This window comes from Microvirga lenta, from assembly GCF_020532555.1.
Taxonomy (GTDB): Bacteria; Pseudomonadota; Alphaproteobacteria; order Rhizobiales; family Beijerinckiaceae; genus Microvirga; species Microvirga lenta.
In genome coordinates this window covers 230,687-285,336 of record NZ_JAJBBR010000002.1, presented here as the reverse complement: position 1 = coordinate 285,336, position 54,650 = coordinate 230,687, and the positions used below count along the sequence as shown (strand labels likewise).

The window sequence follows — 54,650 nt, the reverse complement described above, 5'->3', positions numbered from 1 at the left end:
CCTTCGGATAGGGCAGGCCCCAGTTGCCGAACTCTGAGCACATGAGCGGCTCGCGCCCCGTGATCACCGCATCTCCATGCGGCGAGTAGAGCCAGGAGGCGCGGTTCGACAGTTCGTCCACGAACTGGTCCCACTGGTCCCGGTGGTCGGGATAGGCAGCGTAGAAGTGATAGTCCGCGATGTCGGATTCCACGTGGAAGCTCGGCGCGAGCGGCGAGTTGTCGACCACGAGGCGCATCGGATCGTAGGCCTTGAGCCAGGCGAAGGTGCGCTTCAGCCAGTCGCGGTGATCCGCGTCGTTGACGAGGTCGACGCCCCAGTTCTCGTTGATGATCGTCCAGATGATGATGGACGGGTGGTTCACGTCGCGGTCGACGATGCCCTTCAGGAGCTTTTCCTTGCGTCCACGGGAGCGGTCCGTCGCCATGCCGCCGTTGGGAAGCTCCGTCCAGATGAGCATGCCCATGCGGTCGGCGACGTCGTAATAACGCGGGTCGGCCGCCTTGATGTGGCAGCGCAGGCAGTTGAGGCCGAGTTCCTTCGCCTTGCGGAACTGGTCCTCCAGAAACTCCACCGAGGGTACGGTGCAGATCGTGTCCGGGTAGTAGTCCTGATCGAGCGCGGCGCGCAGATAGAGCGGCTCGCCGTTGAGGTAGAACTTGCCGTTGCGGGTTTCGATGGTGCGGAAGCCGAACCGGTCCGTGATCTCGTCCTTCACCTCGTCGTCCCGGATGAGCTCCAGGCGAACCTCGTACAGGTTCGGCTCGTCCGGCGACCAGGACTTGACGTCGGCGACCGTGAATTCGAACGGCATGCTGGTCACGCCGACCTGCGTCTCGTGCATCTCGTCGAGAACGACCTCGCCGGACGGGCCGCGAACCTCGATGCGGATCTGCGTCGCGCTGGTGAGCGGCCGGGCGAAGAACACCCCCGACGTCACCCGGCCCGTCTCCCGGTTGGGGACCAGGCGAACCCGGCTCATGTGGTCGGTGATGCGCCGCTCGAGGTAGACGGACTGCCAGATGCCCGACAGGGGGCCGTACCAGCTCTGCTTGCCGAACGGGATTTCAGCGAAGGGCGAATCCGGGAACTCGGCCGGGTTGTCGGTCGGCGAGTCGACGCGCACCTTGATCTCGTTGGGACCGGGCTTGAGGAAGCTCGTCACGTCGAAGGAGAAGGGCAGGAAGCCGCCTTCATTCGTGCCGACCTGCTCGCCGTTGATGAAGACCCGCGAGTTGTGGAACACCGCGCCGAAGCGCAGCCATATAGTGTCGTGCAGCCACTCTTCCGCGATCTCGATCGTCCGGCGGTAGATGCCGATGCCGGCACGCATGCGAAGGTCTGAAAACTGAGCCTGCCAGGGACTTGGCACGACGATTTGGCGAACTTCGGCCGGGCCTGACAGCCGGTCATCCGCCACGTGCAAAAATTCCCAGGTTCCATCCAGGCTGATGCGATTGTCGTGCATGACAACTCCTTGAATCAGGGATTACCCAAGGGCGTCCAAAACGGCGAAAACATGGCTGAGGGGCGAAGATCGCGCAGCGGCGCGCGGCCTGCATCATCGCGCCGCGTCTGCTCCTCTTCGGTCGGTCCAACCATAGGCCCCTCGTCCCTGAACATAGTTTATGTAGCCCGTTCCGGAACAACGGCCAGGAACGATCTTGGATCCAGCCGACCGGGGCGATGGCGGACGATTTCCTGAAGCGGAAAACCCGCTGAAGATCGGGGCGGGTCAGGAACCCCCTTTCCGATCTGGCGTTCCCCTCACACAGCCGAGCCTCCCGGCTCGCCCCACCCTGCTTTTTCAATGAGGCTCATATGCGCAAAATCGTTCCTGATGATCGTTCCCGGCAAGGGGCGTCCGGCCGCCCGGTCCTGGGCGTTCTGATCGGCGCTCTGGCCCTCCTCGCCGTGATCGGCGCCGGATACATGATCTGGGTCGGCGCGACCTCTCCCGACAATCCGAGCCAGGAGGCATCCCGCGAGGCGGTGACCGGCTCCCCGTCCGGCGCGGGAGCCAACCCGACGGATCGGATCTCTCCGGCCAACCCGGCCTATCCGGTGCCGGCGGAGCCTTCGGCGACGGGCGCGACCAACCAGTAAGATAGCTTTCCCTTGCGGAAGCGGCCGGGAACGATGTTGTTCATCGCTCCCGGCTTTTTCTTGCCTTGCGCCTGACGGGCGGCGAGTTTTCGCCTCAATGATTCGCATAACCGGCCCGCAAGGGTTTGCGACGAGGCGGACTGAATGACGACTTCCGGAATGCGGCGGCTCCTCGGGGCCGCCTTGGTCACGTTGGGCCTCGCGGCAGGCGGCTTCGCCGCTGCGCAGCAGGCTCCCGCTCCCGTAGCGCCTCCGCCCGCGCAGACCCAGCCTCAGACGCCGCCCGCAGCAACCCCGCCGGCTCCCGCCGCGGAGGCTCCGGCGCTCTCCGCCGACACGCGGCAGGCCCGCGCCCGGCTCGACGGGTACAAGGCCGATCTCGACCAGAAGGAGCTCGCCCTCGAAGGCCGTGTCCTGTCGGACGCGGACCTCCAGAACCTCCGCCAGCAGATCGAGCCCATGATCGCCGACATCCGGGCGGTGATCGACGAGCAGGCCCCGAGGCTCGAGACCAGCCGGGCGCGGCTGGCCCAGCTCGGGCCGAAGCCGAAGGAGGGCGAGCCCGAGGAAAGCGCCGACGTGGCCCGGGACAGGAGCGAGCGCGAGGCCGCCGTGGCCGAACTTGACGAGACCCAGCGGCTCGGACGCGCCCGCCTCGTCCAGGCCGAGCAGCTCATCACGAAGATCAGCGATCAGCGCAGGGCCGGTTTCACCCGTGCGCTCTTCGCGCAGAGCGAGGGGCTCCTCAGCCCGGATCTGTGGATGGACGCAATCCACGCCATCCCGCGCGAGCTGCGGGCGCAGCGGATCACCTTCTCCGACACTCTCGGTCAGCTCCAGCGCAACACCACCCTCGGCGTTCTCCTGATCCTCGGCCTCGCGGTCGGCGTCGGCATCGCTCTCTATGCGGGACGGCGATCCCTCGCCCCCCGGGTGGTGAGGCGGGATCCGTCGATCACCGAGCCGACCCGCCGCCGTCGCCTGCTGGCGGCTCTCGGCGTCCTGCTGCTCGGGGCGATCCCGGCGATTGCCGGAAGCTGGATCGTCTGGGTGGCTTTCAATTCCGCCGACATCTTTCCGCCTCGCCTGGAGCAGGTGGTCGGGACGCTCCTGCGCGGCATCGCCTTCATCGCCTTCGTCCGCGCGCTGATCGACGCGGTTCTCGCGCCGGAGCGGCCGTCCTGGCGGCTCATTCCGGTTACGGACGCCTCCGCGGCGCGGATCATGAGCTTCTCCGTGACGCTCGCGACGGTCATGGTCGTCGGCAAGGTGTTCGACTCCTTCAACCAGGCCATCGCGGCGGCCCTGCCGATCACGGTCATCACCCGCGCGGTCTTCGCGCTCGCCTCGGCCCTGATCTTCGCCGAGCTGCTGCGCCGGTTCGCCGCGAGAGCGAGCCGCGAGGAGGCCTGCCTCGGACCCTACGTGCCGCAGGAGGTGGATGTCGGCGGGCCGATCCGGACATTGGGCTGGTTCGTCGTCGCGCTCATCGTCGGCAGCGTGCTCGGCGGCTATGTGGCGCTGGCCTCCTTCCTGGTCGATCAGGTGGTCTGGATCTCGATCATCCTGGCCCTTCTGATCCTCGCCATCGCCCTGGCCGACGAGTTCATCGCCGGATCCCTGAGGGGGGAGAGCCGCATCGCCACGACGCTTCAGGCGAATACGGGTCTGCGCCGCCGCTCCCTCGAACAGATCGGCGTTCTGGGCAGCGGTGTCGCCCGTCTGTGCCTCATCATCATGGCGGGTCTGCTGGTGCTGGCGCCCTGGGGCATCGAATCCACCGATCTGGTCGGGTCCCTGAGAGCCGTGTTCTTCGGGTTCAGTGTCGGCGACGTGACCATCTCCCTGTCGGCGATCCTGATCGCGGCCCTGCTCTTCACGGTCGGCGTCATCATCACGCGGCTGATCCAGCGCTGGCTCGACAATACCTTCCTGCCGGCCACCGATCTCGATGCGGGCCTGCGCAACTCGATCCGCACGGCGGCAGGCTATGTGGGCTTCATCGCGGCCACGGTGGTGTCCTTCACCTATCTGGGCCTCAGTCTCGAGCGGCTGACCATCGTCGCAGGCGCCCTCTCGGTCGGTATCGGTTTCGGTCTTCAATCCATCGTCAACAACTTCATCTCGGGCCTGATCCTGCTCTGGGAGCGGCCGATCCGCGTGGGCGATCTCGTGGTGGTGGGCGACGGGGAGGGCTATGTGCGCCGGATCAACGTCCGCTCGACGGAGATCCAGACCGGAGACCGCTCGACCCTGATCGTGCCGAACTCGAACCTCATCTCCGGCATCGTCCGCAACCGGGTCCGCAACGACCGGGTAGGGCGCGTGCTGGTGTCGGTTCCGGTCCCACGCGCCACCTCGGACCCAGACCAGGTGGCGGAGATCATGCGCCGTGCCGCGCTCGCCCATCGCGAGGTCATGAGCGAGCCGCCGCCGCGGGTGTTCTTCAAGAAGGCGACCGAGAACACGATCGACTTCGACCTGATCTGCTTCGTCGACGACATCGACGCCACCGGGCGGGTGTCGAGCGACCTCTACTTCGACATCTTCCGCGAACTGAGGAGGATCGGCGCTCCGCCGGCGCCGTCCGCTGCTCCGCCGGAGGAGCAGGGCGATGCCGGCAAGGAGCCCAAGAGCAGGGATTACGAGGATGAAGCCTTAACCCTTCTCAAGGATAAGTCTTCCGTATGAAACACCTCGCCCTCACCGGACTCGCCGTGCTCGGTCTTGCGGCCTGCCAGAGCCAGCCGCGCCCCGTCGCCAACCGGACGCCCAGCTTCTATCTCTCGATGGCCAAGGCCGACGCGGTGGTGGATGCGGCGGCGGCGCGGGACATGATCAGCGCCTACCGCCGGAACAACGGCCTCGGGCCCCTGACCATCGACCCCGGCCTGCAGGCGGCGGCGGAAGCGGAGGCGAACGCCATGGCAGGGGCCGACAAGCCGAGCTCCGCCGACGCCCTGAAGGCCCGCCTCGCCGCGTCGGGCTTCAAGGCTCCGGCGGCCAATCTCTCGGCCGGCTACCACACGGTGGCGGAAGCCTTCTCGGGCTGGCGGGAAAGCCCCCAGCACAACAGGGTGCTGCTCGACCCGCGCGCGACCCGGATCGGCATCGCGACGGCCTACCGGCCGAACTCGAAATACAAGGTGTACTGGGTGCTGGCCGTCGCGGCGGATTCCTGAAACGCTCCCGCGTTCAGGCTTGGCCGTTGACGCTGCGTCCGCGCAACGCTATAGCCGCGCCATGGTCATGACCCGCCAGCATTCGTCGCGACGCCGCGCCTTCTTCAAGGCCGGTTCGGTGACGCGCGCTTAAAGGGCAACCTCCCTCGTCGACATACCGAAACCGGCCGCTGGAGCGGTTGGTCCCTGTCGGCCCGAGCCTCCGGCCCCCCCTTCCTTCCGGAGACCTCCCATGTACGTCCATCCCGCCTTCAAAGCCGATCCCGACGCCAGCGCCGCCTTCCTCGCCGAGCGCGGCTTCGGCACCCTTGTCGCCGCCGGGGACGGATTTCCCGTCGCGGTCCATGTGCCGTTCCTGTTCGCCCCGTCCGGGACGGGTGGAGTGATCGAGCTGCATGTGGCCCGCGCCAATTCCATCCATGAGACCGTTGCCGCGAATCCGCGCGTTCTCGTCGCCTGCACAGGCCCCGACGCCTATGTTTCGCCCGACTGGTACGGCTCGGCGAACCAGGTCCCGACCTGGAACTACGTCGCCGTCCATGCGGTGGGGCGGGCCCAGCTCATGGACAAGGACTGGCTGCCCGGGCACCTGGAGCGCCTGTCCGCGAAATTCGAGGCCTGGTATCCCAAGAAGCCGTGGACATCGGGGGCCGTGGACCGGCAGCGGCTCGCCGCCATGATGAATGCGATTGTCGGGATCACCGTCGAGGTGGAGGATGTCCAGGGCAACTGGAAGCTCGGGCAGCACAAGGGCAGGGACGATCATGAGGGAGCCGTCGCCGGATTGCGGGCGCAGAACGATCCCGCCGCGACGGCGGTGGCCGACCTCATGGACCGGGCGCGGGGGATCGGCCATGTCTGAACAAAGGCTTGGCCGGGGAATTATCCCAAACATGGTCTTCAGGTAGTCCAGTCATGTGGTTGGTGCGACTCTACTCCCGTGTTCTCGGCCAGCTCGGCTCCGATCTGCGCCTCGGAGCCCTCCTGGCGCTCGCCAATGTGGCGCTCGCCATCTCGGCCTTTGCCGAGCCGATCCTGTTCGGGCGCATCATCGACGTCCTGACCGGGGCCCAGATCCCCGGCCGTCCGCCGATCACCCTGTCGGTCCTGATGCCCCTGATCCTGGCCTGGATCGCCTTCGGTTTCTTCACGATCGGGGCAGGGGTTCTCGTCGCGCTCCATGCCGACCGGCTGTCCCACCGCCGCCGCCTCGCGGTGGTGGCGAACTATTTCGAGCACGTCCTGGAACTGCCCCTGGCGTTCCACACCTCGACCCATTCCGGCCGCGTCCTCAAGGTCATGCTGGAGGGGTCGAACGGCATGGCCTGGCTCTGGCTGGGCTTCTTCCGCGAGCACCTCTCGGCCCTCGTCGCCCTCGGCGTCCTGCTTCCCCTGACGGTCTTCCTCAACTGGCGCCTCGGCCTGCTCCTCGTGGGCCTCGTCGTCGTCTTCACGATTCTCACCGCGATCGTGGTGCGCAAGACCGAGAGCCTGCAGGGCTCCGTGGAGCGCTACCATTCGAGCCTGGCGGAGCACGCCTCGGACGCGCTGGGCAACGTGCCGGTGATCCAGTCCTTCACCCGGGTCGAGGCGGAGACCCGCTCGCTGCGGACCATCATACAGCAGCTGCTCCAGGCCCAGAACCCGGTCCTGTCCTGGTGGGCCATCGCATCCGTGGCGTCCCGGGCGGCGGCGACCATCACGGTCACGGCGATCTTCCTGGTCGGCACGTGGCTCCACCTCAACGGCCTTGCCACCATCGGCGAGGTGGTGATGTTCATGAGCCTCGCCACCATGCTGATCGGGCGGCTGGAACAGGCGGTGAGCTTCGTCAACCAGCTCTTCATGCAGGCGCCGAAGATGGCGGAGTTCTTCGAGATCCTGGACACCGCCCCCGCCGTCCACGACCGCCCGAACGCCAAGAACGTGGAGCGCTTCGGAGGCGCCGTCGCCTTCGAGAACGTGAGCTTTTCCTATGACGGCAAGCGCTCCGCCGTGCAGGACGTGACCTTCGCCATCGCGCCCGGCGAGAACGTGGCGCTGGTGGGCTCCACGGGCTCGGGAAAGTCGACGACGCTCGGGCTCCTGCACCGTGCCTTCGATCCGCAATCGGGCTGCATCCGCATCGACGGCGACGACATCCGCGACATCACGCTCTCGTCCCTTCGCCGCAACATCGGCGTCGTGTTCCAGGAACCGATGCTGTTCGCCCGCACCATTCGCGAGAACCTGCAGGTCGGCAAGCCGGACGCCACGGACGAGGAGATGATCGAGGCGCTGGAGCGGGCCCAGGCCATCGAGTTCATCTCCCGTCAGGCGGATGGTCTCGACACCGTCATCGGTGAGCGGGGCCGCTCCCTCTCCGGCGGCGAGCGCCAGCGCCTGTCCATCGCCCGCGCCCTGCTCAAGAACCCGCCGATCCTGATCCTGGACGAGGCGACGAGCGCCCTCGACGCCGCCACGGAGCAGAAGCTGCAGAAGGCCCTGGACGAGGTCATGAAGGGACGCACCACCTTCGTCATCGCCCACCGCCTCGCCACCATCCGCAACGCCGACCGCATCCTCGTCTTCGATCAGGGGCGCGTCATCGAAAGCGGCACCTTCGACGAACTCGTGGCGAAGGGCGGCCGGTTCGCGGAACTCGCCAGGGCCCAGTTCATGGCCTCCGAGGAGGGGCCCGCGCGAAAGAGGAAGCCGAGACTGGCTTCCGTGACCGAAGGGTGAGAAGCTTTCGGTCCTTCACAGGAGGGGATGTCCCATGGCACAGGCGACCCAGAAGCTGAACATTCCCGGATGGTCGGGATCGGCCTCCACCTCTCAGCGCAAGGTCAACGGCGTTCTCCTCCATTACGTCGAGGCCGGAGCCGCGGATGCTCCGCTCGTCATCCTCCTGCACGGCTTTCCCGATTTCTGGTGGGGCTGGCGGCTCCAGATCGGCCCGCTGGCCGATGCGGGCCTGCGTGTCGTGGCGCCGGATCAGCGCGGCTACAATCTCAGCGGCAAGCCCCTCGGCGTGCGCGCCTACGACCTCGACATCCTGGCGGCCGACATCGTCGCCCTCGCCGATTCCCTCGGCGCCTCGCGGTTTCGCCTCGTGGGGCACGATTTCGGCGGGATCGTCGCATGGCAGATCGCGATGCGGCACCCGGAGCGGGTGGAGCGCCTCGTCGTCATCAACGCGCCGCACCCGGACGTCTTCGGCTCATACCTGCTCCGGCATCCGACCCAGGTGATGCGCAGCCTCTATGCAGGCTTCTTTCAGCTGCCCCTGATGCCCGAGGCCACCCTGTCGGCGGGCAACTACGCCCTCCTGCGCCAGTCCCTCGTCGCCAGCAGCCAGAAGAACGTGTTCTCGTCCGCCGACCTCGATCGCTACGAGCGCGCCTGGGCCGAGCCGGGGGCGCTCACGGCCATGCTCAACTGGTACCGCGCGCTTCCGCGCAGGCCGGGCCGGAGGGATGCACGGGTCTCGGTGCCGACGACGGTGATCTGGGGATTGCGCGACCGCTTTCTGGAGAAGGGGCTGGCGGACGAGAGCCTCGCGCGGTGCGACGACGGCCAGTTCATCGGCTTCGACCGGGCCTCGCACTGGGTGCATCTGGAAGAGGCGGCGGCGGTCAATGCCGCTCTCGCCGCCTCCCTGAAGCCTGAAGCTCGTCAGCCTTCCGCACCATCGCCAGGGGTGTGATCCTGAGCGCCGTGATCCGGTTGCGGGACTTGCGCAGCACCTGGAAGCGGAAGCCGTGGAAGGTGAAGATCTGGCCCGCGTCCGGGATCGCCTGCGCCTCGTGAATGACGAGGCCCGCGATGGTGGTGGCCTCCTCGTCCGGCAGGTTCCAGTCCATGGCCCTGTTGAGGTCGCGCACCGGCACGGAGCCGTCCACGTTCACCGAGCCGTTGGGCTGCGGACGCACGCCCTGCACCGACAGGTCGTGCTCGTCCTTGATGTCGCCTACGATCTCCTCGAGGATGTCCTCCAGGGTCACGAGGCCCATCACCTCCCCGTATTCGTCCACCACGAGGGCGAAGTGGGTCTTCTTGGCGAGGAAGGCCTTGAGCTGGTCGCGCAGGGATGTCGTGTCGGGCACGAACCAGGTTTCGAGCGCGATGGCCTCCACCTTGAGCTTGCTCGCATCGCCGCCGACCGCATCGAGCGCCCGGAGCAGGTCCTTGGCGTGCAGCAAGCCGACGATGTTCTCCTGGCTGCCGCGCCAGAGCGGCATGCGGGTATAGGGCGAGGACAGGACCTCGCGCACGATCTCCTCCGAGGACAGGTCGGCGTTGATGGTGCGCATCTTCGTGCGGTGGACCATCACCTCCGAGACGGTCAGATCCTCCAGGTCGAGGAGGCCGCCCAGCATGTCGCGCTCCACCTTGGCGACGCCGCCCTCCTTGTGCAGGAGGGCGACCTGGCCGCGGATCTCCTCGCTGGCGGAGAGGATCGGCGTGTTCTCGCCGATCCGGATGCCGAAGGGCCGCAGCATGAGCCGCACCATCCGTTCGATGGCGATGGCGAGGGGCCCCAGCATCGCCACCACCCACGACATCGGCCGCGACATGAAGAGCGAGACCGTGTCGGGAGACGAGATGGCGATGGTCTTCGGCAGCACCTCGGCGAACACGATCACCAGCGCCGACATGATGATGGTGGCGTAGAGCGCACCCTCGTCGCCGAAGAGCGCGACCAGGACGCTGGTCGCGAAGGCGGAGACGCCGATATTGACGATGTTGTTGCCGATCAGCACGGTGCCGATGAAGCGCTCGCGCATTTCGAGCAGGCGGTTCACCAGCTTGGCGCGCTTGTCGCCGCCTTTTTCCAGAACCAGCATGCGGGAGCGGGATGCGCCCGTGAACGCGGTCTCGCTCGCCGAAAAGAACGCCGAGAGAAGAAGACAGACGACGACGACCAGGGCGGCCAGCCAGAGATCGCCGGAAGATTCTTCGATCATGATCGTGCTGCGCTGCTTTCACTCGTCAGGAAGGCCCGGACCTTGTCGATCCCGATGCCGGGGGCGATGAAGCTCTGCCCGATGCCCCGGGCAAGGATGAAGGTCAGGGCGCCGCCCTTCACCTTCTTGTCCTGCGCCATGGCGTCGAGAAGATCGTCGACCGTGCCGTATCCGCCGGGAACCTGGTTCAGGCGCGTGGGAAGTCCAGCGGCGGCGAGATGCGCCTCGACCCTTTCCGCGTCCGCCACCGGGCAGAGGCCGAGGGCGGCGGAGAAGCGGAAGGCCTGGGCCAGGCCGATGGCGACACCCTCGCCATGGACCAGACGCCCGGAATCGTAGCGGGTGATCCGCTCCATGGCATGGCCGAAGGTGTGGCCGAGATTGAGGAGCGCCCGGTCGCCGTCCTCCCTCTCGTCGCGAACCACCACGGCGGCCTTGGCCCGGCAGCTCTGCGCCACGGCCTCGTCGCGCTCGGGTCCGCCTGCGAACACGCCCTGCCAGTTGGCCTCGCACCAGGCGAAGAAGGCGGCATCGTCGATGAGGCCGTATTTCACCACCTCCGCATAGCCTGCCCGCATTTCCCGCAAGGGCAGGGTGTCGAGCAGGGCGGTATCGGCCAGGACGAGGCTCGGCTGATGGAAGGCGCCGACGAGGTTCTTGCCGTGGCGCGAATTGATGCCGGTCTTGCCGCCGACGGAGGAATCGACCTGGGACAGGAGGGTGGTCGGCACCTGGACGAACCGGACGCCCCGGCGGACCACCGCGGCCGCGAAGCCGGCGAGGTCGCCCACGACGCCACCGCCCAGGGCGACCACCAGGTCGCCCCGCTCGATCTTCGCCGCCAGAACCGCATCGCAGACCTGTTCCAGCGAGGCGTAGGACTTTGTGGCCTCGCCGGGAGCCACGGTGACGATGGCGGTGCGCAGGCCGTGCTGCCTCAGGGACGCTTCGAGAGCCTCGGCATAGAGGCGGCCGACATTCTCATCGGTCACGATGGCGGCCGCCCGGGCGCCGAGGGCTGCGATCCGCCGCCCGGCCTCGCCGACGAGGCCTCGCCCCACGAGGATGTCGTAGGCCCGGTCCCCGAGGGGAACGGGGACCGTGATGGATGCGTCGGGCATCCGCGCCGCCGCGCCGCTCAATGGGGAGCCCTCCCGCTCTTCTCCAGCCACTCCGTCAGGGCGTCGATGATCTCGGCCACGACCCGGTCGTGGGGCGCCTCGTGGGATTCCACGGTCAGATCGGCCAGGGCATAGATGGGGTGACGCTTTTCCATGAGCAGGCGCATGGTGCCCTCCGGGTCGGGATTCTGGAGCAGGGGGCGGGTGGCGCGCTTGCGGACACGGCGCATGAGCACGTCGAGATCGGCCCGCAGCCAGATGGAGATGCCGTTCTCGGCGATCCCGGCCCGGGTTTCCTCGTTCATGAAGGCCCCGCCGCCGGTGGCGAGCACCATCGGGCCCTCCTGGAGCAGACGGGCGATCACGCGCCGCTCCCCGTCCCGGAAATACTCCTCTCCGTGAATGGAGAAGATGTCGGGGATCGACATTCCCGCGGCGGACTCGATCTCGTTGTCGGCGTCCCGGAAGGGCAGGCCGAGTTTCTGGGCGAGGCGTCGTCCGACGGTACTCTTTCCGGCGCCCATGAGACCGACGAGCACGATGGATCGCGCGCCGAGCTGGCGGCTGATCGGGTGACCGCCCCGGCTCCCGGTGTCCTGCCCGCCGCCTTCATCGAGCGAATTGAAGCGGCTGATCTTGTTCATGGCTCAGTCCTAGCATGGGCCCGAGGCTCTGTCACAAGGGCGTTATCGCCGGGCCGGCCTAGAACTTGCGTAGGGTAAGGACTTGCCTTCCCGGCCCATGCGTGGTTGTAGCGGGATGCAACTGGAGGCTTCCGTTCCCGTGCCGACTTTATTCCGTTTTCTCATCGTCGTTGCCATTCTGGCAGGTCTGGGCTTTGCGGCCGTCTTCGCGCTCGCAACCCTCGTCGAGCCGGAGCCGCGTGAGATCACGGTTCCCATTCCGAGCAGCCGCCTGCCTCCGTCCTCATGAGCGGCGTCCGCCACGCCAATCTCTTTCTGGACATGCTCGCGGCCGAGCGTGGCGCTTCCAAGAACACGCTCGATGCCTATCGGCGCGACCTCGACGATTACCTGGCTTACCTGACCGAGGCCGGCACGGCGCCGGACAGCGCGAGTTCCACGACGATCCGGGGCTTCATGGCCAGCCTCGAGGAGCGCGGCCTCAAGGCCACCTCCGCCGCCCGCCGGCTCTCCGCCGTGCGGCAGTTCCACAAGTTTCTTTACGTGGAAGGCTACGCGCCGGCCGATCCGACCGCAGCCGTCTCCGCGCCCAAGCGCGGGCGGGTCCTGCCGAAGGTGCTGTCCGTCGATCAGGTCGACCGGCTGCTGCAGGTGGCCCACGAGGGGGCCGCCAATCCCGACGCGAGTCCGCCGGAGCGGATCCGGGCCCTGCGCATGGCCTGCCTGCTCGAGCTTCTCTATGCCACGGGCCTGCGCGTCTCCGAACTGATCGCGCTCCCCCGCAGCGCCGCCAAGACCCGGGAGCGATTCCTGGTCGTGCGCGGCAAGGGCGCGAAGGAGCGTCTCGTGCCCTTGACGGAGGCGGCCCGGGAGGCGGCGCGCTCCTACCTCGCCGCGCTGGAGCAGCAAGGCAAGGCGGTGGGCCCCTGGCTGTTCCCGGCCGACAGCGAGAGCGGCCATCTCACCCGGCAGGCCTTCGCCCGCGACCTGAAGGCGGTGGCCGCCGCCGCCGGGCTCCGGTCCGACAAGGTCAGCCCCCACGTCCTGCGCCATGCCTTCGCGAGCCATCTGCTCCAGAACGGCGCCGACCTGCGGGTGGTCCAGGAACTCCTCGGCCATTCCGACATCTCGACGACGCAGATCTACACCCACGTCCTGGACGAGCGCCTGAAGAGCATGGTGCGGGATCTTCATCCCCTGTCGTCGGGGGAGGGGTGAGGCCGGGCTTCAGCGCCGCTTGAGCAGGAACACCCCCTGCTCGCCGAGCAGGTTCCAGGCCCACCAGGGCAGGGTGACGCGGATCGGGCGCCCGCCCGCGTCGAGGGCGACGGCCTTCTCCATGGTCGCGCCGACTTCCCGGCACAGCTCCACGAAGTCGCGGATGGTGCAGAAATGGATGTTCGGCGTGTCGTACCAGGAATAGGGCATGTTCCGGGTCACCGGCATCCGGCCCCGGAAGAAGAGGTCGAACCGCACGCTCCAGTGGCCGAAATTCGGGAACGACACGATGGCCCGGCGCCCGATCCGCAGAAGATGTTCCAGCACGACCTTGGGCTGGCGCGTCGCCTGGATGGTCTGGGACAGGATCACGTAGTCGAAGGCGTCGTCCGGGTAATCGGCCAGGTCCGTGTCGGCGTCGCCCTGGATCACAGGCAGGCCCTTGGCGAGACAGGTGTTCACGCCCTCGCGGGAGATCTCGATCCCGCGCCCGTCGACGCCCTTGCGGTCGCGCAGGAGCGCCAGGAGCGAGCCGTCGCCGCAGCCGATGTCGAGCACCTTCGAGCCGGGCTCCACCATGTCGGTGACGAGGAGGAAGTCGAGGCGATGCCCGGCCCTGTCCTCGGTCGGGGTGAGGAAGGTGGCGGAGGTCATGCGATCCCCCGCGCCCGCGCCGCGGCGTCGATGAAGCCCTGTGCGGCGGCGAACATCTCAGGTTCCTCCAGAAGGAAGGCGTCGTGGCCCTTGTCGCTTTCCACCTCCACGAACCCCACGGAGGCCGCGGCCGCGTTGAGGGCGTGGACGATGGCGCGCGAATCGGAGGTAGGAAACAGCCAGTCGGAGGTGAACGAGATCACGCAGAAGCGGGTCGCCGAGCCCTTGAACGCCTTGGCGAGGCTTCCGCCGTGCTCGGCCGCGAGGTCGAAATAGTCCATCGCCCGCGTGACGTAGAGATAGGAGTTCGCGTCGAAGCGCTCCACGAAGGACAGGCCCTGGTAGCGCAGGTAGCTCTCGATCTGGAAATCCGCGTCGAACGAGAAGGTCGGCGCGTTCCGGTCCTGATAGTTGCGTCCGAACTTCCGGTGCAGGGCCATCTCGGAGAGATAGGTGATGTGCGCGCCCATGCGGGCGACCGCGAGGCCCTTCGAGGGCCGGGTCCCTTCGGTCAGGTAGCGTCCGCCGCGCCAGTCCGGATCGGCCATGACGGCCTGGCGGCCGACCTCGTGGAAGGCGATGTTCTGGGCCGAATGGCGCGCGGCCGTGGCGATCGGCAGGGCCGCGAAGACCCGGTCCGGGTAGCTCGCCGCCCATTGCAGCACCTGCATGCCGCCCATGGAGCCGCCGATGACGCAGAACAGGCTCTCGATCCCCAGCCGGTCGATCAGCGCCGCCTGGGCACGCACCATGTCGCGGATGGTGACCACGGGGAAGTCGAGGGCGTAGGGCTGGCCCGTGACGGGGTTGGTCGAGGCCGGACCCGTGGTGCCCATGCAGCCGCCGATCACGTTGGCGCAGATCACGAAGAAGCGGTCGGTGTCCACGGGCTTTCCGGGACCCACCATGGTGCTCCACCAGCCTGGCTTGCCGGTGAGCGGACTCACATTCGCCACGTGCTGATCCCCGGTCAGCGCATGGCAGATCAGGACCGCGTTGGACCTGTCCGCATTGAGCCGGCCGTAGGTCTGGTAGCCGATCTGCCAGGGGGCGAGGGGCACGCCCGCATCCATCATCAGCGGCTCGTCCGCGCCAAAGCGTGCGACCAGGCTCGACGGATCGTCGACCTGACTGCGCGGTTCGGGAGGTGGAGACAGACGGACCATGATGTTTGAAGAAACGCGTTCGATCTTCCGAACACCGGTAGTGCGGGCGGGCCGGGCCGTCAACGAACATAAAGACACGCCCAAGATGCGTCCGAGGCTTGGCAGCGGCGTTCGGGACTGCGAAAGAAGGACGCCCCTGTTCAGGATCGTCTTTCATGTCCACCGAGAAGCCCGCTCCCTCCCTTGCCGATCTGCGCCAGGAGATCGACCGCATCGACGAGACCATGCACCGGCTCCTGATGGAGCGCGGGACCATCATCGACCGCCTCATCGCCGTGAAGAAGACGTCTGAATCCGGCTCCGCCTTCCGGCCCGGGCGCGAGGCCTCGATGATGCGGGCGCTGGCGGAGCGCCACCAGGGCCTCCTGCCGCTCGACACGGTGGAGGGCATCTGGCGGGTCATCATCGCCACCTTCACCTATGTCCAGGCGCCCTATTCCGTCCATGCGGACGTCTCGGCGGGCGACGCGCCCATGCGCGATTCCGCCCGCTTCCATTTCGGCTTCACGGTGCCCTATCTCACCCATCCGAGCGCGGCGGCGGTGATCGAGGCGGTGGCGGCCTCGCGCGGGGATCTCGGCATCTTCCGGCTGGACCAGGGGGCGACCAGCGGCGCCTGGTGGCGGACGCTCGCCGACCGGGACCGGCCCAAGATCATCGCCCGGCTTCCCTTCATCGAGCGGCCCGACCACCCGGCCGGCACTCCGGTCTTCGTGATCTCGAAGCCGCTCGCGGACACGTCCCTGCGCGACGTGGTGCTCTACGCGGCGCAGTTCGAGCGCTGGCACCGGGGCGCCAACGAGGCGGTGGCGGAGCTTGGGGGCGAGGTGGTGGCGAGCGCCGCCGACGCCAACGGCCTGTCGGAGCTCATCGCCGTGCCCGGCACTGTCGAGCCCGCGCGCCTGCACGACGCCCTGACCGGAGCGGGCGCCAGCCTGTCGCAACTGGCCGAAGTCGGCATCCATGCCGAACGTTTCCGCGTGAAATGAACCGCAAGCTGCGCTAAAGCATCGGACCCAAGAGTGGACTTGCACTTTTGGGCTCAATCCGATGCTTTCTCTATGGATGAGAGCATCGTTCGTCGAAAAACCGGATCCACTTTTTCGCACGATGCTCTAGAGCCACTCCGAACCGATCGATTGCAGGAACCCGAATCCATGGCCGCCCGTCCTGAACCCCGTCCCGGCGTGATGCAGATCGAGGCCTACGTGCCCGGCAAGAGCAATGCCGGAGCCGGGGTCGCGAAGATCCACAAGCTCTCCTCCAACGAGACCCCTCTCGGCCCCTCGCCGAAGGCCGTCGAGGCCATCAGGGGAGCCGATCATTTCGAGCTCTATCCGGACGGCTCGGCCACCAGGCTGCGCGAGGCGATCGCGGCGAAGTACGGCCTCGATCCGAACCGGATCGTCTGCGGCGCCGGCTCCGACGAGCTCCTGTCGCTGATCACCAACGCCTATGTGGGGCCTGGCGACGAGGGCCTGTTCTCGGAGCACGGCTTCCTGGTCTACCGCATCGCGATCCTGGCGGCGGGCGGCACGCCCGTGGTCGCGCCGGAGAAGGACTACCATGCGGATGTGGACGCGATCCTGGCGCGGGTGACGCCGAAGACCAAGATCGTCTTCCTGGCGAACCCGAACAACCCGACCGGAACCTATCTTCCCTTCAGCGAGGTCAAGCGCCTGCACGCGGGTCTGCCGCCCCACGTGGTGCTCGTGCTCGATGCGGCCTATGCGGAATATGTGCGCCGCAACGACTACGAGTCGGGGCTCGAACTCGTCGCCACCTCCGAGAACGTGGTGATGATGCGCACCTTCTCGAAGATCTACGGCCTGGCCAATCTGCGCCTCGGCTGGATGGTGGCTCCCGCCCATATCGTCGACGCGGTCAACCGCATCCGCGGCCCGTTCAATATCAACGGCCCGGCCATGGCCGCCGGCATCGCGGCGATCCAGGACGACCTCCATGTGGGCAAGGCCATCGCCCATAACGAGCAGTGGCTCGCCTGGCTCACCAAGGAGCTCGAGGCGCTTGGCCTGAAGGTCACGCCCAGCGTCGGCAACTTCCTGCTGGTCCACTTCCCGCAGGAGGCCGGCAAGACCGCGAAGGAGGCCGACGCGTTCCTTTCGAGCCGCGGCCTCATCCTGCGCCGGATCGACGCCTATGGGCTGCCCCATGCCCTGCGGCTCACCATCGGCGACGAGGAGGCGAACCGCCTCGTGGTCGAAACCCTGCGCGAATTCCTGAGCGGCCGGAAGCAAGATGCCTGAGCGTCTCGGTCCTCCCCGCGCGACGCCGCTCTTCGAACGCGTCGCGCTGATCGGCCTCGGGCTGATCGGCTCGTCCATCGCCCGCGCGGCGAGGCATCTCAACCTTGCCGGCACGATCGTCGCCGTCGACCGGAACGAGGCGGTGCTGGCGCGGGTGCGCGAGCTCGGCATCGCCGACGAGGCGACGTCCGACTTCGCCGCCGGGGTGCGCGGAGCCGATCTCGTCATCCTCTGCGTGCCGGTGGGGGCGTGCGGGGCCGTCGCTGACGCTATGAAGGACGGGCTCAAGCCCGGCTGCATCGTGTCCGACGTGGGCTCGGTGAAGAAATCCGTGATGGCCCAGGTCGAGCCCCATCTGCCTGCGGGCGTGCATTTCGTTCCGGCCCATCCCGTGGCGGGAACGGAGCATTCCGGCCCCGATGCTGGCTTCTCGACCCTGTTCTTCAATCGCTGGTGCATTCTGACGCCCCCCGAAGGCGCCGACGAAGCGGCGGTGGAGCGGGTGCGCGCGTTCTGGTCCGCCATGGGCTCGAACGTGGAGATCATGACGGCGCAGCACCACGATCTCGTGCTCGCCATCACCAGCCACGTGCCGCATCTCATCGCCTACAACATCGTCGGCACGGCAGCGGATCTGGAGACCGTGACCCAGTCGGAGGTGATCAAGTTCTCGGCCGGCGGCTTTCGCGACTTCACCCGCATCGCCGCCTCCGATCCGACCATGTGGCGCGACGTGTTCCTGCACAACAAGGAGGCCGTGCTGGAAATGCTCGGCCGCCTCAACGAGGACATCGCGCTGCTGGCCCGCGCCATCCGCTGGGGCGAGGGCGACAAGCTGTTCGACCTCTTCACCCGCACCCGGGCCATCCGCCGCGGGATCATCTCGGAAGGGCAGGAAACGCCGGAGCCGGATTTCGGCCGCCGCCGCGGCGATCAGTAGATCGCCGGCAGCGTGACGTTAGGGATGACGAAGGGGCCGAAGGCGAGGCGCCCGTTGTCCAGGCGGACGGGCGGAAGCGGCGAAAGCGCCGGGCGGCCATTCGCCTGTCCCGCGGGGGCTCCCCCGCCCTGACCCAGAAGCGCGCTGAGGAGCGCGCCGTTGCGCCGGCCCATCACGTTGCCCAGGAGGCCGTCCAGCCCGGCCGCCGAGAGGGCGAGCTGGCCCTCGGGGCGGTGTTCCTCGTCGAGCCGCAGCTCGCCTTTCGCCTCCAGGCGGCGGGAGCCCTTGGCCAGGGACAGCATCAGCACGTCGAGCTTGCCGCCGGCGCTGCGCCAGCGCTCGAGCTCCTCGGCCAGGGGACGCCCGCGGAAGCCCTCGGCCTGCGTGACCGTCACGTCGGATTCCAGATCGGTGGCTTCCGTGCCGCCCACCAGGGCGTCGGCCAGGGGAATGCGCGCCTGCCTGACGGAGAGCGCCACATCGTAGGCGTTCTCGGCGCTCCGGGAGGGATTGGGCCTGGCATGGAGTTCCAGGTGCTGACCGGCTGCCGCGATCTCGCCCGCAGGAAGGCCCGTGACCGTGACGTTGGGTGCTTCGGCCACCAGGGAGAGGCGCCGCAGGCCGCCCGGCGCGAGATTGAGGCTGGTCTGCAGGAGATCCCAGGAGCCCTGCACCGTCACGGTTCCGTCCGTCACCCGCAAGGGACCTTGGATCTCGGTGATCACCCGGCGCGGCTGATAGACCTGCGCCACCGCCTCCACCGGCCCGAAGGAGGCGGTCACGGCTCCCTGCTGCAGGGTCAGGGCATCGCAGGTCACTTCGATCCGGAAAGGATAGCCGCCGATGGCCCGGTCCTGGCAGGTCCATTGACGCCCGGCCCGGGCTTCGGCCGCGAGCCAGGTGTCGAGGGCCTCGTCCGCCCGGTTGCGGATCACGAACCAGCCGACGCTCCACGCCACCGCCAGCAGGAGCAGCAGGACGAAGGGCGTGTAGAGCCAGAAACGACTGTGGCGAGCATTCCCGGCGGAAGCGGCTTCATCCATTCACTTTTCTCCTGTTGTCTCGCCTCTTGGTAACTGGTAGCGCCGGAAGCAGGCAAGGTTCGGGCACGCTGGCGGATATGGACAACACCACCGACGATCTGTGGGTCTTCGGCTACGGTTCGCTCATGTGGCGACCCGGCTTCCCGTATATCGAACGCCGTCACGCCCATCTCTACGGCTATCACCGGTCGCTCTGCATCTTCTCGCACGTCCATCGCGGCACGCCCGACCAGCCGGGCCTCGTGCTCGGCCTAGACCGGGGCGGGCGGTGTCACGGGGTCGCGTTCCGCGTGGCTCCCGAAGAGGCCGAGGCCACCATCCACTACCTGAGGGAGCGCGAGCAGGCGACCGCCGTCTATCTCGAACGGCGCCTGCCCGTGCGGCTCGACGACGGCCGGAGCGTCAGGGCCCTGGGCTATGTGGCGGATCGCAAGCATGGGCAATATGCGGGCAAACTGTCCTTCGACGATGTCCTGGGTCTGGTACGCCAGGGAAAGGGCGTCTCGGGGCTCAATCCGGATTATGTGCGCTCCACCCACGAGCACCTTCTGGGAATGGGCATCGTCGATCCGCTGCTCGAGCGGATCACCCGGACGCTTGCTCAGGATTCCGAAGACGACGACGGACTTGCCTAGGAGGCCTGGCTCTCGTCCTCGCGCAGGTCCTCGAGGATGGCCCGGCGCTGCGCCTCGCTTTCCGCGAGCCGATGAACGTGCATCTCCGTCGCGCCGCGCGCCTGGACCAGGCCGACCCAGCGGGTCCGCGTCTGCTCGCTCGGGTGGGAGCTGGCGGTCGCCACGTCGATGACCCGCGCCGTGCCGGTCTCGTCCCGGCGCACCGCCAGGATGACCGCGTTCGTCACGTTCAGGATCTCGCTCTCGTTGAGAGGGTGGACCCCAACGATGTAGCGGCGGCCCGAACGTCCGCGCCATGAACTCAGGGCGAGTGCCGAGTGGAGGCCTGCCGTCGCTCGCAACCGTTCCTCACGCACGTCAGTCCTCCGCGTCCGTTCCTGACGGAGATCCCGCATGGCCGTCGACCATGATATGGTTCGCTTGTTCGCCATTTGTTCTTAATGTAAGAACTCTCGGGCAAAACGTCAAGGATCGCTCGACCCCTTGTGATGTCAGGCTTTGGACAAGCTTGCGGCGGATCCGGCCGGCTGGTCGAGGCCGAGTTCCTTGCGTCCCTCCGCCAGGAGCCGGTCGGAGGCCGATTCGATCCGGTCCTGCATCTCCTTGAAGAAGGCATCGCGGGGCATGCCCGGCGGAAGCGGATCGAGGATCTCGACCCGGATGGTGCCCGGGCGGCGGATGAAGCGGCGCCTCGGCCAGTAGAGGCCGGAATTCAGCGCGACGGGCAGGCAGGGAACGCCGAGGTTCTGGTAGAGATGGGCCACGCCGAACTTGTAGGCGGGAGGGGCCCCGGCCGGCCGGCGGGTCCCTTCGGGGAAGATCAGGATCTGACGGCCGTGACGGGCCTCCTCGCGGGCGCGCGCCGTCATCTGGATCAGGGCCTGCGAGCCCGCCTTGCGGTTCACCGGCACCGAGCCGCCCTTCCAGGTGTACCAGCCGAAGAACGGAATCCACATGAGCTCGCGCTTGAGGATGAAGGCCGGGTCCTCGAAGAGGGGCAGGAGCGCGAAGGTCTCCCACAGGGACTGGTGCTTGGACGCGATGAGAATGCCTCCCGCAGGGATCTTCTCCCGCCCCCGGACCTCGATCTTCGTGCCGGCGATCACCCGCAGCAGCCACAGGGACGTGTGCGCCCAGAGCTTGGCCGCGCTCATGAAGGTCCGGCGCGGCAGCAGCAGGAACGGGAGCAGCAGGATCAGCCACAGCACGAGGTTGAGATAGAACGCGGTGTTGAACAGCAGGGAGCGGAGAACGAGCATGGCTTTCATGGAAAATGAAAAGCGGAGCTTCGAGCTCCGCGAGCGCCCACCTTAGAGCATCGTGCGGAAAAGTGGATCCGGTTAGCACGCGCTCCGGCGCGAGGCGAGCACGGATTTGCCCGGTCGCAGGCGCCTCAGCGCCATTGCGGCTCGGCCGCCACGTGCTGGATCGGCCGGCTGATGATCTGGACCACCGGCGAATGCTCCGGATCGTCCTCGAAGCGGGTTCTCACCCAGACGGCCAGGAACTTCAGGTATTCGGACACGAGCACCCGCGCGGTCGAGGCGTTGCGCCACCAGTCGTGGGGATCGATGGTCGCGGCGACCGGATAGGGGATCTTCTGCAGGTTCGGCAGGGTGTGGTCGAGTTCCACGAGGGTCCGCGGCATGTGGTAGTTCGAGGTGACCACGATCAGGGCGTCGAACTGGTTCTGCTCCGCCCAGCGGCGGGTCTCGATGGCGTTGCCGATGGTGTTGCGGGCCCGGTAGTCCAGGTCCACGCAGCAGTCGAAGAGGCGGCGCTGTCCCGGGTTGAGGCGGGCGATCTCCTCGCGGCTGGTCCTCTCGTTGACGCCCGAAATCAGGAGCCGCTTGGCATAGCCCTTGGCGAGAAGGTCGATCGCGTCGCCGATCCGCTGGGCGCCGCCGGTCAGGGCGACGATGCCGTCCGCGCGGGTCTCCGGCTTCTGCTCGAAACGGTCGAGGGAGTAGACGAAGCAGAGAAAGCCGAGGAATCCAAGGATCAGGCCGGCCGCCACGGTGTAGAAGGCCCACCTCATGGCCCGCCTGATCGGCGACCGCCTGGCAGGTACCGAAGGCGATCCCGACATGGTCCAGCCCCAACCCAAGGCTTCACTGGTGTCTCTGGCGCTCAGAGTCGCCACGCTCTGCGTTTGCGAGGTCATCTCAGCCGAGGATAATGCAGAATGCGGCAAGGGAGAGGCAACCCGTTTTATCCACTGGTAACCATGACCATCAACCATTTCCGTTAAGAAAGCGTCTCACGGTCAGGCGGGAGACGATTCCGGTGATGACGGCCACCGCCAGCGCGATCAGGACCACGATGGCATAGCCGCGCCAGCCGATGCTGAACGTGCCGAACAGGGCCTCGATCTGGTCGCCGGCCGGGCTCGCGCGCCAGGACCGGGTGACGAAGCCCAGGAGAACGGTGAGCAGCAGGGCCGCGCCGGCTCCGGCGGCGCTGCCGCGCAGGCCGAGCTTGAAGAACCGCCGCTGGAACTCCCGGGCGATGAAATCGTCGCTGGCGCCCACGAAATGGAGCACCTCCACCACGTCGCGGTTTCCGGCCATGGCGCCCCGGGTCGCGAAGGTGACGGCCAGGCCCGCCGCCACCAGGACCAGCACCACGAGGGCGGCGCCGATGCCGATGATGGTGTTCGCCATGGTGGACAGGCGCGAGACCCAGAGGGCGTGGTCGTCCAGGGTCGCCCCGGGCACCTGCTCCTTCAGGGCCTGCCGGAGCGGCCCGAAATCGGGCCTCGCACGGGCTTCGAGCTTGAGCACGATGAGGCGCGGCACGGGCAGGTCGTCGAAATCGAGGCCGGTGCCGAGCCACGGCTCGAGCAGGCGCTCGGATTCCTCGCGGGTGAAGGCCTGGACGTCCTGCACCCCCGGGGTCTGGCGGGCGAGGGCGACCGCCCGGTCCACATCGGCCTGGATTGCGCGCTGGGCGTTGGGCCGGACCTGGATCGTCACCTCGCGGGCGATGTCCGACCGCCACTGCTCGGAACTGGTGGCGACGAGTTCGGCTCCGCCGGCGCACAGGGCGGCGAGAAAGGTCAGGATGGCGATGACGGCCGCCAGGGCGCGGCCTCCGGCCGAATCGACCGGGACGAGCGGGGCGTTGCGCCGGAGCGAGGCCGGCAGCGGCCTCTGACCCTGCTGCTGTGGCGGAGGCTTCGAGGAGCGCGGAGGCGGAAGATCGCTCATCGGGCTCACTCGTCGATATGAAGCTGCCCGTCCCCGAGCACGAGGCGGCGCACGTTCAGCTGATCCATGAGGCTGAAATCGTGGGTGGCGATGACCACGGAGGTGCCGAGCCGGTTCAGCTCGATGAAGAGGCGCAGGAGACGCCGGGCGAGGGAGGGGTCCACGTTGCCGGTGGGCTCGTCGGCGAGCAGAAGGTCCGGGCGCACGATGAGGGCGCGGGCGATGGCGGCGCGCTGCTTCTCGCCGCCGGACAGCACGGGCGGGAGCATGTGCATGCGGTCGCCGAGACCCACCCAGCGCAGGAGCTCCACGACCTCGTTGCGGTAGCTCGCCTCCTCCTTGCCCTGCACGCGCAGGGGAAGCGCCACGTTCTCGTAGGTGGTCAGGTGGTCGAGGAGCCGGAAGTCCTGGAAGACGACGCCCATGCGCCGCCGCAGGTCGGTCAACTCGTCCTTGGAAATCCGGGAGACGTCCTCCCCGAACAGGGAGATCAGCCCGCGGGTCGGCTTGACCGACAGCAGGATCAGCCGCAGCAGGGTGGTCTTGCCCGCACCCGACGGGCCGGTGAGGAACTGGAAGGAGTGCGGCTCGATGGAGAAGGTCAGGTCGCGCAGGACCTCGGGGCCCATGCCGTAGCGCACGCCCACGTTCTCGAAATGCACGGCCGGCGCCATGCTCTCATCGTCGTCGTTGTCGTAAAACGCCTTCACGCGCTCCCGAGCCGTCCTTCATGGGGTGGATGAAACCACGGCGGACGCTTTCCGCCGCGATGCGATTCGCCATGCTTATCGTCTCTATCCCTTGCGCGCCAACAAATCCGCGGCAGCGATCCGCGACGGCAGGACGCGCCCACGATCCTATGGAATGGTTATCAGGAGGTGAATTGTCCCGGGTTCTTTTCTCGACCTTCGGGGCGGGAGACGTTAAGTCCGTTTGACTTCCCCGCCGGGCCATGGTCGTGAAGGAGGATCTCTTCGCGATGCCCGCGACCCCAAAGCCGCGTATATTCTGGATTAGCTGACGATGACTGCCTCTCCCCGCATCCGGGTTCTCTTCGACGAAAACACAATCGCCCAGCGCATCGAGGAGCTGGCCCGGGAGATCGCGGATTCCAAGCCGGAAAACCTCCTCGTGGTGGCGGTCCTCAAAGGCAGCTTCATGTTCGCCGCCGACCTGATCCGGGCCCTGCACCGGGTCGGCCTGGAGCCCCAGGTCGAGTTCGTGCACCTGTCGAGCTATCTCGACGGAACGGTCTCCTCCGGTCAGGTCACCATCCTGCGCGACGTGGAGAGCGACGTGCGCGGGCGCGACGTGCTGCTCGTGGACGACATCCTGGAATCCGGCCGCACGGTCACCTTCGCCAAGGACCTCCTCATGGCCCGGGGCGCGAAGAAGGTTTCGACCACCGTATTGCTGGAGAAGCCGGGCAAGCGCGCCGTGAGCATCGAGGCCGATTACGTGGGCTTCACCTGCCCCGACCTGTTCGTGGTCGGCTACGGCATGGACGTCGCCCATTCCTACCGCCAGCTTCCCTTCGTCGGCGTGGTCGACCACGCCAACCAGGAACCGGACCTGTTCGACAAGTCCTGAGCCGTAAGCCGCCTCAGCCGTTGAGGTACCAGATCGCCCCGTTCAGGGCGGTCGCATAGGCCACCCAGGCGAGATAGGGCACGAGGAGCCAGGCCGCGACCCGGTCGAGCGGCCAGAAGGCGCGGATCGTCGCCAGGATCGCCACGATCAGGGCCGCGATGACGATCAGGCCCGCCACGGGGCTCCGCGCGCCGAAGAAGGCGAAGGACCACAGGGAGTTCAGGGCGAGCTGCACGAAGAAGGCCGTGACGGCCGCCCTGCGGCCCGGCTGCTCGCGCGGCAGCGAGAGGATGCGCCAGATCGCGTAAGCCATCATCCCGTAGAGCGTCGTCCAGACCGGGGCGAAGAGCCAGTTCGGCGGCGTGAACCATGGCTTCTCGAGCGCCGCATACCAGGTCGGGATGCTGGGTGTCGTCACGAGGCTTCCCGCCACGCTGACCATCACCACGGGCAGGACCGCGATCAGAAAACGTTGGACAGGTGGCGTCGGCCCGCCGGCCAAAGTGGATTGGCCTGGATGCATCATGTCGCAATTCCCTTTATGGGATGAGCTTCGCTGTTCTTTTCGCCCAATCTCATCCTGCCCCCGGAGGTTCCCATGTCGTCTTCGCGCCCGCAATGGTCCAAACGCAGTCTCGCCGCACAGGCGATGGGCCACGTGGATCCGATCACGAAGGCAGTGGTGCCGCCGATCCATGTGGCGACCACCTATATCCGCGACGAGGACAACGCCTATTCCTCCGGCTTCGTCTACGGCCGGCCCGACAACGCCACGGTGCGCGAGGCGGAAGGCGTGCTCGCCATGCTCGAGGAAGCCGAGGCCGGAGCGCTGCTGTTCTCGTCCGGCATGGCGGCGGCGACCGCCGTGTTCCAGGCTCTCAACCCGGGCGACCACATCGTGGCGTCGAAGGTGATGTACTGGGCCCTGCGCAGCTGGCTCATGACGGAAGCCGTGCGCTGGGGCCTGGCGGTCGACTTCGTCGAGACGGACGATCTCGACGCCCTGCGCAAGGCGGTCGTCCCCGGCCGCACCAAGCTCGTCTGGGTCGAGACGCCCTCCAACCCGCTCTGGACCATCACCGATATCGCCGGCGCGGCGGAGATCGCCCATGCGGCGGGCGCCCGGCTCGCGGTCGATTCCACCACCGCCTCGCCCATCCACACCCGTCCGCTGACCCTGGGCGCCGACATCGTGATGCATGCGGCGACCAAGGTGCTCAACGGCCATTCCGACGTGGTGGCCGGGGCGCTCGCGGGCGCCAAGGCGGATGCGTTCTGGGAGAAGGTGGCCTCGATCCGCAAGATGCAGGGCGCCATCCTCGGGCCCTTCGAGGCCTACCTGCTCATGCGCGGCATGAGGACGCTGCACCTGCGCGCGGCCGCCCAGTCCCGCAGCGCCATGGCGCTCGCCGAGCGCCTGTCCGACCACCCGAAGATCGCCCGCGTGCTCTATCCGGGCCTGCCGCAGCATCCGGGCCACGACATCGCCGCCCGGCAGATGGAGGACGGGTTCGGCTACATGCTGTCCGTCCAGCTCAATGAAGGGGAGGCGGCCGCGATCCGCACCGCGGCGCGGGTCCGGCTCTGGAAGCGCGCCACCTCGCTCGGCGGCGTGGAGAGCCTCATCGAGCACCGCGCCTCCATCGAGGGACCGGGCACCCCGTGCCCGCCGGACCTCCTGCGCCTGTCGACGGGGATCGAGGACGTCAACGACCTGTTCCAGGATCTCGACGAGGCCCTGAGGTCCGCTTAGAGCGCTCTCGGCGAGGTGGATCCGGTTCGCCGTCAAAAAGCGCGGCAAAACAAAGAAGAGAGGCGTTTCCGTGCAAATGGAAACGTCCCTGGCCGGCTCACTTGCCCTTGTCACAAAAGTTGTGCTGTTCTCTGCTACGCGAACGCTGTTTCATCAAAGGAATGTCAGCATGACATCGACCCTCACCCGCCGCCGGATCCTGCAGACCGGCGTGGCGGCGGCCGCTCTCACCGGAATGCCCCAGCTTGCATGGGCGGCTGGCCCGGTCGTGAAGCTGCGCATCATGGAGACCACCGACCTCCATGTGAACATCCTGCCTTACGACTATTACCGCGATGCGAAGGACGACGCCGTCGGTCTGGCGCGTACCGCCACCATCGTGAAGGCGGCGCGGGCGGAAGCGAAGAACAGCCTGCTCTTCGACAACGGCGACATGATCCAGGGCTCGCCGCTGGGCGATTTCGTCGCCTATCGGCGCGGCATGAAGAAGGGCGACGTGCACCCGATGGTCGCCGCCATGAACGTGCTGAACTACGATTGCGGCACGCTTGGCAACCACGAGTTCAATTACGGCCTCGAATACCTGCAGAACTCGCTCGGCGCGGCGAAATTCCCGCTGGTCTGCGCCAACGTGATCAAGGCCGACGGCGAGACCATGCTCAAGCCCTGGCTCATCCTCGACCGCGAGGTCACCGATGAGGCCGGCGCCAAGCAGAAGCTGAAGGTGGGCGTCATCGGCTTCGTGCCGCCGCAGATCGTGCAATGGGACAAGGGCCACCTGGACGGCAAGGCCACCACGGTCGACATCGTCGACGCGGCCGAGAAGCACGTGCCCGAGCTCAAGAAGGCCGGGGCCGACATCGTGGTCGCGCTCTGCCATTCCGGCATCGCCGGCGGCGAGCGCAAGGGCGGCGAGGAGAACGCGGCCCTGCATCTCGCGCGCGTCGACGGCATCGACGTCATCCTCACCGGTCATCAGCACTTCGTGTTCCCGGGCGGCAAGGAGTTCAACAACATCGAGGGCGTCGACGCGAAGGCCGGCACGCTCCACGGCAAACCCGCCGTCATGGCCGGCTTCTGGGGCAGCCACCTGGGCGTGGTCGATCTCGAACTGACCAGGGAAGGCAATGCCTGGAAGGTCGCGAACTTCCGCACCGAGGCGCGGCCGATCTACGAGCGCGTCGACCGCAAGGTGGTGCCGAAGGTGGAGTCCGAGGCGGCGGTGATCGCGGCCGTGCAGGCCGATCACGACGCGACGCTCAAATACGTCCGCGAGCCGGTGGGCTCCACGTCGGTGCCGATCCACTCCTATTATTCGCTGGTGGCCGACGACGCTTCCGTGAAGCTCGTGGCGGACGCCCAGTCCTGGTACGTGGCGGACCTGCTCAAGACCACGGAATACAAGGACCTGCCGCTCCTCTCGGCGGCGGCGCCCTTCAAGGCCGGCGGCCGCGGCGGTCCGAACTACTTCACCGAGATCAAGCCCGGCCCGCTCGCCATCAAGGACATGGCGGACATCTACATCTACCCGAACACCATCCGGGCGGTGAAGGTGACCGGCGCCCAGGTGCGTGAGTGGCTGGAGCGCTCGGCGGGTATCTACAACCAAATCGACCCGGCCAAGGGCGGCGAGCAGGACCTGATCAATCCGAAGTTCCCGGCCTACAATTTCGACGTGATCGCGGGCGTTCAGTACCGGATCGACCCGACGCAGGCCTCGCGCTACGACAACGACGGCAAGCTCGTGAATCCGGATGCGCGCCGCATCAAGGACCTGACCTATAACGGCAAGCCCGTGACGGACGACCAACTCTTCATCGTCGCCACCAACAACTACCGCGCGGGCGGCGGCGGCAACTTCCCCGGTAACGACGGCAGCACCATCGTGCTGGACGCTCCGGACCTCACCCGCGACGCGATCATGCGCTACATCATCGACCGCAAGGAAGTGGCCCCGAAGGCCGACGGCTCCTGGTCGCTGGTGACGCCCGCCAACGTCACCATGACCTTCACCACCGGCCCCAACGCCGCCGCCTACCAGCCTGCCGGCATCAAGGTGGAGAAGGTGGGCGACGCGCCCGAGGGCTTCGTGAAGTACCGCATCGTGAGCTGATACCGATGCCGCCGGCCTCTCCCATGGGGGAGGCCGGACTGTCAGGGGCGGTGCAGCGTGAATCTGACCGCGCCCGAGGGGGATGCAGAGGTGCCGTCTCCTGTATCCGACGCCGGGGATCGAAAACTCTCTCGTTGCCTGCACATCGATCACTCTGGAGAGAAGAGAGGCAGGACCTCTCGGTCCGCTGAGAACCGGAGGATCTGCCGCTCCCCGCCGAAGGTCTCTTCCGGCGGCAGGCAGGTCGAGTGGGTACCACTGTCAGAGTAGCCCCAGAGACCTATTCTGGGAATGTGTTCCAGTGGCATAAGCTCCCGCCCCATCGTCCATGACAGAACCAGGGCAGGGGATATGACCAGGACATCCGGCATCGATGCGCAGAAGCTTGATCTCGGCCCCTCCGCGGCCGGCGCCAGGGTGCCGGGCCGCCTCAGGCAGCTGTGGCGTGGCATGGCCGGAAGGATCCATCTGCTGCCGCGCGCGCTCGCCTTCATCAACGATCCGTCCATCGGCCGCGACTACGGGATCGGGCGGCGCGAGAAGTTGCGGCTGCTCCTCGCCTTCGCGCGCAACATCCGTTCCGTCGAGAACCTCTGCACCGTGCCGGAGCATCTGGAGCTCGCGGCGGCGATCCTGCGGCTGCCGCGCACCATGCCGGGGGACGTGGTGGAATGCGGCTGCTACGTGGGCAGCATGTCGGTCAATCTCTCGCTCGCGTGCAAGCTGGTGGGCCGTCGGCTGATCATCTGCGATTCCTTCCAGGGGCTGCCGCCGCCGAAGGATTACGACCGGGCGCACCATGCGGTGCATACGGGCCATACGGACGAGTACTGGGAGGGCCGCTTCGCCGCCTCCCTCGATCTGGTGAAGGACAACCTGCGCCGCTACGGCGCTCTCGACGTGTGCGACTTCGTCGTGGGCTTCTACGACGAATCGTTGAAAGACTTCGACCGTCCGACGGCGCTTGCCTTTCTCGACGTGGACCTGATCGATTCCGTGAAGCCCTGCATCGAGGCGATCTGGCCCCGGATGGCGCCGGGCAGCCGCATGTACGTGCACGAGGCGCGCAACCTGCCCCTCGTGGCGGTGTTCTACGACAACGCCTATTGGCGCGCGGCCGTGGGACAGGACGCGCCGGGCTTCGTCGGCGCCGGCACGGGCCTGCCGCTCTCGGCCCATATCGGCTCCGAGATCGGCTATGCGCAGAAAGGCGCTGAGCGCGAGCGGCTCCAGGCCGCCGCCTGAGCGGAGAACCTTCGGAACATCGTCCCACACGCGAAGTTGGCCCCGCATCTGTCAAGGAAAGGCCGCGCCATGCTTCGCCCGTTGATGCCGTTCGCCCTCTGTCTTCTGCTGTCCGCGTTCGGCATGTCCGGCGCGGCGATCGGCGCAGAGACGGGAGACCTCGAGCGGCTGCGCCAGAGGGCGCTGGAGCTCGTCAACCAGGAGCGGCGCGACCAGGGCCTCGAAACCCTCACCCTGGGCGCCTCCCTCAACGAGGCGGCGCAGAAGCACGCCGAGGACATGCTCGCGCGGGACTACTACTCCCACGTCTCGCCCGAAGGCGACACGGTCCGCGACCGCTACACGGCGGCGGGCGGCAGCCGCTGGAAGGTCGCGGCGGAAAACATCGCCCGCTGCCAGGGCTGCGATTCCCCGCCCACGGTCAGCCGGGTGGAGGAACTGCACCAGGGTTGGATGAACAGCCCGGAGCATCGCGAGAACATCCTCCGGCGCGGCCTCGACATGTTCGGCTTCGGCATCGTGGTCGGCGACGACCGCACCCTCTATGCGGTCCAGACCTTCGCCGGGGCGGGAACGTCGCGGGATCAGCAGCCGCAGGAAGACATGAGCGCCCTCGCGCCCGACCGGCAGAATGCCCTGGCCGTGCAGGAGATCAACAAGGCGCGGGAGGCGCAAGGCGTGCCCGCCCTCGAGACCGACTCCGCCCTCGCCCAGGCGGCTGCCAACCTTCTGCCGGAGCAGGACCTGGCCTCCTTCGAGTCCAGCCGCCTCGACAACCTGATGCAGGCCCTGCCGGACGACGCCCGCACGGACTGGAGCAGCCTCGGCGTCATCGTCGGGTCCTGCGGCGGGTGCGGCACGGCGCCGAACGCCGCCGACATCCGCTCCTTCGTCGATCAATGGCTCGACCAGCCCGAATACCGCGACCGTCTTCTCGACCCCCGCTTCACGGATGCGGGCTTCATCGTCCGTGCCGACGGCGACGGCCTGAAGCGGGCGCTGCTGGTCCTGGGGCAGCGGCGCTGAGGCCGCCCGACGAGGCCCGGCGCACGCTGAACCAAACCTCGCCTGCGAACGTTCGGCTTTCACCTTACCTTCGCAGGAGAAACGTGATGTCGCGCCGTCTCGCCATCGTCGGCCTCGCCGCCGCCTTCAGCCTTCCGGCTCTCGCCCAGCAGGTTCAGCAGAACCAGGCGATCCCCTATTCCGTGAATCCGGTGCCGGCCGAGCAGCAGCTCAACCCGGAGCTGGGACAGAATGCGCGCCAGCGCGAGCAGCGCACGCAGCAGGGCGGTGCGCCGCAGGATACCCGCACGCCCACGCGCCAGGGCGACGCGAGCGCGCCGGCCAGCATGGGACAGCAGCAATCGCAGGCCGACCGCGAGTATGTGCGCCAGGTTCTCGCCGCCAGCACCGTCTCGCTGCAGGAGGCCAATTTCGCCCTCAGCAAGGCCCAGCACCCGCGCGTGAAGCGGTTTGCCGAATTCGAGGCGGCCGAGCAGACGATGCTCACCGAAATCATGCATTCCTTCGCCGATCCGGCCGCCACGGCCTCCACCACGCAGGGCGCCCGGGCCGCCGCCTCCACGGCGCCGGTTCTGCCGCCGGAGAGCGAGGCTGCGATGCAGCGGATGTCGCAGGCCCAGCCCGGTCCCGCCTTCGACCGCGCATTCGTCGCGATGCAGATCGACGGTCACCAGAAGCTGCTCTCGATCCAGGAGCAATACCTGCAGAACAACCCGGGCAACCGGGAACTCGCCAACGTGGCGAAGCTCGCGCGCAACCAGATCCAGGAGCATTTGGCGCTGCTGCAGAACATCCAGGGCGAGCTTGGCCGGTAAGACCTTTTTCCGGTGCTGCGGTTGATCGCTGCGGCGCCGGAACCCCCTCTCCGGAAAGGACGTTGGCCTTCACGAGATGCGGGCATCCGGCCCGCCCAACACGAAGAGAGGAATCCCCATGGCGCAGGACAAGCGGGGCCGTCCCCCTGAACCGGATGTGGATGAGGTCATGGACGATCTGGTCCGGAACGAGACGGGCGACGATTTCGTCGCCGGCCCGACCGCCCGCAACGACATCGGCAACACCAAGCGCGCCGCGGCGAAAGCCAGCGGCATCATGGGCGCCTCGAAGAAGCTCGATCCCGATCTGGACATCGATCATATCGATGACGGCCGGGTGACGAGCGGATCGGCCGCCGGCATCCATGGGTTCAAGGAGGTGCCGCCGGAAGAAGGCGCCGACGATGCCCGCATGACGATGTCGAACGCGGAAATCGCCGAGGGCGTTAACACCACCGCCATCAAGAGCCCGGCCCAGCGTTCGGCGCGGACGGATGCTCCCACCGGTCCCAACGGCATGAGCGGCAACGCGATGGACCGCAAGCGCGTGCCCGCCCCGGGCAACGCGGTGGACGTGCCCAAGGGCACTCTCGTGCGCGGCCACCCGACCGCGAGCCAGTCGGGCAGCAAGTCCCTGTCCTCGACAGGCGACGAAAAGCCGCCGAAGCGCTCCGGCCGGGCCGGCGGGCCGCAAGGCCAGCGCCCCCTGTCGAAGGGCGGCAGCGAAGAGCGCTGATCCCCGTCCCGCTCACATCCAATCGGGGCGGGAGGCGAAAGCCTCCCGCCCCTTTTTCATGCGCCTGACGCATATGAGGCCATCGTCGAAGACATATCGGCTGAAGATCGGGTGACACCGGACCGCCTCTCCCTTTATGGATCGTTCGGCCGCGCCGAAGCGGGCGCAACAAAAGGTGTGAGGAAACGTCCATGGATAGAAGAAAAGTTCTCAAGGGTGCAGGACTGGCCGCAGCCGCCGGAGTCGTGGCTTCGCCCGCGATCGCCCAGGCGCAGCCGGAGATCCGCTGGCGCATGGCCTCGGCCTATCCGAAGAGCCTCGACACCCTCTTCGGCGCCGGCGAGATGATCGCCAAGCGCGTGGCGGCCGCCACCGACAACAAGTTCCAGATCCAGCCTTTTGCTGCGGGCGAGATCGTCGGCGCGCTCCAGACCCTCGACGCCACGCAGAACGGCACCGTCGAGTGCTCCTACACCCTGTCGAGCTTCTTCATCGGCAAGGACCCGACCTTCATGTTCGACACCTCCGTGCCGTGGGGCATGAACGTGCGCCAGCACAATGCCTGGATGTACTACGGCGGCGGCCTCGACCTCGTTCGCGAGTTCATGAAGGATTACAACGTATTCCCGATTCCGGCCGGTCAGACCGGCGCCCAGATGGGCGGCTGGTTCCGGAAGGAGATCAAGACGGCCGAGGATCTCAAGGGCCTCAAGATGCGCATCGCCGGCATGGGCGGCCAGATCATGGCGAAGCTCGGCGTGGTGCCGCAGGTGCTGGCCGCAGGCGACATCTACCCGGCGCTGGAGCGCGGCACCCTCGATGCGGTCGAGTTCTCCGGCCCGCACGACGACGAGAAGCTCGGCTTCGTGAAGGTTGCGCAGTACTACTACTATCCTGGCTTCTGGGAAGGCGGCGCCCAGCCCTCGCTCTACGTGAACATGGACAAGTGGAACTCCCTTCCGGAGCACTACAAGGCCATTCTGGAAGCCGCCTGCGCGGAGGCCAACGCCATGTGCGTGGCGAAGTACGACGCGCAGAACGCGGAGGCGATCCGCCGTCTCGTCGGACAGGGCGTGCAGCTGCGGCCCTTCCCGAAGGACGTGATGGAGCAGAGCTACAAGGAAGCCTTCAAGCTCTACAACGAGATCGCGGCCTCCAACCCGAAGTTCAAGAAGGTCTACGATTCCTGGAGCGCCTTCCGCGAGAAGGAGCTGACCTGGTTCCGCATCGCGGAGCTGCCCTTCGACTACTTCGTCAATTCGCAGCCGATCCAGCGCTGATCGGAAAAGGGGCGGCGCCTGGGCGCCGCCCTTCGCTTTTCGGGATCGGAGTGGGAACTGACGCGTTGTCTTTCCGAGAGAGGGCCATCGCCGCCCTGCAAGGAGAAACGGCATGAACGACAAGCAGCGCGATCGGGAATCGCAGCAGAACGAGACCGGCAAGAAGGACGACAAGCTGCCGGAAAACTCCAAGAAGCACCTCGACGAGAAGCTCGACGAGGGCGTGGAGGAGACCTTCCCCGCCAGCGATCCGGTTTCCGTAAAGATCACCAAGTAAGATCGAGACATTCGGCCGGGCCCCGGAGCCTCAGGCCCGGGGCTTTCGTTCGTTCGGCCGTCAGCTCCGGCTCGCCACCGCCACGCCGAGCGCGGCCAGGGCCATCCCGACCATCTGGATCAGGTTCAGGGTCTCGCCGAACAGCACGAAGGCCATGAGCGCCGCCACCGGCGGCACGAGGTAGAGCAGCGTCGCCACGCCCACCACCGCCCCCTGGCGGATCAGGTAGAGCAGCAGCCCGATCGCCCCGATGGACAGGCCGAACACGGCCCAGGCGAGCGCGCCCAGGAGCGGCAGGGTCGGATCCATCCGCCCTTCTTCCGTCAGCAGCACCAGCGGCGCCGTGACGGCGGCCGCGCCCATGTACTGGATGACCGCATTGACGCGCAGATCCATCGTGCCGCCCGTGCGCTTCTGCCAGATCGTCCCCAGGGTGATCGACAGCATCCCTCCCAGGCAGACCAGGAGCGCCAGGGGCGGCACCCCGCCGTCTCCCAGCTTGGGCAGCACCACGAGGGAGGCGCCGACGAAGCCGATGCCGATCCCGGTCCAGCGGCGCAGGGACACCGTCTCGCCGAGGAGCGGCCCGGCCAGGATGCCGGTGACCAAAGGCTGCAGGCCCGCCACGAGGGCCGAGATGCCTGCCGGAAGGCCGTTCTTCACGGCCCAGAACACTCCGCCGAGATAGAAGCCGTGCAGCAGGGTGCCGGCGATGAGGCTGTTGCGCCAGTCGCGGAAGGTCCGCGGAAGGGACGCCCGGGCGGCCGCCACGATGAGGCCGAGGACCAGGATGGCGAGCAGGTAGCGCACCAGAAGGAAGGTCAGCGGCTCCGCGTGGGGCGCTACGACCCGGGCGACGATGAACCCGGTCGCCCAGATCACGACGAAAAGGGGCGGCGCCAGGCGGATGAGAAGGTTCGCGGAGGACATGAATGAGTTTCCCGGTCCCTGAGGCGAGTAGCGGACGGGTCGCGCAAGTTCAATCGGATCCTGCGCCGGTCCGGCGGGTTCCCTGCAGGGGATATGCGCCCGGAGGCGGTCCCGCGGGCGGGAAAACGGCGCTCCAGGGTTTGAGCTTCGCCGGGCGCGTCTTAGAACCTGTAGGGGCGGCAGGGGCGTTTCTCTCGTCGGGATCGCTCCAACTCCTGTCGCCCGGAGACATGTCCGTTGAACCGTCTGCGCCTCTATTTCGAGATTTTCTCGATCACTGCCAACCGCTTCGTGCTCCACGATGCGTGGGCGATCGCGAGCCATATCGCCCTGTCGGTTCTCACCTCCATGTTCCCGTTCCTCATTCTGATGACGGCGCTGGCTGGTCTCTTCGGCTCCGGGTCTCTTGCCGACGAGGCGGCCGACATCATCCTCGAGGCCTGGCCCCGGGAAATCGCGGAGCCGATCGCCAACGAGGTCCATCAGATCCTCACCGGGCGGCGCAGCGACGTGCTGACCATCGGCCTCGTCCTCGCCCTCTACTTCGCATCCAGCGGCGTGGAGAGCCTGCGGGTCGGCCTCAACCGCGCCTATGGCGTCCGCGAAACAAGGGCATGGTGGCTCACGCGGCTGGAATCCATCGCCTTCGTCATCGGCGGCGCCTTCGTGATGCTGGCGCTCGCGCTGCTGGTCGTGCTGGGGCCCTTCGTCTGGCGCGGCATCCTCTACTGGGTGCCCGCGCTCTCCGTCTTCTCGGAGGTGATCAACTTCCTCAGGCTCGGCGTCGCGACCATCGTCATCGTGGCCGGCCTCCTGATCGCGCACAAATTCGTCCCCGCCGGCCGGCGCAGCTTCCGCGCGGTGCTGCCGGGTGTGGGTGTGACGCTCCTGCTCTGGCTTCTCGGCGGCCTCGTCTTCGGCTGGTACCTGGAATTCTTCCCCGGCGCCTATGCCTCGACCTATGGCGGCCTTGCCACCGCCATGGTGGCGCTCATCTTCCTCTACACGCTCGGGGCGATCTTCCTGTTCGGCGGCGAACTCAACGGCACGATCATCCTCGCCAAGCGCCGGCGCCTGAACGCGGAGCCGAAATCCCCACACATGACCGACGTCATCACCATGCCCTGACGGGCATCCATCCCCATGAAGTCCGATCCTGCTTTGCCCCGCCTGCGCCCCATGCTAAGCCTCGCTGCAGAGCCGGGCGCACCTGGCTCCGGGGCCTAGAAACCCTGTCCGCAAGCGGTCGGCATCGACCGCAACGATGCCTCCCTCACCTTACGGTCGGGGAGGTGTTGGCGCATGTCCAGGGCGAAAGCCTAAAGGCCAATGCGGCCGTCTTGCGGCGGCTTTCTAGCTCCCCGGCCACCAGGGCTCCTGGTGGTCGTTTTGGTTTCAAGGGGGAGTTTTGCCATGGACCAGCCCTATTCCGTCTGGGCCGACCTGCTCAACAAGTTCCACACCTCGTCGGACGCCATCCAGGCCCTTTGGCTCGTCGCTGTTCCGGGAATGGTGCTCGGGGTCACGTGGCTGGTGGTGCGGGGCCTGCGCGACATTGTGCGGGCCATCCGGCGTCCGCGCCCGGAGACCTGGAGCCTCCTCGTCTACGGCGTGGTGCAGGACGCAACCGGCCAGTGGCACGTCATCCGCCAAGGAGACGAGCCGAGGCCGCTCGATTGGCGCAATCCACCGCGTGAGTTGGTGGGGGGCGTGGCGGAGTTCGACTGAGCGCATCCCTCGTCATTCCGGGGCGAGCGTAGCGAGAGCCCGGAACCCATATCCGCTGACGATGCGGAATGAGGCGGAGCGCTCCCCGCTTCTTCCTGACATGTTGGCGGCTATAGGTTCCGGGCTCCGCTGCGCGGCCCCGGAATGACGGGGAGCCTCATATATCCAGCGACGCGTAAAGATCCGACCAATCCGGGTTCATCTCCTCGATCAATCGAATCTTCCAGTCGCGCCGCCATTTCTTCAGGCTCTTCTCCCGCGCGATGGCCTCGTCGATGCGTTCGTAGGTTTCGTACCAGACGAGACGCGTGACGTCGTAGCTGGCTGTAAAACCGGGAATTCTCTTGGCTTTATGTTCGTTCACACGGCGCGCCAGATTGTTGGTGACCCCGAGATAGAGCGTGCCATGGCGGCGGCTGGCCAACAGGTACACGGAGTAGGGCATCGGGACTGTTCGGTAAGAACTCGGAAGACGATACGATGTTTCATACATGTTCGAGCGTCAACATCCGCCTGCCGTCATTCCGGGGCGGCCCGAAGGCCGAGCCCGGAATCCGTAAACGTCAAGATCTCAGAAGAAGAGCTATCAGCCTCCTGGCTCATCCTGCACCGTCGGCGGCTATGGGTTCCGGGCTCCGCTTTGCGGCCCCGGAATGACAGTGGAGGATACCCTCTCCGCCGCTTCCGGACGGGAATGACAGGGGAGTGCAACAAAAACCCCGCGGTCTCCCGCGGGGCTCTTTTCATCTCACCGATATGGGTCAACCTCAGTTCAACCGCACGCCTTCCGGCGGGCGCTCGGTGCCCACCGCGACGTCGCCAATCATCAGGCCCATGGGGCCGGCATGGACCGGCACGGTCTCGCCGTCCTTGACCTCGCCGGAGAGGATCAGCTCGGCCAGCGGGTCCTGCACGTTCTTCTGGATCACGCGCTTCAAGGGACGCGCGCCGTAGGCCGGGTCGTAGCCCTTGTCAGCGAGCCAGTCGCGCGCTTCCGGATCGAGCGTCAGGGTGATCTTGCGCTCGTCGAGGAGCTTCTGCAGGCGCCGCATCTGGATGTCCACGATGGCGCCCATCTCGGACCGCTTCAGCCGGTGGAACAGGATGATCTCGTCCACGCGGTTGAGGAACTCGGGCCGGAAGTGGGAGCGCACCACGCCCATCACCTCGTCGCGCACCTCGTCGGTGTCGTGACCCTCGGTCTGGTTCACCAGATATTCGGCGCCCAGGTTCGAGGTCATGATGATCAGCGTGTTGCGGAAGTCCACGGTGCGGCCTTGCCCGTCCGTGAGGCGCCCGTCGTCGAGCACCTGCAGCAGGACGTTGAACACGTCCGGATGCGCCTTCTCGATCTCGTCGAACAGCACCACCTGGTAGGGCCGGCGGCGGACGGCTTCGGTGAGCGCGCCGCCCTCCTCGTAGCCCACATAGCCGGGAGGCGCGCCGATGAGCCGGGCCACCGAGTGCTTCTCCATGTATTCCGACATGTCGAGGCGGATGAGCGCCGTCTCGTCGTCGAACAGGAAGCCCGCGAGCGCCTTGGTGAGCTCGGTCTTGCCGACGCCGGTGGGGCCGAGGAACATGAACGAGCCGAGCGGCCGGTTCGGGTCCTGCAGGCCGGCGCGGGCGCGGCGCACGGCGGTCGAGACCGCCTCCACCGCCTCGCGCTGGCCGACCACACGCTTGGCGAGCTCCTGCTCCATCTGCAGCAGCTTCTCGCGCTCGCCCTCCAGCATCTTGTCGACGGGCACGCCGGTCCAGCGGGAGACGACACCCGCCACGTGGTCGGGCGTCACCGCCTCTTCCATCAGACCCGCGCCGTCGGCCCGCGCCTCGATGTCGGCGAGCTCCTTCTCCAGTCCCGGAATGATGCCGTAGGAGAGCTCGCCCGCCTTCGCCCAATCGCCCGCGCGCTGCGCGGAGGCCAGCTGGTTGCGCGCCTCGTCGAGCTTCTTCTTCAGCTCGGCGGCGGTGCCGAGCTTGTCCTTCTCGGCCTTCCAGCGCGCCGTGATGGCGGCCGACTGCTCCTCCAGATCCGCCAGCTCCTTCTCCAGCCGCGCGAGGCGGTCCTTGGAGGCGGTGTCGGTCTCTTTCTTGAGCGCCTCCTGCTCGATCTTCAGGCGCACGATCTCGCGGTCGATGTTGTCGAGCTCCTCGGGCTTGGAATCCACCTGCATGCGCAGGCGCGAGGAGGCCTCGTCCACGAGGTCGATGGCCTTGTCCGGCAGGAACCGGTCGGTGATGTAGCGGTTCGACAGGGTCGCGGCCGCGACCAGCGCCGAGTCGGTGATGCGCACGCCGTGATGCTGCTCGTACTTCTCCTTCAGGCCGCGCAGGATCGACACCGTGTCCTCCACGGTGGGCTCGCTCACGAAGACCGGCTGGAAGCGACGGGCCAGCGCCGCGTCCTTCTCCACGTGCTTGCGGTACTCGTCGAGGGTGGTCGCGCCGACGCAGTGCAGCTCGCCGCGCGCCAGCGCGGGCTTGAGCAGGTTCGACGCGTCCATGGCGCCGTCGGCCTTGCCCGCGCCGACGAGCGTGTGCATCTCGTCGATGAACAGGATGATGCCGCCTTCCGCCGACGTGACCTCGCTGAGCACGGCCTTCAGGCGCTCCTCGAACTCGCCGCGATATTTCGCGCCGGCGATCAGCGCGCCCATGTCGAGGGCGAGCAGCTGCTTGTCCTTGAGCGATTCCGGCACGTCGCCGTTGACGATGCGCAGCGCCAGGCCTTCCACGATGGCGGTCTTGCCGACGCCGGGCTCGCCGATGAGCACCGGGTTGTTCTTGGTGCGCCGCGACAGGACCTGGATCGTGCGGCGGATCTCCTCGTCGCGGCCGATGACCGGGTCGAGCTTGCCGTCGCGCGCCGCTTCCGTGAGGTCGCGGGCGTATTTCTTCAGTGCGTCATAGGCGTTCTCCGCCGTCGCGTTGTCGGCGGTGCGGCCCTTGCGCAGGGCATTGATGGCGGTGTTGAGCGCCTGAGCGGTCACGCCCGCCTGGGCGAGGATCTTGCCGGCTTCCGTGTCCTTCTCGAGGGCCAGGGCCAGCAGCATGCGCTCGACGGTGACGTAGGAATCGCCCGCCTTCTCGGCCGTCTTCTCGGCATTGTCGAAGAAGCGCATCAGCTCGCGCGTCGCCTGCGGCTGCGAAGCCGCGCCGGACACCTTCGGCTGCTTGGCGAGCCACTGCTCGACGGCCGCATGGGCCTCGCGGGAGCGGCCGCCGGCGCGGTCGATGAGACCGGCGCAGAGCCCTTCCGGATCGTCGAGCAGAACTTTGAGGACATGCCCCGGAGCCAGCTGCGGGTGACCTTCCCGCATGGCCAGATTTTGAGCCGCCTGCACGAAGCCGCGCGCGCGCTCGGTGTATTTCTCGAAATTCATCGTCATCCCTCCTCAGGTCCGCCCGCCCTCTCCGGAGGCTCGGGCACACCCTGCGATGTCGGACCTTCGCTTTGAAGCATCCGCTGGAGCTTAGGTGGTGTCGTCGATCCGGCGCAACAAGAGGGGGAACCGCCTCGCCGCCCTGGCATTGACCCCCTGAGATTCAGGGAGGTTGAGCATGACACGCGATCCGCGTTCGGAAGCCGAGAAAGCCAGGGCCGACCTCGCGCGCAACTCCGAGCTCGGCCTGTCCGTGCCGGAGAGCAAGGTGGAGCGCGAGCCTGCCGTGACGCCCCAAACCTTCGGCGAAAACCGGGTCTCGGGCAGCGAGGCCCTCGGCGAGCCGCCCGTGACCCACCAGACCTTCGGCACGCGCCTGGAAGGCGAAACCTTCGGCGACTCCACGGAGAACGCGCGGGTGCGCAATCCGATGGACCGCACCGCCGAGCAGGTCGAGGCGAGCCGGGATATCGGCGACTCGACCGGAACGATTGCAACCTCCCGGGATATTCCTGTCGATCCCGCCCATGTCGATGCTCCTCCCACCCACCGGAGCAGCGACGAAGACGATGACGTGCTCTCGCGCGCAAAGGAGTAAGAACAATGGGACTTTCCGATCTTTTCGCCCGCTTCAGCCCCAAGAGGCGCCGTGCCGAGAAGGCGCGCGAGGAGCTGCGTGCCAATGCCGAGAAGGCGCTGCGCATGAAGCAGGAAGCCGATACCGGCACGCATATCCCGCCGCACCGGACGGCACATGAGGGCATGCAGCCCCACACCTCGAACGAGGATCACGTCCCGGCCCGCGAAGGCTATTTCCAGCCCGAGCTGAAGCGCACCAAGGTGGCCCGCTCCGGCGACGCCTCCTGATCCCAGGTCGGTCGAGACTGTTCGAAAGCCCCGCCATGGCGGGGCTTTTTCTTTTTCAGCCCTGGAACGCCCGGCGGCAGAGTTTCGCCAGGTCGTCGCGCGCCGTCCACGGGCGGCCCGGGTCCGCGACATAGAGCGAGAACGCGATGGGCGGCAGGGGAGGGAGCCCCAGCCTCGTGCCCACGTCGTCCAGCCGCGGCGCCAGGAGATGCCGGGTCCGGACCGTGATGCCGAGCCCGGCTTCCACGGCCATTTTCAGGCCGGAGAGGCTCGGGCTGGTGAAGACCATGCGATGAGCCCTCCCGGCGGAGGCAAGGCCGTCGATGGCGGCGGAGCGGAACGAGCAGGGCGGATCGAACATCACCAGCGGCACGGGAGCATCCGACGCCAGTTCCAGCCCGTCCCGTCCGATCCAGACCATCGGCACCTCGGTCAGCGTTCCGCCGTCGAGCGGGTGGTCGCGCCGGATCGCGATGGCCAAGTCGATGGTTCCGCCCTGCACGGCGTCGACCAGCCGGGCCGAACGGTCCACCTGCAGGCTCAGCTCCACATCCGGGTGCTCCTGCGCGAAGCGGCCGAGCACGTCCGGAAGGGCGGCCTCGGCGAAGTCCTGCGTGGTGCCGAACCGCAGCGGTCCCCGCGCGGCCGCATCCGGACGGAATGCGACGGCCGCCTCGTCGTTGGCCTGCACGATCCGCCGCGCGAATCCGAGCAGCCGCTCCCCAGCCAGCGTCAGCGCGATCTCGCGGTTGTTGCGGCGGAAAACCGGGGCGCCGAGGTCGGCTTCGAGCCGCTGGATCTGGAGGCTGACGGCCGAGGGCGAGCGCCCCACGAGATCCGCGGCCTCGGCGAAGCTGTGACCATCCGCGATCAGCAGGAAGGACCGGAGAACGCCGGTATCGAGATTGAGCGTGTAGGGCATAACGTTGAGATTAACTCAACGAATGATACCGATAAATCAAATTTTCTAAACTGAAGGGCGGGTGTAGCACTGGGGCTCCAAGAGGAGATTGCATCCATGCCCATCCTGAACCTGAAAGTATCCGCGACCCGCTCCCCGTCTCTCACCCGCGCCCTGTCCGAGGGGCTGGTGGATGCCACCACCCGCATCCTGCGGAAGAACCCCGACATCACGGCGGTGGCGATCGACTACGTCCCGCCGGAGGATTGGATCGTCGGCGGAAGAAGCCTCGCCGAACACCGCAAGGCCAGCTTCTGGCTCGACATCAAGGTGGTGGACGGCACCAACACCAAGGACGAGAAGGCGCTCTACCTGGCCGAAGTGTTCGCCCTCATGGGGCGGCTGCTCGGAGACCTGCATGAGGAGAGCTACGTGCTCGTCCACGAGGTTCCCGCGGATGCCTACGGGTTCGGCGGCCTGACCCAGGAGCACCGCTACATCGCGAACCGGCTCCGGGCTCCCTTGGCCGCATGAGGGGCGGCCGGGCGGTGGCAAGAGGTGCCGCCCGGCCCTCTTGCTGCCTCGGGGAGAGCCCCTTATCCATGAACCATGAACATCCGCATCGCCTCCCTCCAGCGCTACCCCGTCAAGGGGCTCTCTCCCGAACCGCTCGGCTCCGCCTCTCTGATGAAGGGAGGCTATTTCCCGGGCGACCGGCTCTTTGCCGTGGAGAACGGCCCGGCCGGCTTCGACCCGCAGAACCCCGAGCATCAGCCGAAGATCAAGTTTCTGATGCTGATGAAGAACGAGAGCCTGGCCCGGCTCAGGACCCGCTATCTCGACGAGTCGAGCACCCTCGTGATCGAGGAGGGCGGGCGCGAGGTGGCGCGCGGCGATCTCTCGACCCGGGAGGGGCGGCTTTCCATCGAGGCCTTCTTCCGCCGCTTCATGCCGGGCGAACTGCGTGGGCCCCCGAAGGTGCTGGCGGCGCCGGACGGCTTCCGTTTCACCGATTCCCGCAAGGGCTTCGTTTCGCTCATCAACCTGGCGAGCGCGCGGGCTCTGGAGGACGTGGTCGGGGCACCGGTCGATCCGCTGCGGTTCCGGGGCAACGTCCATGTGGAGGGGCTCGGGCCCTGGGAGGAGTTCGACCTCGTCGGCAAGGTGCTCTCGACGCCTTCCGGGGTGCGCCTGAAGGTCACCAAGCGGATCGAGCGCTGCGCGGCCACCAACGTGGACCCCGCCACGGGCATCCGCGACCTGCAGATCCCCCGCAGCCTCATGCAGGCCTACGGCCATTTCGATTGCGGCATCTATGCCGAGGTCCTGGACGGCGGCACCATCGCGCCGGGCGACACCCTGGCGCTCGAGCAGCCCGCCCTCGCGCTGGAATAGGCGGGCAAAGAAAAAGGGAGAGCAGAGCTCTCCCTTTCCGTGTCGCTTCTGAAAAAATTCGCCTTACTCGGCGGCGGAGGTCTTCACCTCGGCCGGCTCGAACCCGGCCTCGGTCTGGGCGTTGGCGGCCTCGATCTCCTGGCGGGTACGGCGGCGGCGGCGGGGACGGGCCACCTCGGCCTCGTCGTTGGCCGCTTCCTGCGGAGCAGGAGCCGGAGCCTTGTCCTCGGTCTCCACGGCGACGGGAGCACGAACCGGATTGGTCAGGAAGGCCGGCAGGCTGCCCGCATCGGAGGCCTCGGCCTCCTCGCGGCGCCGCTCCCGGCGGAACTCGCCGCGGCCGCCGCGCTCCTGGCGCTCACCGCGGTCCTGACGCTCGCTCCGCTCCGGGCGCTCGAAGCGCTCGTTACGGTCCTGGCGCTCGCCGCGCTCCTGACGGGGCTGGTCGTCGCGCTCGCCCCGGTCGAAGTCCTGACGGGGCTGGTCGTCGCGCTGGTAGTCCTGACGGGGGCCGCGGTCGCGCTGGAAGCGCTCGCGCCGGTTGCCGTTGCCGCGATCCTGGCGGTCGCCGCGTTCCTGACGGTCCTGCCGGTCGCCACGATCCTGGCGGTCCTGGCGCTCGCCGCGGTCGAAGCGGGCGGGGCGGTCACCGTCCTGGCGCTGCTCGAAAGGCTGGGGCTGCGAGCCGAGATCGCCGTCCTCGCCGTTGGCGAAGCCGGAGCGCTCTCCCTGAGCGTAGCCATCGTCCTCGCCGTCCTCGTCGAAGGGGCGCTGCTGATAGCCGTACTGCTCGCGCAGCTGCTCCTGGGCAGCGGCGATGATGCGGAAGTAGTGCTCCGCGTGCTGGAAATAGTTCTCGGCCGCCACCGGGTCGCCGCTGGCCTGCGCATCGCGGGCGAGCTGGCTGTACTTCTCGGCAATGTGCTGAGCGGTGCCCCGAATCTTCACGTCCGGCCCGTTCGACTCGTAGCTGCGCGTCAGTGGGTTGGGGCCCTTGTTGTTGTTGTTGTTGCGGCTACGACCGCGCATACGCCTGTTTTGTCCTGGTCTCATTCTGGTCTACGACCCTCGCTGGTTCTTCGAGCCCACGCGATGCAAGCCAATGTTCACCGAACGGGCTTATCGCCCACCGTTCGCGTGGCAACCGTCTGTCGTTCGGCCATGACTGATCGAGCCTTGGCCATCCTTCAGTGTCGGGTTCAAGTGATCACGCCCGGCTGTTCAAAAAGCCCCTGCCTGCGCGATGGATATCGTTTGGTCTTTCGGCATGCTCCTCGAAATGGGAGCTACCGCTTTCTTCAGACCGAGGACGATCTCTAACCCGAATCTAGCGGGTTCTGCCTGGTCCAACAAGCGGTATTTCAGCTTTTCTCGCTCTCGGAGAAGAATCCTTATCCCCTGCGATCATGACCGTTTGAGGGCGACGCACCGGGGATTACTCGATAGATCGTGCGCCACCCGGAGAATTTCAAGGGCATGGGCCCGAGCCAGGCGCTGCAGGGCCTCGGCCTGGTCGTAGCCGATCTCGAGCACCATCAGCCCGCCCGGCACGAGCAGGCGCTTCGCCTCGCCGAGCAGGATTCGGTAGGCGTCGAGCCCGTCCGCGCCTCCGTCGAGGGCGAGCACGGGGTCATGCTCCCGCACCTCGGCGTCGAGCCCCGGAATGACGGGAGAGGCGATATAGGGAGGATTGGAGACGATCAGGTCGAACCGCCCCTGCAGGGCGCTCGCCCAATCGGAGGCCGCGAACAGACTTCTGTCCCCGACGCCGTTCCGCTGGGCGTTCCGGCGGGCGGTGCGGAGCGCGTCGAAGGACCGGTCGATCCCGAGCCCCTCCGCATGGGGCAGCTCGTGGAGCAGGGCGGTCAGGATGCAGCCGGACCCGGTCCCGAAATCGACGATCCGCAGGCGCGCCTGCCGGTCGGGAAGCAGCGCCAGCACCGTCTCGATCAGGGTTTCCGTATCGGGCCGCGGCACCAGGGTTTCGGGCGAGAGGGTGAAGGGCAGGCCCCAGAACTCCCGCTCCCCGACGATGCGCGCGACCGGCTCATGGGCGAGGCGGCGGCGGGCGAAGGCTTCGAGACGCTCCGCCTCGGCCGGCGTCAGGAGCGTGTCGGGGCGGGCGATGAGGTCGGTCGCGGAGATCCCAAGGGCCGCGAGGACCAGCAGGCGGGCATCGAGCCCGGCGGTTCCAAACCCGGCCTCCGTCAGGCGCCGGCGCAGGGCCGCCAGAGCCTCCGCGCGGGTCTGCCCGCCTTTCCCCTCCCCCTTGCGGGGAGGGGTAGGGGTGGGGGTGGTGCCGCTGGGTGACCGATCCGAGGACATGCCTGTATCGGGCCTTGAGCCTGAATGGTTGGACATGGTGCTCCGACTTTCCGATCCCTGCTCCTCGTCCCCTCCCGCACAGGGCACGATTCCAGCGCCGAGTGCAGCGCGAATCGTATCGAGAACGTCATCGATGGCCGTCATGACGTCCCGGTTCGCGAACCGGATCACCTGAAAGCCCCGGCCGTTCAGATAATCCGTCCTGCGCCTGTCGTGAACGGCATTGCATTCGAATCCGTGCTGATTTCCATCAACCTCGATGACCAGTCTCGATCCGAGGCAGCAGAAATCCGCCACGTAGGGGCCGATGGGGACCTGACGCCGGAAGTGCCGCCAGTCAGCGGCAGACGGTGACGCAGATGCCACCAGAGCTTTTTCTCCGGCTCTGTCATGCGGCGGCGCAAGATACGCGCGTGACGCTTTTGACTCTCGGTCGGGCGTTTGGACGGATCCCTGATCCAGCTCTTCACCATAGGTGTTCGTTCAGGAGGCGAAGCCGCCGGTTCCCTTTCGTGGGAAAAGTGCCGCATGAGCGACCGGAAAGTCGGAACGCCTTGTCCGGTTCTGCACCGAAGCTCACAGCCTCGAAATCCTTCACCCAGTCGTTCGACCCCCACCCTAGCCCTCCCCGCGAGGGGGAGGGAACATCCGCGGCGGGTCGTCAACAGAACTATGTATCGGCGCCCCGCCGGTAACGCTCCAGCCGCTCCTCCAGGGTGCCCGTGTGCAGCTCGAACAGGTGGTTGTCGTCGTCGTAGAAATAGAGCGAGCTGCCTTCTCCGGCGACGCGGGGGCGGGATTCGCGGATGGAGAGGCCGAGGGCCTCGATCCGGCGGCGGTACTCGTCCAGGGCGTCCGGGGCGACCTTGAAGGCGATGTGGTTGTAGGTCCTGGTCGGAAGGCTCTCGCCTTCCATGACCGCGATCCATTGACCGCCGGCGACGAAGAACTTTTCGCGCGAGAGGGAGAAGGTGTCGTCCCCCGAGGAATAGACCTCCCGGCCGTCGAGGACCTGCTCGACGATGGCGCTCATGCGCTCCAGGTCGCGGGTGACGAGGGTGATGTGGCTCAGGCCCTCGATCATGCGGCCTCGTCCTGCGCGGCGAGCTGGGCGGCCTGATGCTCGGTCACGAGGGCGTCGATCAGCTCGTCGAGGGCGTTTCCGCTGATGACCTCCTCGAGCTTGTACAGGGTCAGGTTGATCCGGTGGTCGGTCACGCGCCCCTGCGGAAAGTTGTAGGTGCGGATCCGTTCGGAACGGTCGCCGGAGCCGACCTGGGCCTTGCGGTCGGCCGCGCGGGCGGCGTCCTTGGCGGTGCGCTCGGCGTCGTAGAGGCGGGCGCGCAGGAGCGACAGCGCCCGGGCCCGGTTCTTGTGCTGAGAGCGCTCGTCCTGCACGAAGACCACGGTTCCCGTGGGGATATGGGTGATGCGGATCGCCGATTCGGTCTTGTTCACGTGCTGGCCGCCGGCGCCTTGCGCCCGCATCGTCTCGACCTTCAGATCGGCGTCGTTGATGGCGATGTCCACGTCCTCGGCCTCGGGCAGCACGGCGACCGTGGCGGCGGAGGTGTGGATGCGGCCTTGGGTCTCCGTGTCCGGCACGCGCTGCACCCGGTGCACGCCGCTTTCGAACTTCAGGCGCGCGAACACGCCGCGCCCCTTCACCTCGGCCACCACCTCCTTGTAGCCGCCGGCGGTGCCCTCGCTCTCCGAGACGATCTCGACCTTCCAGCCCTTCAGGTCCGCATAGCGGGTGTACATGCGCAGCAGGTCGCCGGCGAACAGGGCGGCCTCGTCGCCGCCGGTGCCGGCGCGGATTTCGAGGATCGCGCTCTTCTCGTCGGCCTCGTCCTTGGGCAGGAGGATGATGCGTAGGGCTTGGGCGGCGTTCTCGAGGTCCTCCCGGGCCTGGGGGAGCTCCTCCTCCGCGAGGGCGCGCATCTCCGGGTCGGTCTTGGGGTCGTCGAGGAGGGCCTGGAGGCCCTTCAGGTTCTCCTCCACCGCATGATAGGCGCGGATGGCCGCCACCACGTCGTCGAGCTCGGCCAGCTCCCGGGACAGGGCCACGAAGGTCTCCGGGTCCGGGCCGGCATTGAGCGTCGCCGTGATGATGTCATGGCGGGCGAGGATGGCGTTCAGGCGTTCAGAGGGAGGGGCGATCGACATCAGACCGGAATACCATGGGTTTCCGCAAAACGGAGGAGCTTCGGGCGCAGCGTATCGCCGCCCCCGTCATGTTCGAGCTCGTCCCTGATCAGCTCGGCGACCTTTCCGGCCTGAAGCTCCAGCAGCATGGCCTTCACCGGGCCGATGGCGGCCGGGGACATGGACAGCGCCCGGAAGCCGAGGCCGATCAGGGCCATCGCCTCCAGGGGCCTGCCGCCGATCTCGCCGCAGATCGTCGCCTGGCAATTGGCCGCCCGCGCCTCCTCGGCCACGTGCTTGAGCGCCCGCAGCATGGGGGCGCTCAGGGGATCGAAGCGGTCGGCCACGCGGCGGTTCTCGCGGTCGATGGCGAAGAGGAACTGCATCAGGTCGTTGGAGCCGACGGAGACGAAATCGGCCAGGGTGCAGATTTCCCTGAGCTGGAAGAGCAGGGAGGGGATTTCGAGCATCACCCCGAGCTTCAGGTCGGAGGGCAGCGGGTGGCCGTGATTGGCGAGGTGCGTCCGTTCCCGCTCCACCAGGGCCTTGGCGCGCACGAACTCGTTGCAGGTGGCGACCATGGGGAACATGATCTTCAACGGCCGTCCGCTGGCCGCCTTCAGGAGTGCCCGCACCTGCGCCCGCAGCAGTCCCGGGCGGTCGAGCCCGATGCGGATGGCGCGCCAGCCCAGGGCCGGGTTCTCCTCCTCCACCGCCTGCATGTAGGGGAGGATCTTGTCGCCGCCGATATCGAGGGTCCGGAAGGTCACGGGCAGGTCGCCCGCCGCCGCGTAGACGGCGCTGTAGAGGGATTGCTGCTCGCTGGCCGAGGGCATCCGCTCGGCAATCATGAACTGCAGCTCGGTGCGGAACAGGCCCACCCCCGCCGCGCCGGTCTCGGCGAGATGCGGCAGGTCGACGAGAAGGCCCGCATTGAGCTGGAGGGTCACCTCGACCCCGTCCTTGGTGACCGCCGGCACGTCCCGGAGCTTGAGATACTGCTCCTGGCGCTTGGCCCGCAGGCGCGCCTTCTCGGCATAGGCCGCCTCGACGTCCGGGTTGGGGCGGATCTGCACCTCGCCCGCCGCGCCGTCAACGATGATGGCATCGCCCTGCTCGGCCAGGGAGGTGACGTTTTCCACCTCGCCCACGGCGGGAATTCCGAGGGCGCGGGCCACGATGGCGATGTGGCTGGTGGGCCCACCCTCTTCGAGCACGAGGCCGCGCAGGCGCGAGCGGTCGTAATCGAGAAGGGCCGCCGGTCCCATGGAGCGGGCGACGAGAATGGCGTTGTCCGGAAGCAGGCCGTGCCCGGCCACGAGATCGCGGCCCACGAGCCGGTGCAGCAGGCGGTTGGCGAGATCGTCGAGATCGTGCAGGCGCTCGCGCAGATAGGGATCCGTCTGGCGCATCATGCGGGCGCGGTTGTCCGACTGCACCCGCTCCACCGCCGCTTCCGCCGTCAGGCCCGACGTCACCGCCTCGCGCATGCGCCGGAGCCAGCCCTGGTCATGGGCGAACATGCGGAAGGTCTCCAGCACCTCCCGGTGCTCGCCGTGATGGGCCACGTCGCCCCGCTCGATCAGCTCGTCGATGGTGGCGCGGACCTCGGCGATGGCGTCTTCCAGGCGCTTGAGCTCGGCCTCCACGTTCTCGGCGATGAGGTTCTTCACCACCACCCGCGGCTCGTGCAGCACCACGTGCCCGAGGCCGACGCCGTCGGCGAGGGCGAGGCCCTTCTGGTGCACCGGCCGCCTGAGCGCGATGCCGGTCTCCACCGGCGCCAGGGCCTGAAGCTCGCCGGAGGCCAGCATCTCGGCCAGCACCATGGCGGTGGTCTGGAGCGCCTCGATCTCCTCTTCCGTATAGACCCGGTAGGTCCGGTTCTGGACCACGAGGACGCCGAGCGTGTTGCCGGCGCGCAGGAGCGGCACGCCCAGGAAGGCGTGGTAGATCTCCTCGCCCGTCTCGGGCTTGTAGGAGAAGGCCGGGTGGCTCTGGGCGTCCGACAGGGCCAGAGGCTCCGCGGTCGCGGCGATCTGGCCCACGAGGCCTTCGCCCGCCCGCATGGTGGTGAGGTGGACGGCTTCCCGGTTCAGGCCTTCGGTGGCGAACAGCTCGAGCACGCCGTCGCCGCGCATCACGTAGACGGAGCACACCTCCGCCACCATGTTCGCGGCGATCAGGATGACGATCTTGTCGAGACGGTCCTGTGCGCCTACCGGCTCCGCCATAATCTCGCGGAGGCGGCGCAGCAGAAGGCGCGGACCGCCGGGAGCGCTTGGCATGAGCTTTTCAGTTCCCGTCCTTGTTGGCCGACGGGCGCACCGGCGGCGAGCGTTGAGTGTCGCAGCCTCACCGACGAGACGTCAATCAGGCTTGATCAAGGCCGTATAGCGAGTGGAGCGTGCGCACGGCAAGCTCCGTGTAGGCCGAGTCGATCAGAACCGAGAACTTGATCTCCGAGGTCGTGATGGCGCGGATGTTGATCCCCTTGTCGGCCAAGGCCTTGAAGGCCCTGGCGGCCACGCCCGCATGGCTTCTCATGCCGACGCCGATGGCCGAAACCTTCACCACGTCGGTGGCGCCCTGCAGGTCGCGGAACTGGATCTCGTCCTTGTGCTCGTTGAGCACCGCGCAGGCCCGCTCGTAGTCGGCGGCCGGGACCGTGAAGGTGATGTCCGTGGTGGTGTTGTTGTCCGACACGACCTGGATGATCATGTCCACGTTCACGTTGGCCTCGGCGAGCGGCACGAAGATCGAGGCGGCGATGCCGGGCTTGTCCGCGACGTTGCGTAACGTGATTTGGGCCTCGTCGCGCGAATAGGCGATGCCCGTCACAACCTGCTGTTCCATGATGTCTTCCTCGTCGCAGATGAGGGTGCCGAGCTTCGGATCGGCGGGGTCGTCGAAGCTGGAGCGCACATAGGTCGGCACCCGGTGCATCATGGCGAGCTCGACCGAGCGGACCTGAAGCACCTTGGCCCCGAGCGAGGCCATTTCCAGCATTTCCTCGTAGGAAACCTTGTCCAGGCGCCGGGCCTTGGACACGATTCGCGGATCGGTGGTGTAGACGCCGTCCACGTCCGTATAGATGTCGCAGCGCTCCGCCTGGATGGCGGCGGCCAGCGCCACGGCGCTGGTGTCCGAGCCGCCGCGCCCCAGGGTGGTCACCCGCTGGGTCGGCTGGTGCAGGCCCTGGAAGCCCGACACAACGGCGATTTCCCGCTCCTTGGTGAAGCCCTGGAGGATCCCGGTGCCGTCGATGGCGGCGATTCGCGCGGAGCCGTGGGCGTCGGAGGTCATGATCGGGATCTGCCAGCCCTGCCAGGAGCGGGCCTTCAGGCCCATTTCCTGAAGGGCGATCGCCAGAAGGCCCGAGGTGACCTGCTCGCCCGAGGCGACGACCACGTCGTATTCCTTCGAATCGTAGAGGGGCGACGCCTCCTTGACCCAGCCGACGAGCTCGTTCGTCTTGCCCGACATGGCGGAGACCACCACGGCCACGTCGTAACCGGCCTCGACCTCGCGTTTGACGTGCCGCGCCACATTGCGGATACGTTCAACCGTGGCGACGGATGTACCGCCGAACTTCATGACGAGACGGGGCATGAGCGAAAAGGCCGTGAGGAGAGGGAAAATTTGCCCCTTCGCGGCGCGAAAAGGCGCGTATACATGACGGCGAGGCTTCGCGCTGTCAACGCGCAGAATTGCATACGTCCTCTCGCTTTCGAGGGGGAGCCAAAGGAGTTTGCCGATGTCCGAGGGCGCATCGACCACCATCGACCCGGCCGAGGTCGCCCGCTTCGAGCGGATCGCCGAGACCTGGTGGGACCCGAAGGGGCCGATGCGGGTCCTCCACAAGTTCAACCCGGTCCGTCTGGCCTATGTGCGGGACGAGGCCTGCCGCCGGTTCGGGCGCGACCCCCGCTCGCCCCGGTCCCTGGAAGGGCTCACGATCCTCGACGTGGGCTGCGGCGGCGGCGTTCTGTCCGAGCCCCTGGCGCGCCTCGGCGCGCGGGTGACCGGCCTCGATCCCGCCCCGACCAACATCTCCGTGGCCCGGCTCCATGCGGAGCGCGCCGGCCTGGAGGTCGATTACCGGAACGAGACGGTGGAATCCGTGGTGGCCAAGGGAGAAGCCTTCGACATGGTGCTGGCCATGGAGGTGGTGGAGCACGTGGCCGACGTGCAGGCCTTCGTGGAGGCCTGTGCCCGGGCCGTGAAGCCGGGCGGAGCGCTCGCCATGGCGACGATCAACCGGACCCTGCGCTCCTTCGCCCTCGCCATCGTGGGCGCGGAATACGTGCTCGGCTGGCTGCCCAAGGGCACCCACGAATGGGACAAGTTCGTCACCCCGGACGAGCTGACCGCCGCCATCGAGAATGCGGGCTTCCGGGTCGCCGACACGACCGGCGTCGCCTACAACCCGCTGCGGGGCGACTGGTCCCTCTCGCGGGACATGGCGGTCAACTACATGCTGCTCGCGGCGCGGGACTGACGGCTCAGGAGGCCGTCTTCCGGCGGCGCTGGCGCGAGGCCAGGATCGCCCCGAGCGTGACGGGGCGGTAGTCGAAGGCGTCCACGCCCACGTCGTACTGGCGCGTCTGGGGCTTCAGCTTGGCGTGGGAGTGGCCGTGCAGGTCGATCCAGCCGCGGCCCATGTTCTTCCAGGTGCGGAAGGCGTAGTGGCACATCACCACCGCATGGCCGTCCACGTGCAGCTCCGCATAGGCCTGGACGCTGTCCCACCCCTTGGCGGCGAGCGTCGCCGGGCCGTCGTTGTTGCCGATGACGAGGTGCTTGCGCCCGTTCAGGAGTCCGAGCAGTTCGTCGATCCGCTCCGGGCGCACATGCAGGGCGAAATCCCCGAGATGCCAGACCTCGTCGTCCGGCGAGACCGTCTCGTTCCAGCGGGCGATGAGCGCCGCGTCATGTTCGGGGATCGTCCCGAATGGTCGCTTGTCGATCCGCAGCACCCGGGGATCGCCGAAATGGGTGTCGCTGGTGAAGAAGAGGGTCATGAACGGATCCGGCGCAGCTTGACGGGCTGCGGCGAAACGGGGTTCGCCGCATGCCGGTTCCTGCCTAACGGGCGCTATACCCGCGGAGCCCGTTATAGACAGCGGTCTGTTCGGGCGTGAGAATATTCCTGGTGGAGAGGTGGTATTTGAGGTGGGCGCCTCTCAGCTTTGCCTGCGTCGCGCCGATGGTGGCCATGGCGTCTTCGAGCGCGGCCGGCGTGATCGTGCCGCTGGAAAAGAGCCGGTCCAGGCTCCGTTCCTGCTCGATCAGGCGCGAGCCGATCCCGATCGTTTCGGCTTTCATGGCTGCATAAAGCTCTGCCACCCGGCTCGTCTGGGAGGGTGAGAGGCCGAGCGCGTCGGCATGTTCGAGCACATGGAGTGGACCTGGATAGCCATTCAGCTCGGCGGCGAGGGCAAGGCCCATGCCGCGCCCGTTCTCCAGGTCGGCGATCTGCTGGTCCGACAGGGCCTTGATCGGGCGCCGCTCGAAACCCGCATAGGGGGAATGCCCGCCCGGGTGACGATGCTGGGCGAGAGCAGGTGCGCCCGACGCCAGGACTGCGAGAACGGCAAAGGTATATCCGATCATGAAGCTCTCCGAAGAAAGCTCCTTTTACGCCCATCTCTCCCGCGGCCGTATGATTGCGATCACACGGCCTGAGGCTTCAGCAGGCGGATGGACGAGTGCGTGCGTGCGATGAGGCGCGCTTCTTCCAGATCGGCCAGTCCCCGGTAGACCGCCTCGCGGCTCAACCCCAGCTCGAAGGCGAGATCCTGGATCCGCGGCGGGAGGCGGACCGATCCGTCCGCTTCGGAGCGGGATTCGAGCAGCAGCAGGATCCGGTCGCGGGCCGAGCGCACACTGCGGAGCTCGAGCTGATGGCGTAGCCCCTGGAGCTGTCGCGCCATCGAAGCGAGAAGGGACGTGGCGCCCGTCGGGTCCCGCTCGACCCATTCCAGAACGGCCTGCTTCGGATAGCAGCGCACGACAGACGCCTCGATGGCGAGGGCGTCGCAGTGATAGCTCTCCGCGAACAGGGACGCCTCGGCGAAGAACTGGCCCGGATGCGAGGTGTGAAGGACGATTCTGCGGCCATCGAAGGTCGTGCGCTCCAGCCTGATCGCTCCGCTCTCGACCCGGAACATGCCCGTCGCAACATCGCCCTGCCGGAACAGGGTTTCACCGGAGGCGAGGTTTCGGGTCCGTGAAGCCGCGTCGTCCCCGATCATGGAAGCGCTAGTTCCGGTCGTCCGGCACGATGGGGAGGGGAAGCACCTGGATGCCTTCCTCGAGGAGCGAGCGCACGTCGGAGCCGTCGGCCTCGCCGTAGATCGACCGCTCCTCCGCCTCGCCGTAGTGGATCTTGCGCGCCTCCTCGGCGAAGCCCTTGCCGACGTTCTCCGCGTTCTGAATCACATGCTCGCGCATGGCGCGGATCATGGCGCGGATTTCCCGCTCCTTCTCCGAGAAGGCCGCGACGGGCTGCGGCTGCGAGGCGGGAGCCTCGGCCTTGTCCGTGCGGGCGATCCGCGGCGCCATGATCTGCTTCTCGACCTTGGCCGAGTCGCAATAGGGACAGGTCACGAAGCCGCGCTTGCGCTGCGTCTCGTACGCGTCGCTCGAGGGAAACCAGCTTTCGAATTCGTGAGCCTGATCGCAGGCCAGGGCATACTTGATCATGACCGGAAGATGGGGAGTTATGGCCTCGCTTTTCAACCCGGACGGACGGCCTAGGCCGATGCGACCTGTCCGACCGGCGCCGGCGCCGGAGCCGGAACCGCCTCGACCCGGAACGGACGCGCGTTCTTGAGGGTCGGGATCCGGCCCCGCGCATCGGCCACGAGGCCCACATCGATCTCAGCGAGGATCACGCCCGGCTCGGTGCCGGCTTCCGCCAGCACGCGGCCCCAGGGATCGACGATGAGGGAGTGTCCGAAGGTCTCACGCCCGTCCTCGTGCAGGCCACCCTGCGC

At 67.4% G+C, this 54,650-nt stretch carries 57 protein-coding genes (2 of these 57 running past the window's edge); 29 read left to right on the top strand and 28 right to left on the bottom strand.

All coding sequences use genetic code 11. The features are described from left to right. A protein-coding gene (locus tag LGR44_RS04370; protein ID WP_226737644.1) for a glycoside hydrolase family 2 protein crosses the window boundary here: on the bottom strand, positions 1-1,468 show its 5' portion. 1,283 nt of this gene lie to the left of the window's left edge; the window shows 1,468 of its 2,751 coding nt (coding positions 1-1,468); it begins with the start codon at positions 1,466-1,468; the stop codon falls past the left edge of the window. A gap of 353 nt (positions 1,469-1,821) precedes the next feature. On the opposite strand from LGR44_RS04370, the gene LGR44_RS04365 reads away from it, so the two are divergent. The 6 genes from LGR44_RS04365 to LGR44_RS04340 all read left to right on the top strand — a co-directional run bounded on the left by LGR44_RS04365 (position 1,822) and on the right by LGR44_RS04340 (position 8,976). After that, on the top strand, positions 1,822-2,106 hold the full coding sequence (locus LGR44_RS04365) for a hypothetical protein (RefSeq protein ID WP_226737642.1): 285 nt from the start codon (positions 1,822-1,824) through the stop codon (positions 2,104-2,106). Between the two features lie 144 nt (positions 2,107-2,250). Continuing rightward, on the top strand, positions 2,251-4,797 hold the full coding sequence (locus LGR44_RS04360) for a DUF3772 domain-containing protein (protein WP_226737640.1): 2,547 nt from the start codon (positions 2,251-2,253) through the stop codon (positions 4,795-4,797). Then, positions 4,794-5,288, top strand: a complete 495-nt coding sequence (locus LGR44_RS04355) for a CAP domain-containing protein (RefSeq protein ID WP_226737638.1) — start codon at positions 4,794-4,796, stop codon at positions 5,286-5,288. Before LGR44_RS04360 ends, LGR44_RS04355 begins: the two co-directional genes overlap by 4 nt. Positions 5,289-5,520: 232 nt before the next feature. Next, a complete protein-coding gene (locus tag LGR44_RS04350) occupies positions 5,521-6,150 on the top strand; it encodes an FMN-binding negative transcriptional regulator (RefSeq protein ID WP_226737636.1) in 630 nt (209 codons plus the stop codon). Between the two features lie 53 nt (positions 6,151-6,203). Beyond that, complete coding sequence (locus tag LGR44_RS04345; RefSeq protein ID WP_226737634.1) at positions 6,204-8,012, top strand: glucan ABC transporter ATP-binding protein/ permease; 1,809 nt, start codon at positions 6,204-6,206, stop codon at positions 8,010-8,012. Positions 8,013-8,046: 34 nt separating this feature from the next. Continuing rightward, on the top strand, positions 8,047-8,976 hold the full coding sequence (locus tag LGR44_RS04340) for an alpha/beta fold hydrolase (RefSeq protein WP_226737631.1): 930 nt from the start codon (positions 8,047-8,049) through the stop codon (positions 8,974-8,976). On the opposite strand, the gene LGR44_RS04335 is transcribed toward LGR44_RS04340, so the two are convergent. From LGR44_RS04335 to LGR44_RS04325, 3 genes are read right to left on the bottom strand one after another with little or no spacing between them, the layout of a single operon-like run. After that, a complete protein-coding gene (locus LGR44_RS04335) occupies positions 8,906-10,237 on the bottom strand; it encodes an HlyC/CorC family transporter (RefSeq protein ID WP_226737630.1) in 1,332 nt (443 codons plus the stop codon). The two genes, LGR44_RS04340 and LGR44_RS04335, sit on opposite strands and share 71 nt — an antisense overlap. Then, positions 10,234-11,358, bottom strand: a complete 1,125-nt coding sequence (gene aroB, locus LGR44_RS04330) for a 3-dehydroquinate synthase (protein WP_226737628.1) — start codon at positions 11,356-11,358, stop codon at positions 10,234-10,236. Before aroB ends, LGR44_RS04335 begins: the two co-directional genes overlap by 4 nt. A 17-nt stretch (positions 11,359-11,375) precedes the next feature. Continuing rightward, a complete protein-coding gene (locus LGR44_RS04325) occupies positions 11,376-12,002 on the bottom strand; it encodes a shikimate kinase (RefSeq protein ID WP_226737625.1) in 627 nt (208 codons plus the stop codon). 139 nt (positions 12,003-12,141) lie between these two features. Here LGR44_RS04325 and LGR44_RS04320 point away from each other — a divergent pair, with 139 nt between their 5' ends. Next, positions 12,142-12,291, top strand: coding sequence for a histidine kinase (locus LGR44_RS04320; protein WP_226737623.1), 150 nt, complete (start codon positions 12,142-12,144; stop codon positions 12,289-12,291). Further along, on the top strand, positions 12,288-13,220 hold the full coding sequence (gene xerD, locus LGR44_RS04315) for a site-specific tyrosine recombinase XerD (RefSeq protein ID WP_226737621.1): 933 nt from the start codon (positions 12,288-12,290) through the stop codon (positions 13,218-13,220). Before LGR44_RS04320 ends, xerD begins: the two co-directional genes overlap by 4 nt. Positions 13,221-13,229: 9 nt before the next feature. Here the strand turns inward: xerD and metW are convergent, their stop codons facing one another. Both metW and metX read right to left on the bottom strand, forming a co-directional pair. After that, positions 13,230-13,874 carry a methionine biosynthesis protein MetW gene (gene metW / locus LGR44_RS04310; protein ID WP_226737619.1) on the bottom strand — a complete coding sequence of 215 codons (645 nt, stop codon included), beginning with the start codon at positions 13,872-13,874 and terminating at the stop codon, positions 13,230-13,232. Then, positions 13,871-15,040, bottom strand: a complete 1,170-nt coding sequence (gene metX, locus LGR44_RS04305; protein WP_226737617.1) for a homoserine O-acetyltransferase MetX — start codon at positions 15,038-15,040, stop codon at positions 13,871-13,873. The genes metW and metX overlap by 4 nt, the downstream gene beginning before the upstream one ends. 155 nt (positions 15,041-15,195) lie before the next feature. Here metX and LGR44_RS04300 point away from each other — a divergent pair, with 155 nt between their 5' ends. The 3 genes from LGR44_RS04300 (at position 15,196) to LGR44_RS04290 (ending at position 18,247) form a co-directional block, all read left to right on the top strand. Then, the gene (locus LGR44_RS04300) at positions 15,196-16,029 is read left to right on the top strand and encodes a chorismate mutase (protein ID WP_226737614.1); all 834 of its coding nucleotides are present in this window, start codon (positions 15,196-15,198) and stop codon (positions 16,027-16,029) included. A gap of 168 nt (positions 16,030-16,197) precedes the next feature. Then, positions 16,198-17,307, top strand: coding sequence for a histidinol-phosphate transaminase (gene hisC / locus LGR44_RS04295; protein WP_226737612.1), 1,110 nt, complete (start codon positions 16,198-16,200; stop codon positions 17,305-17,307). Then, the gene (locus LGR44_RS04290) at positions 17,300-18,247 is read left to right on the top strand and encodes a prephenate/arogenate dehydrogenase family protein (RefSeq protein ID WP_226737610.1); all 948 of its coding nucleotides are present in this window, start codon (positions 17,300-17,302) and stop codon (positions 18,245-18,247) included. Before hisC ends, LGR44_RS04290 begins: the two co-directional genes overlap by 8 nt. Here the strand turns inward: LGR44_RS04290 and LGR44_RS04285 are convergent. After that, on the bottom strand, positions 18,241-19,290 hold the full coding sequence (locus LGR44_RS04285) for a DUF2125 domain-containing protein (protein ID WP_226737608.1): 1,050 nt from the start codon (positions 19,288-19,290) through the stop codon (positions 18,241-18,243). The two genes, LGR44_RS04290 and LGR44_RS04285, sit on opposite strands and share 7 nt — an antisense overlap. A 77-nt stretch (positions 19,291-19,367) precedes the next feature. On the opposite strand from LGR44_RS04285, the gene LGR44_RS04280 reads away from it, so the two are divergent. Further along, positions 19,368-19,925 (top strand): gamma-glutamylcyclotransferase, encoded by a 558-nt coding sequence (locus LGR44_RS04280; RefSeq protein WP_226737605.1) that lies wholly within the window; start codon positions 19,368-19,370, stop codon positions 19,923-19,925. Here the strand turns inward: LGR44_RS04280 and LGR44_RS04275 are convergent. The 3 genes from LGR44_RS04275 to LGR44_RS04265 all read right to left on the bottom strand — a co-directional run bounded on the left by LGR44_RS04275 (position 19,922) and on the right by LGR44_RS04265 (position 21,963). Next, the gene (locus tag LGR44_RS04275; RefSeq protein WP_226737603.1) at positions 19,922-20,356 is read right to left on the bottom strand and encodes a hypothetical protein; all 435 of its coding nucleotides are present in this window, start codon (positions 20,354-20,356) and stop codon (positions 19,922-19,924) included. The genes LGR44_RS04280 and LGR44_RS04275 overlap by 4 nt on opposite strands. Positions 20,357-20,416: 60 nt before the next feature. Further along, positions 20,417-21,184, bottom strand: coding sequence for a lysophospholipid acyltransferase family protein (locus tag LGR44_RS04270; protein WP_226737601.1), 768 nt, complete (start codon positions 21,182-21,184; stop codon positions 20,417-20,419). A 134-nt stretch (positions 21,185-21,318) separates the two neighbouring features. Further along, on the bottom strand, positions 21,319-21,963 hold the full coding sequence (locus LGR44_RS04265; protein WP_226737599.1) for a YdcF family protein: 645 nt from the start codon (positions 21,961-21,963) through the stop codon (positions 21,319-21,321). Here LGR44_RS04265 and LGR44_RS04260 point away from each other — a divergent pair. Next, a complete protein-coding gene (locus tag LGR44_RS04260) occupies positions 21,962-22,150 on the top strand; it encodes a hypothetical protein (RefSeq protein ID WP_226737597.1) in 189 nt (62 codons plus the stop codon). The two genes, LGR44_RS04265 and LGR44_RS04260, sit on opposite strands and share 2 nt — an antisense overlap. Before the next feature lie 9 nt (positions 22,151-22,159). Here the strand turns inward: LGR44_RS04260 and LGR44_RS04255 are convergent, their stop codons facing one another. Next, positions 22,160-23,134, bottom strand: a complete 975-nt coding sequence (locus LGR44_RS04255; RefSeq protein ID WP_226737595.1) for a cell division protein FtsX — start codon at positions 23,132-23,134, stop codon at positions 22,160-22,162. Positions 23,135-23,139: 5 nt separating this feature from the next. Continuing rightward, positions 23,140-23,808 (bottom strand): cell division ATP-binding protein FtsE, encoded by a 669-nt coding sequence (gene ftsE / locus LGR44_RS04250; protein ID WP_226737937.1) that lies wholly within the window; start codon positions 23,806-23,808, stop codon positions 23,140-23,142. Between the two features lie 349 nt (positions 23,809-24,157). On the opposite strand from ftsE, the gene hpt reads away from it, so the two are divergent. Next, positions 24,158-24,724, top strand: a complete 567-nt coding sequence (gene hpt / locus LGR44_RS04245) for a hypoxanthine phosphoribosyltransferase (protein ID WP_226737593.1) — start codon at positions 24,158-24,160, stop codon at positions 24,722-24,724. Positions 24,725-24,737: 13 nt separating this feature from the next. Here hpt and LGR44_RS04240 read toward each other — a convergent pair whose 3' ends face one another. Beyond that, positions 24,738-25,250, bottom strand: coding sequence for a TspO/MBR family protein (locus tag LGR44_RS04240; RefSeq protein ID WP_319004808.1), 513 nt, complete (start codon positions 25,248-25,250; stop codon positions 24,738-24,740). 72 nt (positions 25,251-25,322) lie between these two features. On the opposite strand from LGR44_RS04240, the gene LGR44_RS04235 reads away from it, so the two are divergent. The 8 genes from LGR44_RS04235 (at position 25,323) to LGR44_RS04200 (ending at position 33,969) form a co-directional block, all read left to right on the top strand. Continuing rightward, a complete protein-coding gene (locus LGR44_RS04235; RefSeq protein ID WP_226737591.1) occupies positions 25,323-26,477 on the top strand; it encodes a trans-sulfuration enzyme family protein in 1,155 nt (384 codons plus the stop codon). Between the two features lie 169 nt (positions 26,478-26,646). Continuing rightward, a complete protein-coding gene (locus LGR44_RS04230) occupies positions 26,647-28,590 on the top strand; it encodes a bifunctional 2',3'-cyclic-nucleotide 2'-phosphodiesterase/3'-nucleotidase (protein WP_226737589.1) in 1,944 nt (647 codons plus the stop codon). A 351-nt stretch (positions 28,591-28,941) separates the two neighbouring features. Then, on the top strand, positions 28,942-29,835 hold the full coding sequence (locus tag LGR44_RS04225) for a TylF/MycF/NovP-related O-methyltransferase (RefSeq protein ID WP_226737587.1): 894 nt from the start codon (positions 28,942-28,944) through the stop codon (positions 29,833-29,835). A 69-nt stretch (positions 29,836-29,904) separates the two neighbouring features. After that, on the top strand, positions 29,905-30,861 hold the full coding sequence (locus tag LGR44_RS04220) for a CAP domain-containing protein (RefSeq protein ID WP_226737585.1): 957 nt from the start codon (positions 29,905-29,907) through the stop codon (positions 30,859-30,861). 86 nt (positions 30,862-30,947) lie between these two features. Beyond that, complete coding sequence (locus LGR44_RS04215) at positions 30,948-31,676, top strand: DUF4142 domain-containing protein (protein ID WP_226737583.1); 729 nt, start codon at positions 30,948-30,950, stop codon at positions 31,674-31,676. 118 nt (positions 31,677-31,794) lie between these two features. Further along, positions 31,795-32,412, top strand: coding sequence for a hypothetical protein (locus LGR44_RS04210; RefSeq protein ID WP_226737581.1), 618 nt, complete (start codon positions 31,795-31,797; stop codon positions 32,410-32,412). Between the two features lie 191 nt (positions 32,413-32,603). Further along, a complete protein-coding gene (locus LGR44_RS04205) occupies positions 32,604-33,692 on the top strand; it encodes a TRAP transporter substrate-binding protein (protein WP_226737579.1) in 1,089 nt (362 codons plus the stop codon). 112 nt (positions 33,693-33,804) lie between these two features. Further along, positions 33,805-33,969 carry a hypothetical protein gene (locus tag LGR44_RS04200; RefSeq protein ID WP_226737577.1) on the top strand — a complete coding sequence of 55 codons (165 nt, stop codon included), beginning with the start codon at positions 33,805-33,807 and terminating at the stop codon, positions 33,967-33,969. A gap of 60 nt (positions 33,970-34,029) precedes the next feature. Here the strand turns inward: LGR44_RS04200 and LGR44_RS04195 are convergent, their stop codons facing one another. Continuing rightward, positions 34,030-34,899, bottom strand: coding sequence for a DMT family transporter (locus LGR44_RS04195; protein WP_226737575.1), 870 nt, complete (start codon positions 34,897-34,899; stop codon positions 34,030-34,032). A gap of 237 nt (positions 34,900-35,136) precedes the next feature. Between LGR44_RS04195 and LGR44_RS04190 the strand changes: the two genes are divergently transcribed. After that, positions 35,137-36,027, top strand: a complete 891-nt coding sequence (locus LGR44_RS04190; RefSeq protein WP_226737573.1) for a YihY/virulence factor BrkB family protein — start codon at positions 35,137-35,139, stop codon at positions 36,025-36,027. A 285-nt stretch (positions 36,028-36,312) separates the two neighbouring features. Next, entirely contained in the window at positions 36,313-36,627 is a 315-nt protein-coding gene (locus LGR44_RS04185; RefSeq protein ID WP_226737572.1) for a hypothetical protein, read from the top strand. Between the two features lie 157 nt (positions 36,628-36,784). On the opposite strand, the gene LGR44_RS04180 is transcribed toward LGR44_RS04185, so the two are convergent. Together LGR44_RS04180 and clpB are read right to left on the bottom strand one after the other, a co-directional pair. Continuing rightward, the gene (locus LGR44_RS04180; protein WP_226737570.1) at positions 36,785-37,072 is read right to left on the bottom strand and encodes a GIY-YIG nuclease family protein; all 288 of its coding nucleotides are present in this window, start codon (positions 37,070-37,072) and stop codon (positions 36,785-36,787) included. Positions 37,073-37,394: 322 nt separating this feature from the next. After that, on the bottom strand, positions 37,395-40,013 hold the full coding sequence (gene clpB / locus LGR44_RS04175) for an ATP-dependent chaperone ClpB (protein ID WP_226737568.1): 2,619 nt from the start codon (positions 40,011-40,013) through the stop codon (positions 37,395-37,397). A 178-nt stretch (positions 40,014-40,191) separates the two neighbouring features. Here clpB and LGR44_RS04170 point away from each other — a divergent pair, with 178 nt between their 5' ends. Then, on the top strand, positions 40,192-40,611 hold the full coding sequence (locus LGR44_RS04170; protein ID WP_226737566.1) for a hypothetical protein: 420 nt from the start codon (positions 40,192-40,194) through the stop codon (positions 40,609-40,611). A 5-nt stretch (positions 40,612-40,616) separates the two neighbouring features. Continuing rightward, the gene (locus tag LGR44_RS04165) at positions 40,617-40,880 is read left to right on the top strand and encodes a hypothetical protein (protein WP_226737564.1); all 264 of its coding nucleotides are present in this window, start codon (positions 40,617-40,619) and stop codon (positions 40,878-40,880) included. A gap of 55 nt (positions 40,881-40,935) precedes the next feature. On the opposite strand, the gene LGR44_RS04160 is transcribed toward LGR44_RS04165, so the two are convergent. After that, a complete protein-coding gene (locus LGR44_RS04160; protein WP_226737561.1) occupies positions 40,936-41,802 on the bottom strand; it encodes a LysR substrate-binding domain-containing protein in 867 nt (288 codons plus the stop codon). A gap of 96 nt (positions 41,803-41,898) precedes the next feature. Here LGR44_RS04160 and LGR44_RS04155 point away from each other — a divergent pair, with 96 nt between their 5' ends. Further along, entirely contained in the window at positions 41,899-42,315 is a 417-nt protein-coding gene (locus LGR44_RS04155; protein WP_226737559.1) for a tautomerase family protein, read from the top strand. 75 nt (positions 42,316-42,390) lie between these two features. Then, positions 42,391-43,176 carry an MOSC domain-containing protein gene (locus LGR44_RS04150; RefSeq protein ID WP_226737557.1) on the top strand — a complete coding sequence of 262 codons (786 nt, stop codon included), beginning with the start codon at positions 42,391-42,393 and terminating at the stop codon, positions 43,174-43,176. 63 nt (positions 43,177-43,239) lie between these two features. Here the strand turns inward: LGR44_RS04150 and LGR44_RS04145 are convergent, their stop codons facing one another. The 6 genes from LGR44_RS04145 to LGR44_RS04120 form a co-directional block, all read right to left on the bottom strand. Continuing rightward, the gene (locus LGR44_RS04145; protein WP_226737554.1) at positions 43,240-44,205 is read right to left on the bottom strand and encodes a DUF4167 domain-containing protein; all 966 of its coding nucleotides are present in this window, start codon (positions 44,203-44,205) and stop codon (positions 43,240-43,242) included. A gap of 375 nt (positions 44,206-44,580) precedes the next feature. Further along, positions 44,581-45,867 carry a peptide chain release factor N(5)-glutamine methyltransferase gene (gene prmC / locus LGR44_RS04140; RefSeq protein ID WP_226737552.1) on the bottom strand — a complete coding sequence of 429 codons (1,287 nt, stop codon included), beginning with the start codon at positions 45,865-45,867 and terminating at the stop codon, positions 44,581-44,583. 304 nt (positions 45,868-46,171) lie between these two features. After that, a complete protein-coding gene (gene fosX, locus LGR44_RS04135; RefSeq protein WP_226737550.1) occupies positions 46,172-46,585 on the bottom strand; it encodes a FosX/FosE/FosI family fosfomycin resistance hydrolase in 414 nt (137 codons plus the stop codon). Continuing rightward, positions 46,582-47,670 carry a peptide chain release factor 1 gene (gene prfA / locus LGR44_RS04130; protein ID WP_226737548.1) on the bottom strand — a complete coding sequence of 363 codons (1,089 nt, stop codon included), beginning with the start codon at positions 47,668-47,670 and terminating at the stop codon, positions 46,582-46,584. Before prfA ends, fosX begins: the two co-directional genes overlap by 4 nt. After that, positions 47,670-49,937: a phosphoenolpyruvate--protein phosphotransferase gene (gene ptsP, locus LGR44_RS04125; protein WP_226737546.1), complete on the bottom strand. Its 2,268-nt coding sequence runs from the start codon at positions 49,935-49,937 to the stop codon at positions 47,670-47,672. Before ptsP ends, prfA begins: the two co-directional genes overlap by 1 nt. 85 nt (positions 49,938-50,022) lie before the next feature. Next, on the bottom strand, positions 50,023-51,261 hold the full coding sequence (locus LGR44_RS04120) for an aspartate kinase (RefSeq protein WP_226737544.1): 1,239 nt from the start codon (positions 51,259-51,261) through the stop codon (positions 50,023-50,025). 145 nt (positions 51,262-51,406) lie between these two features. Between LGR44_RS04120 and ubiG the strand changes: the two genes are divergently transcribed. Further along, the gene (gene ubiG / locus LGR44_RS04115; RefSeq protein WP_226737542.1) at positions 51,407-52,150 is read left to right on the top strand and encodes a bifunctional 2-polyprenyl-6-hydroxyphenol methylase/3-demethylubiquinol 3-O-methyltransferase UbiG; all 744 of its coding nucleotides are present in this window, start codon (positions 51,407-51,409) and stop codon (positions 52,148-52,150) included. Positions 52,151-52,154: 4 nt separating this feature from the next. Here the strand turns inward: ubiG and LGR44_RS04110 are convergent, their stop codons facing one another. The 5 genes from LGR44_RS04110 to LGR44_RS04090 form a co-directional block, all read right to left on the bottom strand. After that, on the bottom strand, positions 52,155-52,673 hold the full coding sequence (locus tag LGR44_RS04110) for a metallophosphoesterase family protein (protein WP_226737540.1): 519 nt from the start codon (positions 52,671-52,673) through the stop codon (positions 52,155-52,157). Positions 52,674-52,737: 64 nt separating this feature from the next. Beyond that, positions 52,738-53,265 (bottom strand): Spy/CpxP family protein refolding chaperone, encoded by a 528-nt coding sequence (locus LGR44_RS04105; RefSeq protein WP_226737538.1) that lies wholly within the window; start codon positions 53,263-53,265, stop codon positions 52,738-52,740. A gap of 59 nt (positions 53,266-53,324) precedes the next feature. Further along, positions 53,325-53,906 carry a Crp/Fnr family transcriptional regulator gene (locus LGR44_RS04100; protein ID WP_226737536.1) on the bottom strand — a complete coding sequence of 194 codons (582 nt, stop codon included), beginning with the start codon at positions 53,904-53,906 and terminating at the stop codon, positions 53,325-53,327. Positions 53,907-53,913: 7 nt separating this feature from the next. After that, positions 53,914-54,357 carry a DUF1178 family protein gene (locus LGR44_RS04095; protein WP_226737534.1) on the bottom strand — a complete coding sequence of 148 codons (444 nt, stop codon included), beginning with the start codon at positions 54,355-54,357 and terminating at the stop codon, positions 53,914-53,916. 50 nt (positions 54,358-54,407) lie between these two features. Further along, on the bottom strand, positions 54,408-54,650 hold the final stretch of the coding sequence (locus LGR44_RS04090) for a carbon-nitrogen hydrolase family protein (protein ID WP_226737532.1). It continues 630 nt past the right edge of the window; only the last 243 of its 873 coding nucleotides appear in the window; the start codon falls outside the window, past its right edge; its stop codon occupies positions 54,408-54,410.

Bases quoted from the DNA above. Each gene is read 5' to 3' on its own strand.
- LGR44_RS04230 (WP_226737589.1), top strand. From the start codon at position 26,647: ATGACATCGACCCTCACCCGCCGCCGGATCCTGCAGACCGGCGTGGCG.
- LGR44_RS04265 (WP_226737599.1), bottom strand. From the start codon at position 21,963: ATGAGGTGGGCCTTCTACACCGTGGCGGCCGGCCTGATCCTTGGATTC.
- hpt (WP_226737593.1), top strand. From the start codon at position 24,158: ATGACTGCCTCTCCCCGCATCCGGGTTCTCTTCGACGAAAACACAATC.
- ptsP (WP_226737546.1), bottom strand. From the start codon at position 49,937: ATGCCAAGCGCTCCCGGCGGTCCGCGCCTTCTGCTGCGCCGCCTCCGC.
- LGR44_RS04260 (WP_226737597.1), top strand. From the start codon at position 21,962: ATGGCCCGCCTGATCGGCGACCGCCTGGCAGGTACCGAAGGCGATCCC.
- LGR44_RS04195 (WP_226737575.1), bottom strand. From the start codon at position 34,899: ATGTCCTCCGCGAACCTTCTCATCCGCCTGGCGCCGCCCCTTTTCGTC.
- aroB (WP_226737628.1), bottom strand. From the start codon at position 11,358: ATGCCCGACGCATCCATCACGGTCCCCGTTCCCCTCGGGGACCGGGCC.
- LGR44_RS04235 (WP_226737591.1), top strand. From the start codon at position 25,323: ATGTCGTCTTCGCGCCCGCAATGGTCCAAACGCAGTCTCGCCGCACAG.
- LGR44_RS04255 (WP_226737595.1), bottom strand. From the start codon at position 23,134: ATGAGCGATCTTCCGCCTCCGCGCTCCTCGAAGCCTCCGCCACAGCAG.
- LGR44_RS04145 (WP_226737554.1), bottom strand. From the start codon at position 44,205: ATGCGCGGTCGTAGCCGCAACAACAACAACAACAAGGGCCCCAACCCA.
- LGR44_RS04285 (WP_226737608.1), bottom strand. From the start codon at position 19,290: ATGGATGAAGCCGCTTCCGCCGGGAATGCTCGCCACAGTCGTTTCTGG.
- ftsE (WP_226737937.1), bottom strand. From the start codon at position 23,808: ATGGCGCCGGCCGTGCATTTCGAGAACGTGGGCGTGCGCTACGGCATG.
- LGR44_RS04105 (WP_226737538.1), bottom strand. From the start codon at position 53,265: ATGATCGGATATACCTTTGCCGTTCTCGCAGTCCTGGCGTCGGGCGCA.
- LGR44_RS04270 (WP_226737601.1), bottom strand. From the start codon at position 21,184: ATGCTCGTTCTCCGCTCCCTGCTGTTCAACACCGCGTTCTATCTCAAC.
- LGR44_RS04210 (WP_226737581.1), top strand. From the start codon at position 31,795: ATGGCGCAGGACAAGCGGGGCCGTCCCCCTGAACCGGATGTGGATGAG.
- xerD (WP_226737621.1), top strand. From the start codon at position 12,288: ATGAGCGGCGTCCGCCACGCCAATCTCTTTCTGGACATGCTCGCGGCC.
- LGR44_RS04155 (WP_226737559.1), top strand. From the start codon at position 41,899: ATGCCCATCCTGAACCTGAAAGTATCCGCGACCCGCTCCCCGTCTCTC.
- prfA (WP_226737548.1), bottom strand. From the start codon at position 47,670: ATGTCGATCGCCCCTCCCTCTGAACGCCTGAACGCCATCCTCGCCCGC.
- LGR44_RS04355 (WP_226737638.1), top strand. From the start codon at position 4,794: ATGAAACACCTCGCCCTCACCGGACTCGCCGTGCTCGGTCTTGCGGCC.
- LGR44_RS04180 (WP_226737570.1), bottom strand. From the start codon at position 37,072: ATGCCCTACTCCGTGTACCTGTTGGCCAGCCGCCGCCATGGCACGCTC.
- LGR44_RS04290 (WP_226737610.1), top strand. From the start codon at position 17,300: ATGCCTGAGCGTCTCGGTCCTCCCCGCGCGACGCCGCTCTTCGAACGC.
- LGR44_RS04150 (WP_226737557.1), top strand. From the start codon at position 42,391: ATGAACATCCGCATCGCCTCCCTCCAGCGCTACCCCGTCAAGGGGCTC.
- LGR44_RS04170 (WP_226737566.1), top strand. From the start codon at position 40,192: ATGACACGCGATCCGCGTTCGGAAGCCGAGAAAGCCAGGGCCGACCTC.
- LGR44_RS04280 (WP_226737605.1), top strand. From the start codon at position 19,368: ATGGACAACACCACCGACGATCTGTGGGTCTTCGGCTACGGTTCGCTC.
- LGR44_RS04160 (WP_226737561.1), bottom strand. From the start codon at position 41,802: ATGCCCTACACGCTCAATCTCGATACCGGCGTTCTCCGGTCCTTCCTG.
- LGR44_RS04360 (WP_226737640.1), top strand. From the start codon at position 2,251: ATGACGACTTCCGGAATGCGGCGGCTCCTCGGGGCCGCCTTGGTCACG.
- LGR44_RS04165 (WP_226737564.1), top strand. From the start codon at position 40,617: ATGGGACTTTCCGATCTTTTCGCCCGCTTCAGCCCCAAGAGGCGCCGT.
- LGR44_RS04095 (WP_226737534.1), bottom strand. From the start codon at position 54,357: ATGATCAAGTATGCCCTGGCCTGCGATCAGGCTCACGAATTCGAAAGC.
- LGR44_RS04365 (WP_226737642.1), top strand. From the start codon at position 1,822: ATGCGCAAAATCGTTCCTGATGATCGTTCCCGGCAAGGGGCGTCCGGC.
- clpB (WP_226737568.1), bottom strand. From the start codon at position 40,013: ATGAATTTCGAGAAATACACCGAGCGCGCGCGCGGCTTCGTGCAGGCG.
- LGR44_RS04325 (WP_226737625.1), bottom strand. From the start codon at position 12,002: ATGAACAAGATCAGCCGCTTCAATTCGCTCGATGAAGGCGGCGGGCAG.
- LGR44_RS04225 (WP_226737587.1), top strand. From the start codon at position 28,942: ATGACCAGGACATCCGGCATCGATGCGCAGAAGCTTGATCTCGGCCCC.
- metW (WP_226737619.1), bottom strand. From the start codon at position 13,874: ATGACCTCCGCCACCTTCCTCACCCCGACCGAGGACAGGGCCGGGCAT.
- hisC (WP_226737612.1), top strand. From the start codon at position 16,198: ATGGCCGCCCGTCCTGAACCCCGTCCCGGCGTGATGCAGATCGAGGCC.
- LGR44_RS04300 (WP_226737614.1), top strand. From the start codon at position 15,196: ATGTCCACCGAGAAGCCCGCTCCCTCCCTTGCCGATCTGCGCCAGGAG.
- LGR44_RS04200 (WP_226737577.1), top strand. From the start codon at position 33,805: ATGAACGACAAGCAGCGCGATCGGGAATCGCAGCAGAACGAGACCGGC.
- LGR44_RS04220 (WP_226737585.1), top strand. From the start codon at position 29,905: ATGCTTCGCCCGTTGATGCCGTTCGCCCTCTGTCTTCTGCTGTCCGCG.
- LGR44_RS04215 (WP_226737583.1), top strand. From the start codon at position 30,948: ATGTCGCGCCGTCTCGCCATCGTCGGCCTCGCCGCCGCCTTCAGCCTT.
- LGR44_RS04275 (WP_226737603.1), bottom strand. From the start codon at position 20,356: ATGGCGAACAAGCGAACCATATCATGGTCGACGGCCATGCGGGATCTC.
- ubiG (WP_226737542.1), top strand. From the start codon at position 51,407: ATGTCCGAGGGCGCATCGACCACCATCGACCCGGCCGAGGTCGCCCGC.
- LGR44_RS04340 (WP_226737631.1), top strand. From the start codon at position 8,047: ATGGCACAGGCGACCCAGAAGCTGAACATTCCCGGATGGTCGGGATCG.
- fosX (WP_226737550.1), bottom strand. From the start codon at position 46,585: ATGATCGAGGGCCTGAGCCACATCACCCTCGTCACCCGCGACCTGGAG.
- LGR44_RS04350 (WP_226737636.1), top strand. From the start codon at position 5,521: ATGTACGTCCATCCCGCCTTCAAAGCCGATCCCGACGCCAGCGCCGCC.
- LGR44_RS04335 (WP_226737630.1), bottom strand. From the start codon at position 10,237: ATGATCGAAGAATCTTCCGGCGATCTCTGGCTGGCCGCCCTGGTCGTC.
- LGR44_RS04100 (WP_226737536.1), bottom strand. From the start codon at position 53,906: ATGATCGGGGACGACGCGGCTTCACGGACCCGAAACCTCGCCTCCGGT.
- LGR44_RS04185 (WP_226737572.1), top strand. From the start codon at position 36,313: ATGGACCAGCCCTATTCCGTCTGGGCCGACCTGCTCAACAAGTTCCAC.
- LGR44_RS04110 (WP_226737540.1), bottom strand. From the start codon at position 52,673: ATGACCCTCTTCTTCACCAGCGACACCCATTTCGGCGATCCCCGGGTG.
- metX (WP_226737617.1), bottom strand. From the start codon at position 15,040: ATGGTCCGTCTGTCTCCACCTCCCGAACCGCGCAGTCAGGTCGACGAT.
- LGR44_RS04120 (WP_226737544.1), bottom strand. From the start codon at position 51,261: ATGCCCCGTCTCGTCATGAAGTTCGGCGGTACATCCGTCGCCACGGTT.
- LGR44_RS04205 (WP_226737579.1), top strand. From the start codon at position 32,604: ATGGATAGAAGAAAAGTTCTCAAGGGTGCAGGACTGGCCGCAGCCGCC.
- LGR44_RS04240 (WP_319004808.1), bottom strand. From the start codon at position 25,250: ATGATGCATCCAGGCCAATCCACTTTGGCCGGCGGGCCGACGCCACCT.
- LGR44_RS04345 (WP_226737634.1), top strand. From the start codon at position 6,204: ATGTGGTTGGTGCGACTCTACTCCCGTGTTCTCGGCCAGCTCGGCTCC.